A 57,009-nucleotide genomic window follows, 5' to 3' on the forward strand; every position below is an offset into this window, starting at 1 on the left:
CGCACGGTAGGCAAATCCGTCGTGCATATAAGTCTGAGACCTGATGCCGAGCCGATTGTGGTGAAGTGGATGATCCTATGCTGTCGAGAAAAGCCTCTAGCGAGTTTCATGGCGGCCCGTACCCTAAACCGACTCAGGTGGTCAGGTAGAGAATACCGAGGCGTTCGGGTGAACTATGGTTAAGGAACTCGGCAAAATGCCCCCGTAACTTCGGGAGAAGGGGGGCCATTCCTGGTGATGGGTTTTGCACTCTGAGCTGGGGGTGGCCGCAGAGACCAGCGAGAAGCGACTGTTTACTAAAAACACAGGTCCGTGCGAAGCCGTAAGGCGATGTATACGGACTGACGCCTGCCCGGTGCTGGAACGTTAAGGGGACCGGTTAGCTGACTTTCGGGTCGGCGAAGCTGAGAACTTAAGCGCCAGTAAACGGCGGTGGTAACTATAACCATCCTAAGGTAGCGAAATTCCTTGTCGGGTAAGTTCCGACCTGCACGAATGGCGTAACGACTTCTCGACTGTCTCAACCATAGGCCCGGTGAAATTGCACTACGAGTAAAGATGCTCGTTTCGCGCAGCAGGACGGAAAGACCCCGGGACCTTTACTACAGTTTGATATTGGTGTTCGGTTCGGCTTGTGTAGGATAGGTGGGAGACTTTGAAGCGGCCACGCCAGTGGTTGTGGAGTCGTCGTTGAAATACCACTCTGGTCGTGCTGGATGTCTAACCTGGGTCCGTGATCCGGATCAGGGACAGTGTCTGATGGGTAGTTTAACTGGGGCGGTTGCCTCCTAAAGAGTAACGGAGGCGCCCAAAGGTTCCCTCAGCCTGGTTGGCAATCAGGTGTTGAGTGTAAGTGCACAAGGGAGCTTGACTGTGAGACCGACGGGTCGAGCAGGGACGAAAGTCGGGACTAGTGATCCGGCAGTGGCTTGTGGAAGCGCTGTCGCTCAACGGATAAAAGGTACCCCGGGGATAACAGGCTGATCTTCCCCAAGAGTCCATATCGACGGGATGGTTTGGCACCTCGATGTCGGCTCGTCGCATCCTGGGGCTGGAGTCGGTCCCAAGGGTTGGGCTGTTCGCCCATTAAAGCGGTACGCGAGCTGGGTTTAGAACGTCGTGAGACAGTTCGGTCCCTATCCGCTGTGCGCGTAGGAATATTGAGAAGGGCTGTCCCTAGTACGAGAGGACCGGGACGGACGAACCTCTGGTGTGCCAGTTGTTCTGCCAAGGGCATGGCTGGTTGGCTACGTTCGGAAAGGATAACCGCTGAAAGCATCTAAGCGGGAAGCCTGCTTCGAGATGAGTGTTCCCACCAACTTGATTGGTTAAGGCTCCCAGTAGACGACTGGGTTGATAGGCCAGATGTGGAAGCCCGGTAACGGGTGGAGCTGACTGGTACTAATAGGCCGAGGGCTTGTCCTCAGTTGCTCGCGTCCACTGTGTTGTTCCCGGGTTGCGAACAGTCGCACCGGTTGAACAGCTTCACTACTTAATTGAAAAGTGTGCTTGTTCGCTAAGTGCCGATATCCCGCTCTGCGGGATGGCCCGATAGTGTTTCGGTGGTCATTGCGTTAGGGAAACGCCCGGTTACATTCCGAACCCGGAAGCTAAGCCTTTCAGCGCCGATGGTACTGCAGGGGGGACCCTGTGGGAGAGTAGGACGCCGCCGAACAATCTTTCAAGGACCCTTGGTCCCAGCGTTCACGCTGGGACCAAGGGTCCTTTTGTTTTTATGGAAGCGCGCCGGGTGTTCGGTTGCGTCAGAATGTCTTGTAGTACCCGATTGACAGGAGTCACACCGATGTCCACCAACTCTCCCGACGATCGTTCGGAGCGCGAGCCGCGTCGCCGGGACGGTGGTGACCGAGGCGGCTTCAGCGGCCGTCGTGACGACCGCTCCGGCGGACCACGCAGGGACAACGACCGAGGTGGCTACCGGCGTGACGACAGCCGGCCCACCGGCGGAAGCGGGGGTGGCGGCTTCCGCCGTGACGACCGCGACCGTGGGCCGCGTCGTGACGACAGCCGCGGTGGTGGCTCCGGTGGCGGTTTCCGGCGTGATGACAGTCGTGGTGGTGGGTTCCGTCGGGACGACCGTGACCGCGATCGGGATCGTGGGCCGCGTCGGGACGACGAGCGTGGTGGGTTCCGTGGGCCGCGTCGGGATGATGAGCGTGGTGGGCGTCCTTCGGGTGGGTTCGAGCGGCGTGATGACCGGCCGCGTGGTCCCCGTCGGGACGACGACAGCCGGGGCGGTGGGTTCCGCCGTGACGACCGCGACCGTGGGCCGCGTCGTGACGACAGCCGCGGCGGTGGCTCCGGTGGCGGTTTCCGGCGCGATGACAGTCGGGGCGGTGGATACCGCGGGCAGCGGGACGATCGTGGCGGCCGGGGCGGATACCGCGGGCGTGACGACCGTGGCGGGTACGAGCGTCGGGACGACCGGGACCGCGAGCCCGTCAAGCGGCTGCCGATTCCCGAGGACGTCACGGGTGACGAGATCGACAAGGATGTGCGGCAGGAGCTGATGAGCCTGCCGAAGACCCTGGCCGAGGATGTCTCGCGCAACCTCGTCATGGTGGCCCGGCTGATCGACGAGGACCCGGAGCAGGCGTACGCGTACTCGCGGATCGCGCTGCGGCTGGCTTCGCGGGTGGCTGCGGTGCGGGAGGCGGCCGGGTTCGCCGCGTACGCCACGCAGAAGTACTCGGAGGCGCTGGCGGAGTTCCGGGCCGCCAAGCGGATGACCGGGTCCGCGGAGCTGTGGCCCGTCATGGCCGACTGCGAGCGCGGGCTCGGGCGTCCCGAGCGGGCGCTGGCCATGGCCGGCGAGCCCGAGGTGCAGAAGCTCGACAAGGCCGGGCAGGTCGAGATGCGGCTGGTGGCCGCCGGGGCACGCAGGGACATGGGGCAGCTCGATGCGGCCATCGTCACCCTGCAGAGCTCCGAGCTCGCCTCGAACGCCGTGCACCCGTGGACGGCGCGGCTGCGCTACGCGTACGCCGACGCGCTGCTGGCGGCCGGGCGTGAGGACGAGGCGCGTGAGTGGTTCGGGAAGGCCCTGGAGGCCGACAAGGACGGCTCGACCGACGCGTCCGACCGGCTCGCCGAGATGGACGGTGTCGAGTTCGTCGACGCCCTCGACGAGGATGAGGACGGGGACGAGAACGGCGAGAGCGGCGAGGACGAGAACGGCGAAGACGGGGACAAGGGTCGTACGTCCGAGGCGTAATGTGTGAAGAAGAGGGCGGCATCCCATCCGGGATGCCGCCCTCTTCTTGTTTCCGCGGGTCAGCCGAGGTCGAGGCTTCGCAGGACCAGGCCGGTGGCCGGCTTCGGGCCGAAGGAGGTCGACTTGCGGGGCATGGTGACGCCCTGCCGGGCGAGGTCCCGGACGACTTCTTCGCGTACCGGATGCATCAGGACCGCCGTCGCGTCGTGACGCTCGGCCTGTTCGACGGCGGCCGCGGTGTCGTGGATGTACGCGATGTGTTCCGGGGCGTCGGGGATCTTCCAGACGTGGTCGAGCAGGGCCGCGTGCAGGACCGTCGCGTCGAGGGCCTGCCAGGCGGGCGGGCGGTCGGCCGGGATCGTGCGGGACAGCAGGCCGGGGTCGGGGCGGTCGATGAGATGGAAACCGCCATCGCCGGCGAGCAGGAACGCGTTGCCCTCGGCAGCCGCCTCGGCGAGTGCGTCCAGTGCCCGGGGGAGCGGACCGGCCAGGTCGCGGACGCGGAAGAGGCCGTCCAGCGCGGCGAGTGCGTCGGCGACCGGGAGGCGGTGCAGCAGCCGGTGTATGGCGCGGACCCGGAGCGGGTAGCGGGCCGTGTCGACGAGGAGGACCAGGCCGAAGTCCCAGGGGCCCGGAGCGGTGTGTTCCTGCTGGAGGCGCAGGTAGGTGGCCCAGCGGTGGTGGCCGTCGGCGATCAGGGCCTGGTGGTGGGCCAGGTCGGTCTCGATCTCGGCGCGGTCGGCCGGGGCGGTGACCGCCCAGAGCCGGTGGCGGTAGCCGTCCTCGGTGGTGGTGGCGAGCAGCGGCGGGCGGTGTGTGGTCCGCTCGATGACCGCGGTCGCCCCCGGGCCGTCGCCGTCGCTGCGGTAGGTGAGCAGCAGGGGCTCGAAGTTGGCGGCGGTGGTGCGCATCAGGTCGGCCCGGTCCTCGACGACATGGGCCATCACGTCCTCGTGCGGCAGGACGATGCCGTCCGCGGGGGCGGAGAGCGCCAGCGCTCCGACGATGCCACGTTGCAGGATCTCGGCGTTGCGCTGCTCGTAGACGTACAGAGCGGGCTCGCTGTCCGGTGCGAGGACCCCCTCGGCCAGCCAGCGGTTCAGGGTCTGGGCCGCCTGCTCGTGGCGGGCCGCGGCCGTCTCTGCCTGCGGCAGTATCAGCCGGACGATGTTGTACGGATCCGCCGATTCCAGGTGGTGCAGACCGTCGGGCCGGACAACGACGTCGTACGGCGGTGAGGTCACCGCGGCAAGGCTGCCGACCCGCTCGGGGACGTAACGCAGTCCACGGAACGGGATCAGCCGCAGTCCCTGGCCGGCCGCACCTGATGTGTTCATTTCTGCATCGTATGTGTGCGGCCGGGATGCGCGATGATCGGGACGGAAAGCAAGGAGCGAGGAGCGTAAAGAATGAGTCAGGCGAGCAGGACCAGGCCCAGCGGCAGCAGCACCGCGCTGAACGAGGCGTACGACACGGCACTGCTCGATCTCGACGGGGTGGTGTACGCGGGCGGTCACGCGATCGTCCATGCCGTCGACTCGCTGCGGGCGGCGCGGGACGGCGGGATGCACCTGGCGTACGTGACCAACAACGCCCTGCGGACCCCGGCCGCGGTGGCCGGGCACCTGACCGAACTCGGCGTTCCGGCGGAGCCCGCCGATGTGATCACCTCGGCGCAGGCGGTCGCCCGGCTGATGGCCGACCAGTTGCCTGCCGGCGCCCGGGTGCTGGTGGTGGGGGGCGAGGGGCTGCGGGTCGCGCTGCGGGAGCGCGGTCTGGTGCCGGTGGAGTCGGCGGACGACGAGCCGGCCGCGGTGGCGCAGGGGTACGGCGGGCCCGACATGGCCTGGGGGCGGCTCGCCGAGGCCGCGTACGCGATCGCGCGCGGGGTGCCGTGGTTCGCGTCCAACACGGATCTGACGATTCCGAGTGCCCGCGGCATCGCACCGGGGAACGGCGCGGCGGTGGAGGTCGTACGGATCGCCACCGGGGCCGAGCCGCAGATCGCCGGGAAGCCGTTGCCGCCGATGCACCGGGAGACGGTGCTGCGGACCGGGGCCGAGCGTCCGCTGGTGGTCGGCGACCGGCTGGACACGGACATCGAGGGAGCCTTCAACGGCGGTGTGGACTCCCTGCTGGTGCTCACCGGGGTGACGGACGCGGCGCAGCTGGTGGCCGCCGTGCCGAAGCACCGGCCGACATATGTGGACGCGGATCTGCGGGGCCTGCTGACCGGGCAGCCCGAGGTGGCGGAGAGCGGCGAGGGTTTCGTGTGCGGGGGCTGGACCGCGTCGGTGCGCGGGGACGAGCCGGTGCTGGAGGGGGACGGGGACGTACTCGACGGGCTGCGGGCGCTCTGCGGGGCGGCGTGGTCGTACGCCGGCGACGGTTCGTGCGCTCTGGACGCAGGGAAGGCGGTCGCCAGGCTGGGGCTGTAGCGGGAGGACTCCCGGGGACAGCGACGCAAGGGAGGGTAGGCTAACCTAACTTCGTTCTGCTCGGTGTGTCGTCGTCCCGCACCCGATCACCTGCGACTTGGGGAGTACGACCATGCAGCGCCTCACCGCGGACTCGGTGACCCTCGGCTACGACCGGCGCGTCATCGCGGAGAATCTCTCGGTCGGGATTCCCGACAACTCGTTCACGGTGATCGTCGGCCCCAACGCCTGTGGCAAATCGACCCTGTTGCGCGCGCTCTCGCGGATGCTGAAGCCGGACAGCGGGCGGGTGCTCCTGGACGGGCAGGCGATCCACGGGATGCCGGCGAAGAAGGTCGCCAGGACGCTGGGGCTGCTGCCGCAGTCCTCCATCGCGCCGGACGGCATCACCGTCGCCGACCTCGTCGGGCGAGGCCGCTACCCGCACCAGGGGCTGCTGCGCCAGTGGTCGCCGGACGACGAACGCATTGTCGAGGAATCGATGGCGGCGACCGGAGTCGGCGCGCTCGCCGATCGCTATGTCGACGAATTGTCCGGCGGGCAGCGCCAGCGCGTCTGGATCGCCATGGCGCTCGCCCAGCAGACGCCACTGCTGCTGCTCGACGAGCCGACGACGTATCTCGACATCCAGCACCAGATCGATGTTCTCGACCTCTGCGCGGAACTGCACGAGACGCAGGGGCGCACCCTGGTCGCCGTCCTGCACGACCTGAATCACGCGGCGCGCTACGCCACCCATCTGATCGCGATGCGGGAGGGCGAGGTGATCGCCGAGGGCGCACCGGGCGAGGTCGTCACCGCGGAGCTGGTGGAGCGGGCCTTCGGGCTGCGTTGCCAGGTCATCGACGATCCGGAGACCGGGACCCCGCTGGTGGTACCGGCCGCCCGCAGGCCGCGCCACGACAAGACGGCCGCCGCGGCGTCGGCCGGGGGCTGACGCGGCGGTCGGTGCAGACCGGCCCGTCCCGGTCTACAGCAGCGACCTGAGTCTCAGCAGATCGCGGAAGCCGGCCTCCAGGCGGACCCGGCCCGAACCCCATGCCTTGGCGAAGTTCAGGTCGCCGTCCACCATGGCGACCAGATCGTCACCGGTCATCGCGAGCCGGATCTCGGCCTTCTCGCGGGGCGGCCCCTCGATCGTGTCGAGGACCTGGATCCGGCCATCGGCCAGCCGGCCGGTGAAGGTGATGTCGAGGTCCTTGATGTGACAGCTCAGCGAGCGGTCGAGGGCAGCCGCGCTGCGCACGCCGCCGTCGGCCTCCGCGAGGCTGTCGGACAGTTTGTCGAGTGCGCTGCGGCACTCCGCCATGGTCGCCATTGCGACCGACGGTACCGCAGCCCTTCGCGGTAGCGTTTCCCGCATGAGCGACTCGACGCCGGAACCGGGGACGGCAGCCGGAACACTGCCCGGGAGCGAGGCCGGGGACCCGTCCGGCGAGGGCGCGGACCCGGCCGCAGGCGGCCCGCTCGACCCCGCCGCGCCCGCGCCCCTCGGTGTCGTGCGCACCCCCACCGGCAACCCCGGGGTGGACGCGGAACTGGAGCGTCTCGCCGATGCGGACCACCTCCCGGCCGACGGGCACATCGAGGTGTACGAGGATGTACACCGCGGGCTGCGCGCAACGCTGACCGGGCTGGACGCCGCACCCGCACCCGCACCGGTACCCGCACCGATGCCCTCGTACAACAACAGGAGCTGAACCGAACGTGGCAGGAGTGGCACGTCGCCGCCTCGACGCCGAGCTGGTACGCCGTAAGCTCGCCCGCTCGCGCGAGCATGCGAGCCAGCTGATCGCCGCAGGGCGGGTGACCGTCGGTGGGAACACCGCGACCAAACCCGCCACCCAGGTCGAGACCAGTGCCGCCGTCGTCGTGATCAAGGACGACAGCGACCCGGAGTACGTCTCGCGCGGCGGGCACAAGCTCGCGGGCGCCCTCGCCGCCTTCGTACCCCTCGGACTGGAGGTCGAGGGGCGGCGGGCGCTGGACGCCGGGGCGTCGACCGGTGGTTTCACCGATGTGCTCCTGCGGGCCGGCGTCGGCCATGTCGTCGCCGTCGACGTCGGCTACGGGCAGCTCGCCTGGTCGCTCCAGTCCGATGAGCGCGTCACCGTCAAGGACCGCACCAACGTACGGGAGTTGACGCTGGAGGCGATCGACGGGCAGCCGGTGGACCTGGTGGTCGGCGACCTGTCGTTCATCCCGCTGGGTCTCGTGCTGCCCGCCCTGGCGCGCTGCGCCGCCCCGGACGCGGACCTCGTCCTCATGGTCAAGCCGCAGTTCGAGGTCGGCAAGGAGCGGCTGGGCAGCGGCGGTGTGGTGCGCAGCCCCGAACTGCGGGCCGAAGCGGTACGGGAGGTGGCACGCCGGGCCTGGGAGCTGGGACTCGGAGTACGGGGGGTGACGGCCAGCCCGCTGCCGGGGCCCTCGGGAAACGTCGAGTACTTTCTCTGGCTGCGGGCAGGAGCACCTGAGCTGGATCCCGCAGATGTCGACCGTGCAGTGGCGGAGGGGCCTCGTTGACGACGAATGCGGCACGAACTGTCTTTCTTCTGGCACACACCGGCCGTCCGGCCGCGATCCGCAGTGCCGAACTGGTTGTACAGGGGCTGCTGCGCAGCGGCCTCGGCGTCCGGGTGCTGGCCACCGAGGCGACCGATCTGCCGCTGCCGTCGTGCGTCGAGACGGTCACGGACACCACGCCCGGGGCCGTGGACGGCTGTGAGCTGCTGATCGTGCTCGGCGGGGACGGGACGCTGCTGCGCGGCGCCGAGTTCTCCCGCGCCTCCGGGGTGCCGATGCTCGGTGTCAACCTCGGCCGGGTCGGCTTCCTCGCCGAGGCCGAGCGCGACGACCTGGACCGGGTCGTCGACCGGGTCGTCACCCGGGCGTACCAGGTCGAGGAGCGCATGACGCTCGATGTCGTGGTGCGCAGCAACGGCGATGTCGTCCACACCGACTGGGCGCTCAACGAAGCGGCCGTGCAGAAGGTGTCGCCCGAGCGGATGCTGGAGGTCGTCCTGGAGATCGACGGCCGTCCCGTGACCGGCTTCGGCTGCGACGGGATCGTCTGCGCGACCCCGACCGGATCGACCGCCTACGCCTTCTCGGCGGGCGGTCCCGTCGTCTGGCCCGAGGTCGAGGCGCTGCTGATGGTGCCGATCAGCGCCCACGCGCTGTTCGCCAAGCCGCTGGTGACCTCGCCGACGTCCGTGCTCGCCGTCGAGGTCCAGCAGCACACCCCGCACGGGGTGCTGTGGTGCGACGGGCGCCGGACCGTGGAGCTGCCCGCGGGAGCGCGGGTCGAGGTGCGGCGCGGCGCGGTGCCCGTACGGCTGGCGCGGCTGCACCACGCCTCGTTCACGGACCGGCTGGTCGCGAAATTCGCACTGCCGGTCTCCGGGTGGCGCGGCGCACCGCACTGACCGGCGGACATTCCCCCGGAGGTGTTGCGCATGCCGGGCGGACACCCGGGAGAGCGGACCCGGGGGGCGGGGTCCGTCGCACATCGGGGTCCGGACCTCGTAAGGTCGTGTCCGTGTTGGAGGAGATGCGGATACGGTCGCTCGGAGTCATCGACGACGCGGTGGTGGAGCTGTCACCCGGCTTCACCGCGGTGACGGGTGAGACCGGCGCGGGCAAGACCATGGTCGTCACCAGTCTGGGGCTGCTGCTCGGCGGGCGCGCCGACCCCGCCCTCGTGCGGATCGGGGCCAAGGCAGCCGTCGTCGAGGGCCGGATCACGGTGTCCGACGGCGACCCCGTCGCCCTGCGGGCCGAGGAGGCCGGGGCCGAGATCGAGGACGGAGCGCTGCTGATCAGCCGTACCGTCTCCGCGGAGGGGCGCTCCCGGGCGCATCTCGGCGGCCGGTCCGTGCCGGTCGGCGTGCTCGCCGAACTGGCCGACGAACTCGTCGCCGTGCACGGCCAGACCGACCAGCAGGGACTGCTCAAGCCCGCCCGGCAGCGGCAGGCCCTCGACCGGTACGCGGGCGACGCCGTCGCCGTGCCGCACGCCGAGTACGCGGCGGCCTACCGGCGGCTGCGGGCGGTCGTCACGGAGCTCGACGAGCTGAAGACGCGTGCCCGTGAACGCGCCCAGGAAGCCGATCTGCTGCGCTTCGGGCTGGGCGAGATCGCCGCGGTCGAGCCCCTGGCCGGTGAGGACGGCGAGCTGGCCGCCGAGGCCGAGCGGCTCGGCCACGCGGAGGCGCTGGCCTCCGCCGCGGCCCTCGCGCACACCGCGCTCGCGGGCAATCCGGAGGACCCGGAAGGCGTCGACGCGACGACCGTGGTCGCCGCCGCCGGACGCTCCCTGGACGCCGTGCGGGCCCACGATCCGGCACTGGCGGCGCTCGCCGACCGGATTGGCGAGATCTCGATCCTGCTCTCCGACGTGGCGGGTGAACTGGCCGGGTACGCCGATCAGTTGGACGCCGATCCGCTGCGGCTCGCCGTGGTGGAGGAGCGCCGTGCCGCGCTCACCGCGCTCACCCGGAAATACGGCGAGGACATCGGTGCCGTGCTGGCCTGGGCCCTGGAGGGCGCCGCCCGCCTCACCGAGCTGGAGGGCGACGACGACCGGATCGGCGAGCTGACGGCCGAGCGCGACGCGCTGCGGGCCGAACTCTCCGTCCTGGGGCAGGCGTTGACCGACGCGCGCAACCGGGCGGCCGCGCTCTTCGCCGAGGCGGTGACCGCGGAGCTGGCCTCGCTGGCCATGCCGCACGCCCGGGTCTCCTTCGACATCCGGCAGACCGAGGCGGCCGACGAGGCGTCCGGCATCGAGATCGACGGGCGGAGCGTGGTCTACGGCCCGTCCGGCGCCGACGAGGTCGAGCTGCTGCTGGCCCCGCATCCCGGTGCCCAGCCGCGGCCGATCGCCAAGGGCGCGTCGGGCGGTGAGCTGTCCCGGGTGATGCTCGCAGTCGAGGTGGTCTTCGCGGGCGCCGACCCCGTACCCACGTACCTCTTCGACGAGGTCGACGCGGGCGTCGGCGGCAAGGCCGCGGTCGAGGTCGGGCGGCGGCTCGCGAAACTCGCCAGGTCCGCCCAGGTCGTCGTCGTCACGCACCTGCCGCAGGTGGCGGCCTTCGCGGACCGGCAGCTGCTGGTCGAGAAGACCGTCGACGGAGCGGTGACCAGCAGCGGGGTCACGGTCCTGGAGGGCGAGGACCGGGTGCGGGAGCTGTCCCGGATGCTCGCGGGCCAGGAGGACTCCCGGACGGCACGGGCCCACGCGGAGGAGCTGCTGGCCGCGGCCAGGTCCAACGGGTAGGGCCCACGGGCGCGGACCCCCGTAGGCCGCCGCGGCGGTCCGCTGCGTAGTCTGGCGCCCATGGGAGCAGCGTTCGGCAGGGCCATGACAGCCGGTACCGTCGCGGCCGCCGTGGCGGGGGGTGTGTACCGGGCGCTGCGGACCCGGCCCCGCCCGCGCGGGCTGCGTACCAACTACGCGGGCCGCACCGTCGATCTGTACGCGGGTCCGGCCGCCGCCCTCGGTGCCGCGGCCGGGACGGCCGTCCTGCCGCTGCCGGCCCGTACCCGGTGCGCCGCCGCGCTCGCCGTACTGGCGGCCGGCGGCTGCGGTGCGTACGACGATCTCGTCGGTGCGGACGATCCGCGCCGTGGATTCCGGGCCCATCTGGGCGCGCTGCGGGACGGCGAGGTGACCAGCGGCGCGGTGAAGCTCTTCGGGATCGGGGCCGCCGGGCTCGCGGCCGGCGCGCTGCTCAAGGAGCGGCCCGTCGACCGGATGCTCGCCGCGGTCGTGATCGCCGGAACCGCCCATCTCGTCAATCTGACGGACGTGCGGCCCGGCGCCGCCGCCACCGCCGTGCTCGCCCTCGGGGCCCCCGGTCTGCCGGTCGGCCTCGCCGCCGCGCCGATGGGGGCCGTGACCGCCCTCGTCGCCGACGACCTGGGGGAGCGGACCATGCTCGGGGACACCGGGGTCCACGCCCTGGGAGCTGCGCTCGGGGTCGCGATCGTCGCGGGACGCGGCCGGGCCGGACTCCTCGCGCACGCCGCCGGACTGGTCGCGGCGGCGGCGTACGGGGACCGGATCAGCCGGCTCGTCCGGGTGCTGTCGGAACGCTGACCGGGCGGCCCGTGGGGCGGGGCGGGCAACAGCGCGCCGGATTCTCACCCGTGCGAGTGGTGAGCCGCGTCCGGTAGTTGCTGCGCGGGCCGTGACGACGGCCTGATTGTGCCGGAACGTGCGTACGGACTGGCATCCTTGGCGATGCAATCACCGCCGACTCGGGAGCCCCGGGAGCCATTCAACGTGTCACAGCTGCGTACGGTCCAAGTCCTGGGCGGCGGCAGCGCGGGCAGCAGCGCCCACGTCAGCTCGCTGGCCGCGGGACTGGTGGCGAGAGGCGTGCACGTCACCGTCTGCGCCCCGGCCGAACTGGACCACGCCTACAACTACTCCGGTACCGGCGCCCGTTTCACTCCCGTGCCCCGGCGCAGCGACTTCGTCTCCGTCGCCGCCCTGCGCGCCGCCTGCACGACGGCGGACATCGTCCACGCGCACGGCCCGCACGCCGCCGTGCGCGCCGCCCTCGCGCTCGGCGGCCGACGCGTTCCGCTGGTCGTCACCTGGCACGCCCGCGCGCACGCCGAAGGGCCCCGAAGAAGGCTGATCCGGCTGATGGAGCGAAGGGCCGCCCGCGCGGCGGCGGTTGTGCTCGGCACGACATCGGACCTGGTCGACGGGGCGCGGCTCCGAGGGGCGCGCGACGCGCGGCTCGCGCCGGTCTCCGCTCCCGTACCCCACCTGCCCGCCGCCGCCCACACGGGCAAGGCGCGGGCCGAACTCGGGGCGGTGGAAAGGCCGTTGGTCATCGCCTGCGGGAGCCTCGTACCGCATCACGGATACGGCACCCTGCTCGACGCCGCGCGGCTGTGGCACGAGCTGGACCCCGCGCCCCTCCTGGTCGTCGTGGGCGAGGGGCGGGATCGGGCCGCTCTGCAGCGCCGGATCAGGAACGAGGATCTGCCCGTCCGGCTCGTCGGCGACCGTGCCGACCGCGCCGAACTGCTCGCCGCGGCGGATCTGGCCGTGCTGCCCAGCAGTTGGGAGGAGCGTTCGGTGGTGGCCCAGGAAGCGCTGCGGCTCGGCGTCCCGCTGGTCGCCACCGCGGTCGGCGGGGTGCCCGAACTCGTGGGGGACGCCGCGGAACTCGTACCGTACGGGAACGCGGAGGCGCTGGCGCGGGTGGTGGCCAGGCTGCTCGGGGACCCCCGGCGGCGCGCGGAGATGACGGCCGCCGGGCTGGCACAGGCGGCGATTTGGCCGACCGAGGACGACACGATCGCCCAAGTGCTCAGTGTGTACGACGAATTGACCCAGCCGCTGGCGGCACGGCCGCGCTGAGCCGCTCGACCGGCCCGGCTACGAGGTGTGGCGGCGGGCCCGGAGGGCCAGGCTCAGCGCCAGCACCGCCTGGGGGTCGTCCAGGTCGGTGCCGAGCAGTTCGCCGATCCTGGCCAGCCGGTTGTACAGCGTCTGACGGTTCAGATGCAGCTCCCGCGCCGTCTCCGCCTTGCGGCCCGCGTGGGCCAGATACGTCTCCAGCGTCGGCAGCAGCGCCGGGCGCGAGGTGCGGTCGTGATCGCGCAGCGGGCCGATCGCCCGGTCCACGAAGGCCGCCAGATCCGGATGGTCCCGCAACCGCCACAGCAGCAGGTCGATGTCGAGGCGCCGGGCGTCGTACCAGGGCCGGTCGCTGAGGCCGTGTGCGGCCGTAGCCGTCTCCGCCGCGTGCCGCAGCCCCGCGCCGGCCGCCGCCCAGCCGCCCGCCACGCCCACCACCACGACCGGCGGATGCGAACCGGCCCGCTCCAGCCCGGCCCGCTCCACACCGGCCCGCAGCGCTGCCGCGACCCGGTCCGCGACCGCCGTGCGCTCCGACTCGGACCGCAGCCCGAGGAGCACCGGAACCCGGCCCTCCACGGGCCGTACGCCCAGCAGTACCGGCACACCCACGGACGAGAGCTCCTCCAGCACCGCCCGTGCCAGCAAGGCCCAGTTCCCGGACACCGAGAGCTCGGGTGCCAGCCGCATCACGACCGGCAGCAGCGGCATGCCGGCCGGTTTGAACCCCAGTACGCGGGCCTGGGCGGGCGCGTCCTCCGGCGTGATCCGGCCCTCGGCGAGATCGGTCAGGAAGTCGCCCCGGCCGCGCGCCGCGAGCTCCTCCTCCTGGCGGGCCTGCATCAGCACGACGGCGAGGATGCCCGCCGCCCGCTCCGCCGCCATCCGGTGCACGGTCACCAGCGGCCCGGAGACGGCCAGCAGCACCAGCCTGGCCCGTACCGAACCGGTACCGGGGCCACCACCCGGCACATCCACCAGCACCGAACCGGTCGGCGGTGTCTCACGGGCCGCCCGGCCGCCGCGCATCCCGTCCCACACCTGGAGCGGATCGGCACAGACCGGGCCGGACCCGGGCCCCGCCGCGTACAACAGCTGGCCGTCCGCCGTCTCCAGGAAGACCGGGTTGGCCGTGAAGTCCGCCAGGATGCCGAGCACCTGGGGCACCCCGCCGCCGCCGAGCAGCGCCTCCGTGCACCGCCGGTGCACGTCCTCGGCCTGCCGCAGCAGCGCGTAGTGACCGTTGACGATCTCGGTGTGGATCTCCTCGGTCACCGTCACGAACGGCACCTCGCGGTGCAGCTGCACCAGGGGCAGCCCCGCGGCGCGGGCGGCGTCCACTATCGACGCCGGCAGCCGGCTGAAGCGCGGCCCGAGCTCCACCACCAGGGCGGCGATCTGGCGGTCGGCGAGCCTGCGGACGAAGGCGCGTTGCTCGGCGGGGCGGGTGCCGAGCCCGAGGCCGGTGGTGAGCAGCAGTTCACCGCCCTTGAGCAGCGAAGCGATGTTGGGGACCTCGCCCGCGTGCACCCAGCGCACCGTACGGTTCAGCCGGTCCGCGCCGGCCACCACCTCCGGGAGCCCGCCGCGCAGCCCCGGCAGCTCCAGTGCTCGCTGCACGGTGATTCCGCCTTGCGTCTCCACTGACTCCGGCCTCGCCTTTCACTCGGGTCCAACGGGCACTCGCCCTGATTCAGGAAGGTACCGGCCCCGGGCGCCCGAGGCGTCGTCGGGGGAGCCACCGGGGGAGTCCGGGGCCGCGGAGCCGTTGTTGACACGGGGCGAGCGCCGCTGCGATCTTGTGGACGCCGCGCGGTCCGGGCCGAGTGGCCCTTCCATCCGGATCAGGACCTGGAGCAGCCGTGGGCGACGACGTGTCGACGTACTCAAGCAGTCCGGAGCTGCCCGGCCCGCTGGTCGGGGCCGACTGGCTGGCGCGGCGGCTCGGCCGACCGGGACCCGTCGTGCTCGACGCCTCGGTCGGCGCGCACCGGGGCGGCGAGCGGCGGATCCCCGGAGCGCGGGCCTTCGACATCGACGGGGCGCTGTCCGACCACTCGGCACCGCTGCCCCACACGATGCCCGGGGCCGGCCGGTTCACCGAGGAACTGCGCTCCCTCGGCGTGAACGGCACCGACACCGTCGTCGTGTACGACGGCGCGGGCATCTACTCCAGCGCGCGGGCCTGGTGGATGCTGCGGGCGATGGGCTTCGACCGGGTCGCGGTGCTCGACGGCGGCCTGCCCGCCTGGGCCGGGGCCGGGCTGCCGCTGGAGAGTGCCGGGCCCTTGCCCGCCGCGACGCCCGGCGACTTCACCGCACGGCCGCGCGCGGGGATGTTCGTCGGCAGCGAGGAGGTGGCGGCGGCCCTGGCCGACCCGGCCGCGGTGGTCCTCGACGCCCGGTCCCGGGACCGGTTCACCGGCGCCGTCGCCGAGCCCCGGCCGGGGCTGCGCGGCGGACACATGCCGGGGGCGGTCAACCTGCCCTTCGGCGAGCTCCTGAGCGAGGGGCGGATGCGCCCGGCCGATGAGCTGCGCGCCGCGTTCGCCGCCCTCGCCGGGGAGCGCGAGCGCCTGGTCGTCAGCTGTGGATCGGGCGTCACCGCGTGCGTCCTGGCGCTGGGGGCGGAACTGGCGGGGTACCGGGGGCAGGCCGTGTACGACGGGTCCTGGAGCGAGTGGGGACTGCCGTCGGAGCTGCCCGTGGTGACCGGCGCGCAGGGGCTGACCGGCGGATCGGGGCCGGACGGGCCCCGGGCACGGAGTCACGGGGCGGGCGGATCTCCGACCGCCCCGTGACCCGGGGTCAGCCGACGTACGCCCCGCTCGCCGTCAGGCGCAGCGCCGTGTCGATCAGCGGCACGTGGCTGAAGGCCTGCGGGAAGTTGCCCACCTGGCGCTGGAGCCGGGGGTCCCACTCCTCCGCGAGCAGGCCCAGGTCGTTGCGCAGGGCCAGCAGCCGCTCGAAGAGCTGACGCGCCTCGTCGACCCGGCCGATCATCGCCAGGTCGTCCGCCAGCCAGAACGAGCAGGCCAGGAACGCGCCCTCGTCGCCCTCCAGGCCATCGACGCCCGCGTCCTCGCCCGAGGTGGGGTAGCGCAGTACGAAGCCGTCCTCGGTGGACAGCTCGCGCTGGATCGCCTCGATCGTGCCGATCACGCGCTTGTCGTCCGGCGGCAGGAAGCCCATCTGGGGGATCAGCAGGAGCGAGGCGTCCAGTTCCTTCGACCCGTAGGACTGGGTGAAGGTGTTGCGCTCGGGGTCGTAGCCCCGCTCGCAGACATCGCGGTGGATTTCGTCGCGCAGCTCGTGGAGGCGCTCCAGCGGCCCTTCCGCGTCGCCGGACTCGATGAGCTTGATGGTGCGGTCGACGGCGACCCAGGCCATCACCTTCGAGTGGACGAAGTGGCGGCGCGGCCCGCGTACCTCCCAGATGCCCTCGTCCGGCTCGTCCCAGTGCTTCTCCAGGTACTCGATCAGCTTGAGCTGGAGGCCCGTCGCGTAGTCGTTGCGGGTCAGGCCGGTCATGTGGGCGAGGTGGAGTGCCTCGGTGACCTCGCCGTACACATCCAGCTGGAGCTGGCCCGCCGCTCCGTTGCCGACCCGGACCGGGCCGGAGTTCTCGTAACCGGGCAGCCAGTCCAGCTCGGCCTCGCCCAGCTCGCGTTCGCCCGCGATGCCGTACATGATCTGCAGGTTCTCCGGGTCGCCGGCGACCGCCCGCAGCAGCCACTCCCGCCAGGCGCGGGCCTCCTCGCGGTAGCCGGTGCGCAGCAGGGAGGAGAGCGTGATCGCGGCGTCGCGCAGCCAGGTGTAGCGGTAGTCCCAGTTCCGGGAGCCGCCGATGTCCTCCGGCAGGGAGGTGGTCGGCGCGGCGACGATGCCGCCGGTCGGCGCGTATGTCAGGGCCTTGAGGGTGATCAGGGAACGGACCACGGCCTCGCGGTAGGGCCCGTGGTACGTGCACTGCTCGACCCATTCGCGCCAGAAGTCCGCGGTCGCGTCCAGCGAACCCTCCGGATCCGGCAGCCCCGGCGGCCCGTGGTGCGAGGGCTGCCAGCTGATGGTGAACGCGATCCGGTCACCCGGGGCCACCGTGAAGTCGGAGTACGTCGTGAGGTGCTCGCCGTACGTGTCGGCGGGGGTGTCCAGCCAGACGGAGTCCGGGCCCGCGACGGCGACCGTACGGCCGTCGACCTTGTGCACCCACGGGGTGACCCGGCCGTAGCTGAACCGCATACGCAGCTCCGAGCGCATCGGCACCCGGCCGCTGATGCCCTCCACGATCCGGATCACCTGCGGCGCGCCGTCACGCGGCGGCATGAAATCGGTCACCCTGACCGTTCCGCGCGGTGTGTCCCACTCCGATTCCAGGATGAGGGAGTCCCCGAGGTAGCGGCGGCGGTCCGCGGACGGCGGCTGTGTCCCGTCCGCCCGCGCCGGTCCCAGGCGCCAGAAGCCGTGCTCCTCGGTACCCAGCAGTCCCGCGAAGACGGCGTGCGAATCGAAGCGGGGAAGGCACAGCCAGTCCACTGTGCCGTCCCGGCAGACCAGGGCGGCGGTCTGCATGTCTCCGATGAGTGCGTAATCCTCGATGCGCCCGGCCACGTGCATCTCCAGTCGAACGGCCATGTCGCCCCGTAGGGCATTACTGCGGGTCAAGAGGTCGTCGCAAGGGGTTGTTGTGGGGGATCCTGCGAACGCGTCACCTCGCCCGGGGCGAGTGTCCGAGCAGGATACGACGCACCCCGGTGATCCGCGCGACCGTCTCGACAACCGGTCTGATCCGAACGGGTGTGTGTACGGGCACTCGTGGTGATCATGCGAGGTGGGCGTCGGGATGCGGCCGGAAGCGGGGTCCTCCCGGCGCTGATACCCTGGTAGCCCGTGGACCGGTGGTCGTCCGCAACCGCAGACGAGGCCCCCGAACCGCAGCGACGGCGCCTCCGGAGTCTCCGGACGAAAACGCCGGTACGCACCTCACGATCGCGACCACGGGAGCCCCCTTTGGCTATGCAGCCCACATCCACGACGACCAAGCACATCTTCGTCACCGGGGGTGTCGCCTCATCCCTCGGCAAGGGTCTGACTGCCTCCAGCCTCGGTGCCCTGCTCAAGGCGCGCGGCCTCCGGGTCACCATGCAGAAGCTCGACCCGTACCTCAACGTCGACCCGGGCACCATGAACCCGTTCCAGCACGGTGAGGTGTTCGTCACCAACGACGGCGCCGAGACCGACCTGGACATCGGCCACTACGAGCGCTTCCTCGACGTCGACCTCGACGGCTCCGCCAACGTCACCACCGGCCAGGTCTACTCGCAGGTGATCGCCAAGGAGCGGCGCGGCGAGTACCTCGGTGACACCGTGCAGGTCATCCCGCACATCACCAATGAGATCAAGCACCGCATCCGCCGCATGGCCACCGACGACGTCGACGTCGTCATCACCGAGGTCGGCGGCACGGTCGGCGACATCGAGTCGCTGCCGTTCCTGGAGACCGTCCGCCAGGTCCGCCACGAGGTCGGCCGGGACAACGTCTTCGTCGTGCACATCTCGCTGCTGCCCTACATCGGCCCGTCCGGCGAGCTCAAGACCAAGCCGACCCAGCACTCCGTCGCCGCGCTGCGCAACATCGGTATCCAGCCCGACGCCATCGTGCTGCGCGCCGACCGCGACGTACCGACCGCCATCAAGCGCAAGATCTCGCTGATGTGCGACGTCGACGAGGCCGCCGTGGTGGCCTGCGTGGACGCCAAGTCGATCTACGACATCCCGAAGGTGCTGCACACCGAGGGCCTGGACGCCTACGTCGTGCGCAAGCTCGACCTGCCGTTCCGCGACGTCGACTGGACGACGTGGGACGACCTGCTGGACCGCGTCCACAACCCCGACCACGAGATCACCGTGGCGCTCGTCGGCAAGTACATCGACCTGCCCGACGCCTACCTCTCGGTCACCGAGGCCATCCGGGCCGGCGGCTTCGCCAACAAGGCGCGGGTCAAGGTCAAGTGGGTCGCCTCGGACGACTGCAAGACCCCGTCGGGCGCCGCGAAGCAGCTCGGCGACGTCGACGCGATCTGCGTCCCCGGCGGCTTCGGCGACCGCGGTGTCAACGGCAAGATCGGCGCCATCCAGTACGCCCGCGAGCACAAGGTGCCGCTGCTCGGCCTCTGCCTCGGCCTCCAGTGCATCGTGATCGAGGCCGCGCGCAACCTCGCCGAGATCCCCGACGCCAACTCCACCGAGTTCGACGCCGCCACCGCACACCCCGTCATCTCGACGATGGAGGAGCAGCTGGCGTACGTCGAGGGCGCGGGCGACCTCGGCGGCACCATGCGGCTCGGCCTGTACCCGGCGAAGCTCGCCGAGGGCTCGCTGGTCCGCGAGGCGTACGACGGCCAGCCGTACGTGGAGGAGCGCCACCGCCACCGCTACGAGGTCAACAACGCCTACCGGGCCGAGCTGGAGAAGAAGGCCGGTCTGGTCTTCTCCGGCACCTCCCCGGACAACAAGCTCGTCGAGTACGTCGAGTACCCGCGCGAGATCCACCCCTACCTGGTCGCCACTCAGGCGCACCCGGAGCTCCGCTCCCGCCCGACCCGCCCGCACCCGCTCTTCGCGGGCCTGGTGAAGGCGGCCGTCGAGCGCAGGACGGGCGCGAAGGCCGGTGGCGCGAAGGCCGCCTCGCCGGGCAAGTAGTCCGGCACCGCACAGGCGTTAACGTTGACCGGGGTACGGATCCGCTGAGGATGCGTACCCCGGTTTCTGTTTTTCGTGGGAGGACGTAGATGGGTTTCCAGGACACGCCCGAGGAGTGGCAGGTCACCGCGACCGAGACGCCCTTCACCGGCAACAAGACCAGCGTCCGCACCGACGAAGTGGTGATGCCGGACGGCACGGTCGTCCGCCGCGACTACCAGGTCCACCCGGGTTCGGTCGCCGTGCTCGCGCTCGACGACGACGGCCGGGTCGTCGTGCTGAGGCAGTACCGCCACCCGGTGCGCCACAAGCTCTGGGAGATCCCGGCCGGGCTGCTCGACGTCCCCGGCGAGAACCCCCTGCACGCGGCCCAGCGCGAACTCTATGAGGAGGCGTACGTCAAGGCCGAGGACTGGCGGGTGCTGACCGACGTCTACACCACGCCGGGCGGCTGCGACGAAGCCGTGCGGATCTTCCTGGCCCGGAACCTCTCCGAGGCCGAAGGGGAGCGCTTCGAGGTCTCCGAGGAGGAGGCCGACATGGAGCTGGCCCGGGTGCCGCTCCAGGAGCTGGTACGGGGCGTGCTCGCGGGGGAACTGCACAACAACTGCCTGGTGGTGGGCGTTCTTTCGCTTGCGGCGGTCCTCGCCGGTGACGGGATCGAGTCGCTGCGTCCGGCCGAGGCGCCGTGGCCGGCCCGCCCGTTCGAGGCCTGACCCGCCGCAGGGAAGGACCGGTGGTCCGAGGGCCAGGGGTGGCCCGCGGGCCACTGAACGGTTCACCGGGGTCCTTCGATCGGAAAAGATGCTGATCCGATCGGGGGACCTCCGCGCCGTGCTCCAGGGAAATCGTCCGCACGCCTGAACTACGCTCGGAATGCCCTGACCGGAGTCCCGGCGGGCGACGCGTGCAGCGAAGTGGAGCGTGGCCCGTGACGGATCAGGCGGTGGACACCAGCGGCCCGGCCAAGGCAGCGGGAACCGAGGAGCCGTCCGGCGCCGCCCCACCCCAATTCTTCGGCCGCGACCGCGAGTTGAAGGAACTACGGGCCGACATCGAAGGAGCCGGCCTGGACACTCTGGCCGGTCGCAAGGCCGCCCGCGCCCGGGTCCTGCTGATCGCCGGACGCCCCGGTTCCGGACGCACCGCGCTCGCCGGTGAACTCACCCGCAGGCTGCTCGCCGCAGGCGACCACCCCGACGGGTTGCTCCGCGCCCGGCTCACCGATCCCGGCGGCGCGGCGGTGCCCACCGAGCGCACCGCCCGCGGACTGCTCGACCAGCTGGGTGTCACCGGGCCGCCCGGCGCGGACGGCGACGAACTCTCCGAGATGGTCCGCGAGGAGCTCGCCGGACGCCGCGCGCTGCTGCTCCTGGACGACGCGGCGGACGCGGAGCAGGTCGACCCGCTGCTGCCGGACAACCCGGACTGCCTGGTGGTCGCCACTTCCGGGGGCCCGCTGACCGGCATCCCCGGCGTCCGCCCCTGCACCATCGGCGGCCTGGACGCGGGCTCCGCCGTGCGGCTGCTCGCCCGCATCATCGGAGAGGTCCGGATCACCGTCGACCCGCGGACCGCCGAGACCCTCGCCGAGGAGTGCGGTGGGCTGCCGGCCGCCCTGGTCATGGTCGGGGGCTGGCTCGCCGCCCGCCCCATGGCGTCGGTCGCCGACGCCACCAAGCAGCTGCGCGAACTGCCGGACGACACGGAGCAGTCCACCGGTTCCCGCCCGCTGGCCCGTGCCTTCCGGCTGGTCCACGACTCGCTTCCGCCGACGGCCGCCCGGATACTGCGACTGCTCGCCCTCGCCCCCGCCGGACTCGTCGACGCGCACACCGCGTCCGCGCTGGCCGGCTGCTCCGTCTCCGCCGCCCAGACGACCCTCGACGACTTCGTGGCCCTGGGGCTGCTGCACACCAACGGCGCGGACCAGCCGCAGTACGAGGTGCCCGGCTGCCTCGCACCACTGCTGCGGGCACTGCTGGAGGCCAGGGACCGGCCGGCGGAGATCCAGCTGGCCGGGGCCCGGATGCTGGAGCGGACCGTACGGCTGCTCCAGTCCTGCCGGGCGGTCACCGAACCCGAGGGATCCCCGGCCCGCCGCAAGCTCGCCGGGCTGCCGCGCTCGCTGCGCTTCCCCGGTCCCGAGGCGGCCGCCGAATGGCTGCGGATCCGCCGTCCCGCCCTGCTGGCCTCGGCCAGGTTCGCAGTCGGGGACGGTGAACTCGACACCCTGGCAAGGAGGTTGGTGGCCGCACTGGTGCGGGCGCTGGCCGTGCACCGGGGCACCGAGGCGGCCGCGCCCGAACTGTACGGACTGCACGGTCTGGTGCTCGCCGTCGCCGAGCGGCGCGACCTGCCGCGCGAACGGGCCGCCGCCCTGCTCAATCTCGCCGACCTCGATGCCAGGACCGGCCGTACGCAGGAGGCACTGACCCGCTACCGGGCCGCGCTGGACGCCGGACGGGCCGCGAAGGACCCGTACGCCACCGGCCGCGCGATGGAATCCGTAGGCGGCGCCTATGCCGAGCTGGGGGACTTCCAGCGGGCCTCCGACTGGTACGGCCGGGCGCTGGCCCAGCGGCTCACCCAGGGGGAGCGGGCCGACGAGGCACGGCTGTACGGGCGGCTCGGCGCCGTTCACACCTATGCCGGGCGGTACGGCGAGGCGCTGCGGAACTGGCGTGCCGCCGCGGCCGGGTACCGCAGGCTCGGCGACGTCCCGGCCCAGGCGCGGGCGCTCAGCGAGGCGGCGCGGGTGCAGGAGTACGCGGGCCGGCCGCACGAGTCCCTGCACACCTGCCAGGAGGCCGTCGAGTGGGCCAGGCGGGCCGGGGACGTGCGGCTTCAGGCGGCGCTGGAGCTCCGGCTGGCCGACACCCTGGACAGGCTCGGTGACCCGGCAGCGGCCGGGCTGCACCGGGGTCTGGCCGACAGATTGCTGAGGCAGGAGGGTGCAGCCTGCGAAATCCGTAGTGCAGCGACAGAAAAATAATGCTTTGTAAGGCTAGACAGCGTGAAGCCCTTCATTAGAATGGCTTCGCCGCGTGTGTTCGCGGTGTCTCCATTTACGTAGTGTCTATCCGGGTATGTATGGATATGTCCGGGTAACCCTCTGAGCCAAGGACCGTGATCGACGTGAAGGTCGGCATCCCCCGCGAAGTCAAGAACAACGAGTTCCGCGTGGCGATCACGCCCGCCGGTGTGAACGAGCTCGTCCGCCACGGCCACCAGGTCGTCGTCGAGGAGAACGCCGGTGCCGGCTCCTCCATCACGGACGAGGAGTACGTCGCCGCCGGGGCGCAGATCCTCTCCACCGCCGACGAGGTCTGGGCCACCGCCGACCTCCTGCTGAAGGTCAAGGAGCCGGTCGCCGAGGAGTACCACCGCCTCCGCAAGGACCAGACGCTCTTCACCTACCTGCACCTCGCCGCCTCCCGCGAGTGCACCGACGCGCTGCTCGAGTCGGGCACCACCTCCATCGCCTACGAGACGGTCGAGACCGCGAACCGCGCGCTCCCGCTGCTCGCCCCGATGTCCGAGGTGGCGGGCCGGCTGGCCCCGCAGGTCGGCGCGTACCACCTGATGCGCTCGGTCGGCGGCCGAGGCGTGCTGCCGGGTGGCGTCCCGGGTACCGCGCCTGCCGAGGCCGTCGTCATCGGTGGCGGCGTCTCCGGCTGGAACGCCACGCAGATCGCCGTCGGTCTGGGCTTCCACGTCACGCTGCTCGACAGGGACATCAACAAGCTGCGCGAGGCCGACAAGGTCTTCGGCACCAAGGTGAAGACGGTCGTCTCCAACGCCTTCGAGCTGGAGAAGGCCGTCGTCGAGGCCGACCTCGTCATCGGTGCGGTGCTCATCCCCGGTGCGAAGGCGCCGAAGCTGGTCACCAACGAGCTCGTCGCCAAGATGAAGCCCGGAAGTGTACTTGTCGACATTGCAATCGACCAGGGCGGTTGCTTCGAGGACTCGCACCCGACGACGCACGCCGAGCCGACCTTCAAGGTCCACAACTCGGTCTTCTACTGCGTCGCCAACATGCCGGGCGCGGTGCCGAACACCTCCACGTACGCCCTCACCAACGCCACGCTCCCGTACATCCTGGAGCTCGCCAACCGCGGCTGGGTCGAGGCGCTGCGCCGTGACGCCGCGCTCGCCAAGGGTCTCAACACCCATGACGGGCAGGTCGTTTACCGTCAGGTGGCCGAGGCCCACGGCCTGGAGCACGTCGAGCTGAGCTCGCTCCTCGGCTGACGGGTCAACCGCTTCCGTCAACTTCACGCGTCCGGCCGGACCTTGCCGAGCAAGGTCCGGCCGGACGCATGTCGGGCCCTTGCCGGCGTCCTGTACAACTCGTCTCGAACGTAACTCTTCATCCGATTCGTACACCCGTTAAAACCGCACCCCGGTGGCTGCGCACCCTTGACAGCGGGGTGTTCGATTGCCGACACATCGGGCCGGGTCCGGCGGATTGTGTTGCTGCGGAGCGGTGACACGCCATAGAGTCGCCAATCGTCGGCATGGTGCCACGCTGACCTATCGATAAGTTTCCTGGTCACGTCCAAGGAGGTAAGACGACTTGTGAATGAGTCGACATTTACTCCCGGGGGTGTTCATCCAGGGATGCCTGCACGGGGCCAGAGCCCGAACGGGCTGGAGGCTGTCGGCTCCGTCGCTGTCCGCACCTTCGCCACCCAACAGCACATGACGACAGCCCCCCAGATGATGGACGGCCTACACGTGAACGCCATGGCCGGCAACGAGAGTGGCCGGGAGACCGCCCGCTTCGCCGACTTCGACGAGGTGCCCCAGGGGCACTTCTACGACCCCGACGCCGAGTACGAGCCCGACCCGGAGTACGCGGCCACCCTCGCGCCCGACGCTGCCCGCCAGCGCCGCGAGCGGATCGGCCCGACCGGTCGCCCCCTGCCCTACTTCCCGATCCCGGGCCCGCTGACCGACCACGGTCCCGCGAAGATCATTGCGATGTGCAACCAGAAGGGCGGCGTCGGCAAGACCACGTCGACCATCAACCTGGGCGCCGCGCTCGCGGAGTACGGGCGGCGCGTCCTGCTCGTCGACTTCGACCCGCAGGGAGCCCTGTCGGTCGGGCTCGGCGTCAACCCGATGGAGCTCGACCTCACGGTCTACAACCTGCTCATGGAGCGGGGCATGTCGGCCGACGAGGTGCTGCTGAAGACCGCGGTCCCGAACATGGACCTGCTGCCCAGCAACATCGACCTGTCCGCCGCCGAGGTGCAGCTGGTGAGCGAGGTGGCCCGGGAGTCCACGCTGCAGCGTGCCCTGAAGCCGCTGATGGCCGATTACGACTACATCGTGATCGACTGCCAGCCCTCGCTCGGTCTGCTCACCGTGAACGCCCTCACGGCGGCCCACAAGGTCATAGTGCCGCTCGAATGCGAGTTCTTCGCGCTGCGTGGTGTGGCGTTGCTCACCGAGACCATCGAGAAGGTCCAGGAGCGCCTCAACCCCGATCTGGAGCTGGACGGCATCCTCGCCACCATGTACGACTCCCGTACGGTGCACAGCCGTGAGGTCCTCGCGCGCGTCGTCGAGGCATTCGACGATCACGTCTACCACACGGTCATCGGGCGCACCGTGCGCTTCCCGGAGACCACCGTCGCCGGTGAACCCATCACCACGTACGCCTCCAACTCGGTCGGTGCCGCCGCCTATCGCCAGCTCGCCAGGGAGGTGCTCGCCCGGTGTCACGCCGAGTGAGTCTGCCCGGGGCCGACGAACTGTTCCGTACCACCGGAGGAATGGGGCTCCAGGCCTCGTCCCCCGCGGACCGGCGACGCAAGGCGAACGGCGAGGCCCGGGTGCCCGGTCCGGCCGGCGAGAGCGACTCCGGGGCGGACGGAGCCGGGGCGGACCCGGCACAGGCCCCCGAAGGCGCTTCGCGCGAGGAGCACTCCGCGGCCGACGCCGACGCGGCGGAATCGCGCACCCGCGGCGGTGACCGGGGCGCGGTGGCCGCGCAGCCGGGCCGAAGGCCCCAGCAGTCCGCGCCGGCGGCCGCGTCACCGGCCCCGCAGGAGGCGGTCCCCGCCTCCGCGTCCGCCGTCCAGCCGCAGCGCAGGCGCGGAGCCGGGCGCGGGGCGAACCGGCGGCCCAGCGGGCGCGAGCGCCACGACGAGAAGATCACCGTCTACGTCTCGGCCGAGGAACTGATGGACCTCGAACACGCCCGCCTGGTGCTGCGCGGGGAGCACGGGCTCGCGGTCGACCGCGGGCGGATCGTCCGTGAGGCGGTCGCGGTGGTGCTCGCCGATCTGGAGTCGCGGGGCGACGCGAGCATCCTCGTAAGGCGGCTGCGCGGCCGCTGACGGGCGAGGCGCCGGTAGCCTGCCCGGTGGGGGCGCCGCCGAAGGAGCGGTCCGGCCCCGTACGGGCCACGGCCCGCCGCCCGTATCCCGCTGCCCCTGGACCTTCATGCCGACGACCGACGAGCCCGCCCGCACCCCCCGCCGCCCCCTGGGGCGCGGTCCGGGCGGCCGGTCCGGGCAGCCGGCGGACGGCGGGGGTGCCGGTGCGGAGGCGTTCGCCCCGCCGCCGCCCACCGAACCGTCCGTCGAGACGTCTGTCGGGACGCCCGTTGCGGTGCCCGAAGTGCCCGTGGAAGCGCCCGCCGCGGCGCCCGAGCCCGGCGGGCTTCCCGAGCCTTCTGAGCCCTCCGAGCCCTCCGAGTCCTCCGAGTCCTCCGAGTCCTCCGAGCCCGACGACGGGCGGTTCACCGTCCGGCTGGCGAACTTCGAGGGGCCGTTCGACCTGCTCCTCCAGCTCATCGCCAAGCACAAGCTGGATGTGACCGAGGTCGCCCTGTCGAAGGTCACCGACGAGTTCATGGCGCACATCCGTGCCATGGGGCCGGACTGGGACCTGGACCAGACCACCGAGTTCCTCGTCGTCGCCGCGACCCTGCTCGACCTGAAGGCGGCCCGGCTGCTGCCCGCCGCCGAGGTGGAGGACGAGGCGGATCTGGCGCTGCTCGAAGCGCGGGACCTGCTCTTCGCCCGGCTGCTCCAGTACCGCGCGTACAAACGCATCGCGGAGATCCTCAGCGACCGGCTGGCGTCCGAGGGGCGGCGGTTCCCGCGGACCGTGGGGCTGGAGCCCCACCACGCCGAGCTGTTGCCCGAGGTCGTGATCAGCATCGGGGCGGAGGGGTTCGCCGCGCTGGCCGTGAAGGCGATGCAGCCGAAGGCCGAGCCGCAGGTGTACGTCGACCACATCCACGCCCCGCTGGTCAGTGTGCGGGAGCAGGCCGAGATCGTGGTGGCCCGGCTGCGGGAGGCGGGGGAGGCCAGTTTCCGTACGCTCACCGAGGACGCCCCGGACACCCTCACCGTCGTCGCACGGTTCCTCGCGCTGCTGGAGCTGTACCGGGAGAAGGCCGTCGCGCTCGACCAGGACGAGGCGCTCGGGGAGCTCCTGGTGCGCTGGGCCGGGGGAGAGGGGGCCGGGCCCGTCGTCACGGACGAGTTCGACCCCGAGACACAGGACGTCCAGGAGGATGGGAAGGCATGAGTCAGCAGGAGAGCACCGCCTCCACCGTCGCGGATCTCGACCTCGGGCCCGCGCTGGAGGCCGTCCTCATGGTCGTGGACGAGCCCGCCACCGAGGAGCACCTCGCCAAGGTGCTGGAGCGGCCCCGCAGGGCCGTCGCGGACGCGCTGCGCGAGCTGGCCGACGAGTACACCGTGCAGCGCCGCGGATTCGAACTGCGGCTGGTGGCGGGCGGCTGGCGCTTCTACACCCGCCCCGAGTACGCGGCGGCCGTGGAGGCCTTCGTCCTGGACGGCCAGCAGGCCCGGCTGACCCAGGCGGCGCTGGAGACACTCGCGGTGGTCGCGTACCGCCAGCCGGTCAGCCGCTCCCGGGTCTCCGCGGTCCGCGGTGTGAACTGCGACGGGGTCATGCGGACCCTGCTCCAGCGGGGTCTGGTGGGGGAAGCGGGCGCGGAACCCGAAACAGGTGCGATCCTGTACAGGACGACGAACTACTTTCTGGAGCGGATGGGCCTGCGTGGCCTGGATGAGCTCCCGGAGCTCGCGCCCTTCCTCCCCGAGGCGGACGCGATCGAGGCTGAGACGCTAGAGGGTGTGCCGTCGTTCGATCCGGACGCACCGGACACCCCGGATACTCACGCAGACGACAAGACGGAATTTTGATGCGAAGCAGTGGCAGGAACAGCGGAAGCGGCAGCGGCGGCGGCAGGAGCGGCGGCAGCCGGAACCCTCGCGGTGCCGGCGCCGGGCGCGACGGCAAGCAGGAGCAGCGTCCCCGCCGGCCCCGGCCCGAGGAGCGCCGTTACGACGTGGGCGCCACCGGGGAGAAGAGCGGCGACGGCCCCCGCAAGGGACGCGGCGCGGCGGCCCGGGGCGGCGCCAAGGGCGGCCCGAAGCCCGCGCAGGGCGCCAGGAGCGGTGGTTCGCGTCGCCAGGGCGCCCCGTCCCGTCCGCGTGAGCTCGACGCCAAGATCGAGCAGCGCAACCGCGACCGGTACGCGAACAAGCCCGACATCAGGACACCCCGGACCCACCCGGGCGCCGAGCAGGAGGGCGAACGGCTGCAGAAGGTCCTCGCCCGGGCCGGCATGGGCTCGCGCCGGGCGTGCGAGGAGCTGATCGAGCAGGCCCGCGTCGAGGTCAACGGCGAGATCGTCGTCGAGCAGGGCATGCGCGTCGATGTGAACAGGGACGAGATCAAGGTCGACGGCCTGACCGTCGCCGCCCAGTCCTACCTCTTCTTCGCGCTGAACAAGCCCGCCGGTGTCGTCTCCTCGATGGAGGACCCGGACGGCCGCCAGTGCCTCGGCGACTACGTCACCAACCGTGAGACGCGGCTCTTCCACGTCGGCCGGCTGGACACCGAGACCGAGGGCATCATCATGCTCACCAACCACGGCGAGCTGGCCCACCGCCTGACCCACCCCAAGTACGGGGTGAAGAAGACCTACCTGGCCGCCATCCAGGGACCGCTCCCGCGCGACCTGGGCAAGCGGCTCAAGGACGGCATCCAGCTGGAGGACGGGTACGCCCGGGCCGACCACTTCCGGGTCGTCGAGAACACCGGCAAGAACTACCTGGTCGAGGTGACCCTCCACGAGGGCCGCAAGCACATCGTCCGCCGGATGCTGGCCGAGGCCGGCTTCCCGGTCGAGCGGCTCGTGCGGACGTCCTTCGGGCCGATCCCGCTGGGCGACCAGAAGTCCGGCTGGCTGCGCCGCCTCACCAACACCGAGGTCGGCATGCTGATGCGCGAGGTCGGTCTGTAACCCTCCTCCGTCCGCTCCACGGCCCGCGGCCGGTTCCTGTTCTCGGTTTTCGAACAGGAACCGGCCGCGGGCCTTTTGCTGCACCCGTTCCGCCTTTATAGTCAGAATGACTATTAAGGAGGCGAGCGTGAGTCTCGCGGATTTCCTCGATCCCCTGCAACAACCCCTGGTGACGGTGCTCGACACCCCGGTCAGCTGGACCGAGGTGCTCGGCTTCGGCAGCGGGGCACTGTGCGTATGGCTCGTGGCCCGCCAGCACCTCGCCAACTGGCCGATCGGCATCGCCAACAACCTCTTCTTCATCCTGCTGTTCACCCAGGCCGGCCTGTACGCCGACGCCGGCCTCCAGGTCGTCTTCATCGCCCTCGCCGTGTACGGCTGGTGGACCTGGACCCACGGGGGCGGACCGGGCTCGCCCGAGCTGCCGGTGCGGCGCACCACACGCGCCGAATGGGCCTGGCTGCTCGTGGCGGGGGCGGTGGGGACCCTCGCCCTCACCGTCCTGCTCGACCGCGCCACCGACTCGACCGTCCCCTTCTGGGACGCCCTGACGACCGCGCTCTCCCTGACGGCGACGTACGGACAGTGCCGCAAGCTCGTCGAGTCCTGGTGGCTCTGGATCGCCGCCGACGTGGTCTACATCCCGCTGTACGCGTACAAGGAGCTCTACCTGACCTCGCTGCTGTACGCCGGTTTCCTGACGCTCTGCCTGATCGGCCTGCGCAACTGGAAGCACGATCTCGCCGGGCAGCCGCGGCGATTGGCGGAGGCGGCGGTATGAAGCGCTACGGACACGGGCTGGTCCTCGGCAAGTTCTACCCGCCGCACGCCGGCCACCACCACCTCGTCCGCACCGCGCAGGACCGCTGCGAGCGGCTGACCGTCCTGGTCTGCGCCGCCTCCGTCGAGTCCGTGCCGCTCGCCGACCGGGTGGCCTGGATGCGGGAGGTGCACCCGGACGTGCGGGTTGTCGGCGCCGTCGACGACATCCGGATGGACCTCCACGACCCGGCGATCTGGGACGCGCACATGGCCGTCTTCACCGGGGCCGTGCCCGAGCCGGTGGACGCCGTCTTCACCTCGGAGTCGTACGGGGACGAACTCGCCCGCCGGTTCGGTGCCGAGCCGGTCTGTGTCGACCCCGACCGCACGGTCTTCCCGGTCTCCGGCACCGCCGTCCGCAAGGACCCGGTCGGTTGCTGGGACTTCCTGGAGCCGCCCGTACGGGCCGCCCTCGCCCGCCGGATCGTCGTCCTCGGCGCGGAATCCACCGGCACCACGACGATGGCCCGTGCCCTCACCGACCACTACCGCCGACGCGGCGGCGTCTGGGCGCGGACCGGATACGTCGCCGAGTACGGGCGGGAGTTCAGCGAACAGAAGCTGGCCGCCCTGCGCGAGCGGTGGCCCGGGGCCCAGTGGGAGGACGTCGCCTTCACCACCGACGACTTCCCGCTGATCGCCGAGACCCAGAACGCCATGGAGGACGCGGCCGCGCGCACCGGGTCGCCGGTGCTCATCTGCGACACCGACTCCTTCGCCACCACCGTCTGGCACGAGCGGTACATCGGCGGACGCAACCCGCTCGTCGAGGAGAGGGCCGACCGGGTCGCCCACCACCTGTGGCTGCTCACCGACCACGAGGGCGTCGCCTTCGAGGACGACGGACTGCGCGACGGCGAAGAGCTGCGCCCCTGGATGACCGACCGCTTCCGGGCCGAACTCACCCGTACCGGAAGACGGTTCGTCGAACTCACCGGAACCCACGAGGAGCGCCTGGCCACCGCGGTCGCCGCAGTCGACGCCCTGCTCGCCGACAGCTGGAAGTTCGCCGCGCCCCTGCCGGAGCACCGATGAGCACAGGCGCCCCCGCGGGCTACGACCCGCATGCCTTCGAACCCTTCGCGGTCACCGTCGACCTCGCCGTCTTCACGGTCCGCGGCGGCCGGCTGCACGTCCTGCTCGTCGAACGGGGCGAGGACCCGTACAAGGGGCACTGGGCGCTGCCCGGCGGCTTCGTCCTGCCCCGGGAGTCCGCCGAGTCCGCCGCCCGCCGGGAGCTCGCCGAGGAGACCGGGCTGACGGAGGACACCGCCGGCGCCCTCCACCTGGAACAGCTGCGCACCTACAGCGATCCGGACCGCGACCCCAGGATGCGGGTGGTCTCCGTCGCATACGCCGCGCTCGTGCCCGACCTGCCCGAGCCGCGCGGCGGCGGCGACGCGGCCGGCGCCCGGTGGTGGGACGCCGGGGCGCTCGGTCCGCTCGCCTTCGACCACGACCGCATCCTCGCCGACGCGTACGACCGGATCGGCGCGAAGCTCGAATACAGCTGTCTGGCCACCGCCTTCTGCCCGCCCGAATTCACCCTGGGGGAACTCCAGCAGGTGTACGAGACGGTCTGGGGCGTCGAACTGGACCGTCCCAACTTCCGGCGCAAGGTCCTCACCACGCCCGGCTTCGTCCAGGCCCTGGAGGGATCGCCGCGCCGCACCGGCGGACGGGGAAAGCCGGCCGCGCTCTACCGGGCGGGTGCCGCCACCGCCCTGCACCCTCCACTGCTGAGACCGGAAGGAAGAAGCACGTGATCGTGACCAGGACCATCACCAAACAGGCCGCCACCGGCGCGCTGACCGGGCTCGCGCTCGGCGACGCCCTGGGCTTCCCGACCGAGTTCAACAACGTGCCGTCGATCCTCGCCAAGAGCGGGCCGTGGCGTGCGATGCGGCTGCCGAAGCCCGCGATCGTCACCGACGACACCCAGATGACACTGGCCCTGGGACGGGGCATCCGCACCGCCATGGACCGCGGGCTGCTCACCCCGCTGCGGCTGACCCGCCCGGTGCGCGAGGAGTTCGTCGACTGGTACCACTCGCCCGACAACAACCGCGCCCCCGGCCGCACCTGCATGACGGCCTGCCGCCTGCTCGACAGCGACCGGCTCTGGCAGGAGGCCAGCCAGACCGGTTCCAAGGGCTGCGGCGCCAACATGCGGGTCGCGCCGGTCGGGCTCGTACCCGGGCTGAGCGAGGAACAGCGCTCCGGCGCCGCCCAGTTGCAGGCGGCCCTCACCCACGGCCATCCGACCGCGCTCGCCGCGTCCGACCTGACGGCCCGCGCGGTGCACCTGCTGGCGCAGGGGGCGGAACCCATGGGTCTGATCGGGCAGCTGCGTTCGTACGCGTACGAGAACAGCGGCCGCTACCTCACGCGCTGGCTCGGTGACCTCTGGCGGTACGCGGGCGACTCCTCGCCCGAGCTGTACATCCAGCGCGGCTGGGACGAATGCCTCACCGCCCTGGCCCGCGTCCAGGAGGCGCTGCGCGACCCGTCCCCGGAGACCGACCCCTGCGAGCTGACCGGCGACGGCTGGATCGCCGAGGAGGCCCTGGCCACGGCCCTGCACTGCTTCCTCCTCTTCCCCGAGGACCCCGTCACCGCACTGCGCCGCGCCGCCTGCACCCGGGGCGACTCGGACTCCCTCGGCTGCCTGACCGGCGCGTTCGCCGGGGCACACCTGGGCGCCGGGGCCTGGCCCAAGGAGTGGGCGGAGCGGATCGAGTACCGCAGCGATCTGCTGTCCCTGGGGGCGCTCTGGGATTCTTGAGGCGCAGGCCGAGGCGGAGTACGGGGGAGCGGGGTCCGGTGCGTTCCGGCCCCGCGAGCCCGGCATGATCCGGACGAAGGACCCTAAGGGCAGCACGCGGACGCCCGGCGGGTGCGGATCAGGAAGTCCTCCACCCGGGCCCGGTCCGGCTCCGGGGGGAGCGGGGAGTCCTTCACCGCCTCGTCGTTCTCCTCGGCGAGGCGGTGCATCCGGCGTTCGACCTCCGCCCACGACACCTCGCCCCGCTTCACCGCCAGCAGCTCCTCGCGGGCCGCGCCCACCTCGATCGTGAGTTCGCCCGTGCGCAGCAGGTCCCGGCCGGAGGCCAGCAGCCGCAGCAGATGCATGGCGTGCTTCCAGCGCGGCGCCCCGTGCAGCCGTACGTCCGCCTCCAGCTTCCTGCGCTGGCCCGACGCGTAGCGGGCGAAGGTCCGGTGGGCCAGCCGGGAGAGGAACGCCCCGCGCAGGGACAGGAGTTCACGGCCCACGGCATCGATGTGCTCCACCAGTGGTGAGTGCAGGCACTCCAGCACATTGGGGTTGGCGCGCAGCGCGAGCTCGCAGAAGCGCTCCAGCTCCCAGGAGAACTGCTCCTGCGCCGGGCCCTCGACATGCGTCGGCGGCTTCTCGAACCGCCAGAACAGCGGGGTCGGCACGAGGAACACGCCGCGCCGGTCGGTGTCGCTCCCTTCCGTGGCGAGCCCGAAGGCGCGTGAGCCCACCACGCAGGAGTAGACCGTGTGGTCGCGTACGAGAGCCTCGGGGCCGGGGGTGATCATGGCGGCGAGCGTACGTGAGCGGAAACGGGTTGCACCGGGGATTGCGAGGCGCCCTCAGGCATCCCGCCACGTGGCAGAAGGCCGGGTTCTGATCGACATTGTCGATAAATCATCCCCTTCGGAAAGGCAGGACCATGGCAGAAAACGATCTCGGTGGCCTGCTGGGCGGCTTGCCGGGCGGCGGCCGGAGCGGCGGCTCGGCCGGAGCGGACGGCGCGGGGAACACCCTCGGCGCGCTGCTCGGCGCGCTCGGCGGCGGCCAGGGCGGTACGGGCGTCGGCGGTGGCAACGCGCTCGAAGGGCTGATCGGGATGCTCACCAGGTCCGGCCTCGTCGACCAGATGCAGTCCTGGGTCGGCACCGGTGAGAACCAGGCGGCCAGCGGCGCCCGGATCAGCGAGGCGCTGCCGGACGAAGCCCTGGAGAAGGTCGCCCGGGAAGCGTGGGTCACCCCGCAGCAGGCGGCCGACGAGATCGCCCGGTCGCTGCCGACGGCGGTCGACAAGCTGACCCCGTCGGGGGAGGTGCCGGAGGGCCGCTCGATCGAGGACCTGGTCCGGGAGCAGCAACTCTGACAGCGGAAGCGGTCCGGGGGCCCGTCCGGCGCATCGGGCCGGGCCGTGGCCGCGCGTCGCGCCGTCTCACCTGCAGAGCACCGCCGACCGCCCGCCCCGCCCCCCTCTAGGCTGGCCGGGCAGAGAGATCACGCAGGCGGACAGCAGGCGCGACACGTACGAAGAACCGAGGAGCACGACGTGGCGGTACGAGCGGTCCGCGGAGCCGTCCAGCTGGAACAGGACGAGGCCGGGCACATGGACGAGCGGGTCGGTGCCCTGCTCAACGCCGTCCTGGAGCGCAACAGTCTTGTCGCGGACGATCTGATCAGCATCTGGTTCACGGCCACACCCGACCTGCACAGCGACTTCCCGGCCGCCGCCGCACGCGGGCTCGGTATCGTCGACGTACCGCTGATCTGCGCCCAGGAGCTGGACATCGTGGGGGCCATGCCCCGTGTGGTGCGCATCCTGGCGCACGTCGAGACGTACCTTCCCAAGTCCGAGATCGCCCATGTGTACCTCGGCGCCACCGCCGCACTCCGCAAGGACATCGCCCAGTGAGAACCGCCGTCGTCATCGGAACAGGCCTCGTCGGCACCTCCGCAGCCCTCGCCCTCGCCGGGCGCGGCATCCAGGTCCACCTCGTCGACCACGACCCCCAGTCGGCCCGTACCGCCGCCGCGCTGGGCGCCGGTACGGACGAGGCGCCCGAGGACCGGGTGGATCTGGCGATCATCGCCGTGCCGCCCGCTCATGTGGCCTCGGTGCTGGCCACGGCCATACGGGACGGCATCGCCCGCGGCTACCTGGATGTCGCCAGCGTGAAGGGCGGCCCGCGTCGTGAGCTGGAGGCCCTCGGCCTCGACCTCACGCCGTACATCGGTACCCACCCCATGGCCGGCAAGGAGCGATCGGGCCCGCTCGCCGCCACCGCGGACCTGTTCGAGGGCCGGCCCTGGGTCCTCACCCCGACCCATGACACCGACACCGAGGTCCTCAACCTCGCCCTGGAACTGGTCGCGCTCTGCCGTGCCGTCCCGGTCGTCATGGACGCCGACGCGCACGACCGGGCCGTCGCCCTGGTCTCCCACACCCCGCAGCTGATCTCCTCGATGGTCGCCGCCCGCCTGGAGGAGGCCGACGAGACCGCCGTACGCCTCTGCGGCCAGGGCATCAGGGACGTCACCCGGATCGCCGCCTCCGACCCCCGGATGTGGGTGGAGATCCTCGCCGCCAACCCCGGACCGGTCGCCGACGTGCTGGCCGGTCTCGCCGCCGACCTGGACGAGACGGTACGGGCGCTGCGGGGCCTGCAGTCCGAGGACGACGACAGGCGCCGCGAGGGCACCGAGGGCATCGAGGACGTCCTGCGCCGCGGCAACGCGGGCCGGGTCAGGGTGCCGGGCAAGCACGGGACCGCCCCCACCGCGTACGAGATGGTGTCCGTGCTCATCAGCGACCGGCCGGGCGAGCTGGCCGGGATCTTCGCCGACGCCGGACGGGCCGGGGTCAACGTCGAGGACGTGCGCATCGAGCACGCCACCGGGCAGCAGGCCGGCCTGGTCCAGCTGATGGTCGAGCCGAGCGCGGCCCCCGCACTGAGTGCCGCGCTGCGCGAGCGGGGCTGGTCGATACGCCAGTAGGCCCGGGGCGGCGGGACCGGAAGGCCGTTGTCCACAGGGGTGCAGAGACCCGCTCCGGCACTCGGTAACCTTGTGCGGGGCGGGTTCGCACGCGCCCCCGTCCCGCCCACCCCGTGTACCAGGAAGGTGTCCACCACCGTGGAAACCCGTACGGCCCCGGCCGCAGTGATCGTCGCCATCGACGGGCCCTCCGGCACCGGCAAGTCGAGCACGTCCAAGGCCGTCGCCGCGCAGCTCGGCCTGAGCTACCTGGACACCGGCGCCCAGTACCGGGCGATCACCTGGTGGATGCTGAACAACGGCATCGACGTGCAGGACGCGGTGGAGGTGGCGACCGCGGCCGCCAAGCCGGTCATCGTCTCCGGCACGGACCCCGCCGCCCCGACGATCACCGTCGACGGCGAGGACGCCGCGGGCCCGATCCGTACCCAGGAGGTCACCTCCAGGGTCAGCGCCGTCAGTGCGGTCCCCGAGGTGCGCACCCGGATCACCGAGCTCCAGCGCACCATCGCCGCCGCGGCCGAGCGGGGCATAGTGGTCGAGGGCCGGGACATCGGCACCACCGTGCTGCCCGACGCCGACCTGAAGATCTTCCTCACCGCTTCCCCGGAGGCCCGCGCCGCCCGTCGCAGCGGAGAGCTCAAGGGCTCCGACCTCGCCGCCACCAAGGAGGCGCTGATCAAGCGGGACGCGGCCGACTCCGGCCGCAAGACCTCCCCGCTCGCCAAGGCGGACGACGCGGTCGAGGTGGACACCACCGAGCTGACCCTTCAGCAGGTCATCGAGTGCGTCGTCACCCTCGTCGAGGAGAAGCGGGCCACGAAGTGACCCAGGCCATGGGCTCGCCCTCGCCGCGCGGTGCGGCGGTCGGGCGCGGGATCGGCATCGGGCTGATGTACGGGCTGTGGAAGCCCCGCGTCCTCGGTGCGTGGCGAGTCCCCGCCTCCGGACCCGTCATACTCGCGGTGAACCACTCTCACAACATCGACGGTCCGATGCTGATGGGCACCGCGCCCCGGCCCGTCCACTTCCTGATCAAGAAGGAGGCGTTCGTCGGCCCGCTCGACCCGTTCCTGCGCGGAATCGGTCAGCTGAAGGTGGACCGTACGACCGCCGACCGCACCGCCATCACCCAGGCCCTCGGCGTGCTGGAGAACGGCGGGGCGCTCGGGATCTTTCCCGAGGGCACCAGGGGCGAGGGCGACTTCGCCTCCCTGCGTGCCGGGCTCGCGTACTTCGCGGTGCGCAGCGGCGCACCGATCGTGCCCGTGGCCGTCCTGGGAAGCACCGAGCGCCGCGGACGGTTGATATCGGCACTGCCGCCGCTGCGCAGCCGGGTCGACGTCGTCTTCGGCGATGCCTTCGAGGCGGGCGACCGAAGCGGCAGGCGTACGCGCAAGGCGCTGGACGAGGCGACGGTACGGATCCAGGGGCGGCTGACCGCCCATCTGGACGAGGCCAGGCGTTTCACCGGGCGCTAGGTAAGACTTGAGTAGTGGGCCGCGGGTTCGTGGCCCATCGATGATGCAAAGAGGAACGGACTTCATGAACGACCAGATTCACTCCGACGGCTCGGACCACGAGCACGGAGCGCTTGGCGACGCCGAGTACGCGGAGTTCATGGAGCTCGCCGCGGAGGAGGGCTTCGACCTCGAAGAGGTCGAGGGCGCCATCGACGAGGCCGGACACGGCCCGCTGCCCGTGCTCGCCGTCGTCGGCCGCCCCAATGTCGGCAAGTCGACGCTGGTGAACCGGATCATCGGCCGCCGCGAGGCGGTCGTCGAGGACAAGCCCGGCGTCACCCGTGACCGCGTCACCTACGAGGCCGAGTGGGCGGGCCGCCGCTTCAAGGTCGTCGACACCGGCGGCTGGGAGCAGGACGTGCTGGGCATCGACGCCTCCGTCGCCGCCCAGGCCGAGTACGCGATCGAGGCGTCCGACGCGGTCGTCTTCGTGGTCGACTCGACCGTCGGCGCGACCGACACCGACGAAGCCGTCGTCAAGCTGCTGCGCCGGGCCGGCAAGCCGGTCGTGCTGTGCGCCAACAAGGTCGACGGACAGAGCGGCGAGGCGGACGCCACGGCGCTGTGGTCGCTGGGTCTCGGCGAGCCGCACCCGGTCTCCTCGCTGCACGGCCGCGGCACCGGCGACCTGCTCGACGCCGTTCTCGAAGCGCTTCCCGAGGCCCCCGCCCAGCGCTTCGGCACCGCGATCGGCGGCCCGCGCCGGATCGCGCTCATCGGCCGCCCGAACGTCGGCAAGTCCTCGCTGCTGAACAAGGTGGCCAACGAGGACCGCGTCGTCGTCAACGAGCTCGCCGGCACCACCCGCGACCCTGTCGACGAGCTGATCGAGCTCGGCGGCATCACCTGGAAGTTCATCGACACGGCCGGCATCCGCCGCCGCGTCCACCTGCAGGAGGGCGCGGACTACTACGCCTCGCTGCGTACCGCCGCCGCTGTGGAGAAGGCCGAGGTCGCCGTCGTCCTGATCGACGCGGGCGAGTCCATCAGCGTCCAGGACCAGCGCATCATCACCATGGCCGTGGAGGCCGGACGCGCCCTGGTGATCGCGTACAACAAGTGGGACAAGCTCGACGAGGAGCGCCGCTACTACCTGGAGCGGGAGATCGAGACGGAGCTCGCGCAGATCGCGTGGGCACCGCGGGTCAATGTCTCGGCCGTCACCGGCCGGCACATGGAAAAGCTCGTCCCGGCGATCGAGACCGCGCTCGCCAGCTGGGAGACCCGCATCCCCACCGGCCGGCTGAACGCCTTCCTCGGCGAGATCGTCGCCTCCCACCCGCACCCCGTACGCGGCGGCAAGCAGCCCCGGATCCTCTTCGGTACCCAGGCCGGCACCAAGCCGCCGCGCTTCGTGCTGTTCGCCTCGGGCTTCCTGGAGCACGGCTACCGACGGTTCGTCGAGCGCCGGCTGCGTGAGGAGTTCGGCTTCGAGGGCACCCCGATCCACATCTCGGTGCGGGTCCGTGAGAAGCGCGGCCGCAACAAGTAGGGGGCAAGGGCGTAACGACAGAGCCCCGGAGCGTCTCTCGTCCGAGACGGTCCGGGGCTCTGTCGTACGCTCAGTCCCCGCGCGAGCCCGGGGGCAGGGCCGCCGGCTGGGTGCGCCCGGAGTGCCGGCCCACCCGCTGCCAGGAACCGAGGCTGCTGGTGTGTGAGCCGGAGCCGCTGCCGGTGCTGCCACTGTGCCTGGCGGACCCGCCGGTGACGGCGAGACCGGTGGAGAAGCCGGCGGAGTGGCCGGAATGGCCGCTCAACGGGAGACGGCTGCCGGAGAGCCCGGTGCCGAAGGCCACGAAGCCGAGATTTTCCTCGCCGCTCCGATCACCCGGCAGCGCCCGGAACGAGCGGCGGTACTCGGAGTACAGCGCGTCGTAGATCGGGGTCTGGGACGGACCGCCCGAGGGATCCTGCGAGGGCCGCATGCCAGGGATCGGGCTCGGGCGCTGGTGGGAGGAGTCGTATGAGTGCACGTATGTGCCAACGACCCCGGTGACCGTCGGATGCGGGCGCGGCGGAGAAATAGCTGTTCGCCGCCGGTGCGAGGGTCGGGCCGTCATGATCAGGTACCGGCCAGCGGCATCGCGGCGGCGACCAGGAGCCCTCCGGCCGCGGCCCTGTCCAGGGCGTCGCGCAGCAGGTCCTCGCGGGGCTGCTGGCCGATCGCCCCGGCGGGCGCGGCGAAGACGAGGACGGTCCGGGACTTGTTGGCCGCGGTCCGCCAGCCCTCGGTGACCTGGAGCGGTGCGTGCGCCTGCCACCAGGCGACCGGTGCGCCGCCGCCGATGCCCGGCTGGAGCACGGCGTGCAGCTGGCCCACGGCGAGCAGGATCGACCAGCCGTGCAGCATGGCGGGCACCTGGTCCATCCGGTGGACCGGGTGGAAGCCCTGCTCCAGCAGCAGCTGGAGGAATTCGTCGCCCCGGCTGCCGTCCGTGCCCGGACGGGCGATGGCACCGGTCGGTTCGACGACGAGGGCCGGGTGGAGCTCGTCGCCGATCAGGACGAGGCCGCTGGTGATCCCGAGGACGGCCTGCTCGGTGGTCAGGCCCTGCGGCTGCGCCGCGTCGCCGGAGCCGTTGTTGCCGGTGATGCTGCGTACGGCGCCCTGCAGCTGCTCCTCGGCGACCTGGACGACCTGCGAGGGGATGCACGTCGCGTGCGCGAAGGCGAGGACGGCGGTCTCGTCGCCGACGAAGAGCACCGTGCTGGTGCGTTCCTGCTCGGAGTCGCCGGGGGTGCGGCAGGAAGTGCAGTCGTAACTGCCCGGGGCGTTGTCGCCGACGAGCAGCCGGTCGGCTTCGGCGTCGCCGATCTCGGCGCGTACGTCCTCGCTGACGTCGAGCATGCGCGGCACGGGTGGCTCCTCGAACTCGGTGCGTGCGCCGGGTGGTTCCCGGCTCATGGAAATGACAACGGGCGAGCCGCGGCCGGGGTCACGCGAGAAAAGGAACGTAATCGAACCAACCGGCGCAGAGGGTGAATCTCAAGACCCTGGAGACCGATCAGTGGCTGTTTGTCCTGATCTGGTGGGGCGCGATGTGGTCGACTCGATCACGCACCGGTGCGCCGATACATCGACAAAGCGGGAAAGCGGGCGAGTTCGCAGCTGACCGAAACTCGCCCCCATGTGCAGTGAACCGTGGATGAGCCTGTGTCGTCATGCCAAGTGCAGCCTGCCGCTGATCAGCCGAACCGGGAGATATGGCGTTTCATGCACATTTCTTTCCTGCTCCACAACGCCTATGGAGTCGGGGGCACGATCCGCACGACGTTCAATCTCGCCGGGGAGCTGGCCGGGCACCATGACATCGAGATCGTTTCGGTCTTCCGGCACCGCGACGTCCCCGCGCTGGGCGCCCCCGAAGGGGTGCGCCTGAGCCACCTCGTCGATCTGCGGAAGAAGAGCCCGACGTACGACGGCGACTCGGCCGAATACGCCCGTCCCGCGACGGTGTTCCCGCGCGGCGACAGCAGGTACCGGCAGTACAGCAGGCTGAGCGACGCACGGGTGGCGGACCATCTGCGTTCCCTGGAGGCGGACGTGGTGGTCGGAACCCGGCCGGGGCTCAATGTGCACATCAGCAGGCAGGCCCGCCGCGGCCCGGTCCGGATCGGGCAGGAACACCTCACCCTCGACAGTCACGGCTACCGGCTGCGCCGCGAGATCGCCCACCGTTACACCCTGCTCGACGCGATCACCACCGTCACCGACGCCGACGCCCACGCCTACCGGACCGGGTTCAGGCTGCCCGGCGTACGGATCGAGGCCATTCCCAACAGCGTGCCCGCGCCGACGGTCCCGCCCGCCGACGGCGACCGCAAGTGGGTGATCGCCGCAGGCCGGCTGCACAAGGTCAAGCGGTACGACCTGCTCGTACGGGCGTTCGCCGACGTGGTCGCGGTCCGCCCGGACTGGCGGCTGCGGATCTACGGCGGCGGTGACGCGACCGGGAACGAACGGCAGGCACTGCTCACGCTCATCGGTGAACTCGGGCTGCACGACCACGTGTTCCTGATGGGACCGGTCAATCCGCTGGAGGCCGAGTGGCCCAAGGGGTCGATCGCCGCGGTCACTTCGGACCGCGAGTCCTTCGGCATGACCATCGTCGAGGCGATGCGCTGCGGGCTGCCGGTCGTCGCCACCGACTGCCCGCACGGGCCCCGCGAGATCATCGACGACGGCACCGACGGACGGCTGGTGCCCGTCGGTGACACGGCCGCGGTGGCCGACGCCCTGCTCGGACTCATCGAGGACGACGACGCACGGCACCGCGCGGGCCTTGCCGCGCTCTCCGCCTCGCAGCGCTTCGACCCCTCCCGGATCGCCGAACGCCATGAACGGCTCTTCACCGAACTCGCCTCGCGCGGCCCGGGCAACCGCTCGCACGGCGCGATGAGTACTACGCTCCACCGCGCCCGGGGCACCGTGCTGGACGGGGCGTACGCCCTGCGCTACAAGGCAGCCGCCGCGATCCGCAAGGGGAAGACCGTATGACCGCCTCCGCAGTGCGAAGGACGCCGCGGGCCGACTGCACCGTGGGACCCGACGGCGGGATCACCTTCGACCTCGACCCCCACCGCAGTGAGGACGGGGAGAGGCCCGAACTGCTGCTCCGGCTGCGCGGTGCCAAGGGCCGGGGCCGCGACGCCGAGACCGTACGGCTGTCGCTGAGCCCGCTGCGCGACGGACGGCTGCGCGCGGTGCTGCCGGGGACCACGCAGTCCGCCGAGGGCCGCTGGGACGTGTATCTGCGGGAGCCGGGCGAGGACGACGGCAAGGCCGTGGCCGTCGAGCCCGGGATCAGGGACCTGCGCCTGCTCGTCGACCGCGTACCCGCGGGCGGGCGGATCGCGGTCCGCATCCCGTACCCGACCCTCGACGGCAGGCTCGCCGTCCGCTGCTGGCTGCGCGCACCGCACGCCGAGGCCGGACCGGTGACCTTCGACGGGACCGGGATGACCGTCGAGGGCACGCTGTACGGGACGGGCCTCGGCACCGGCGCCCGCGTCGAGGCGCGAGGACCCGGTGCCGGGGGCCGGGTCCTGCGGGTGCCGGTCGCCGGGCAGGAGGGCGCCTTCGCCTTCACGCTCCCGCTCGACCGGCTGGCCGACGGCGCCGTCACCGCACAGCAGCTGTGGACGCTCTGGCTGGTCCCCGGGGCGGCGGAGGGCGAGCCGGCCCGCGATGTACGGATCTCCCGCATCCTCGACGACGTCTGGGACCGCAAGAAGATCTTCGTCTACCCGGGCCGCAGCGCGGGGAAGGGCGTCCGCGCCACACCCTGCTACTCCACCGACAACGACCTCTGCGTCCGGCTCGAACCGGAACCGTCTCCCTGAGATCCGCGCCGGGCTCGCGGACGGACGCTGTCCGCAAGCCCTGGCAGACTCGCCCCATGTTGGAGACCTCGGCACGACTGCTGCGTCTGCTCTCGCTGCTCCAGGCGCACCGCGACTGGTCCGGCGCCGATCTCGCCGACCGGCTCGGCGTCACCCCGCGGACCGTCCGGCGCGACGTCGACAAGCTGCGCGAACTGGGCTACCCGGTCAACGCCAGTCCCGGTACCGGCGGCGGATACCAGCTCGGCTCCGGTGCCCAGCTGCCGCCGCTGCTCCTGGACGACGAAGAGGCCGTCGCCGTCGCGGTCGGCCTGCGCACCGCGGCGGGCCACGGCGTCGAGGGCATCGGCGAGACCTCCGTACGCGCCCTGGCCAAGCTGGAACAGGTGCTGCCGGACCGGCTCCGGCGGCGGGTGAACGCGCTGAACACCTTCACCGTGCCGTTGCTCCGCGGGCCCGCCGGGCCGGTCGCCGACGCGGGCGTCCTGACCGAACTCGCCGGGGCCTGCCGGGACGCCGAACGGCTGCGCTTCGAGTACCGGGACCACTCCGGCTCCGTCTCGCGGCGGACCGTCGAACCGCACCGGCTGGTGTGCACCGAGCGCCGCTGGTACCTCGTCGCCTGGGACCTGGACCGTGCGGACTGGCGTACGTTCCGGGCTGACCGGATCACCCCCACGCCGCCGCACGGCCCGAGGTTCGCCCCGCGTGACGCGCCCGCCGAGGATCTGGCCGCCTATGTCTCGAAGGGGATCTCCACATCCGTGTACCCGACGCGGGCGGTGGTCCGGCTGAAGGCCGGGATCGAGCGCGCGGCCGAGCGGATCTCGCCCTCGGCCGGGGTGCTGGAGGCGGTCGACGCCGATACCTGTCTGCTGCGCGCCGGGGCGGCCACTCTGGACGTGCTGGTCATCCACGTGATGATGCTGGGATTCGACTTCGAGGTGGTCGAACCGCCGGAGCTCCAGGACGCGATCAGGGCGGCCAGGGACCGGCTCACCAGGGCCCTGGAGTGAGGCCCCGCCTGCGACGACACCATACGGACGGCCGGGGCCGCCCGCTATACCGATGGCAGTCGGCGGCCGTACCCGTACCGCATCGCGAATATTGTGACCAGAGGATAAGGCTGCCATAAGGAAGCGCGAATTCCCGGCGACCTGCTCATTTACACAGGTTATTCGGAATGGGAATTCCAGGCTCTCGGCGCAGGATATTCCGTTCTGATTCCGGGCCTTTCGCCTGATCGTTTTCCAGCCTGTGTGATTACTGTGTGTCCGGTCCCCCGGCAGCGTGATCGGGTGGCGTGATTCATACGGCAGGCGTGTCGTGATCCTGTGACAGAAGTGTGACCGGCGGGGAACGTGAGGATGCCCGGCGGTGGCGGTCGCCCCGGCTTCCGTCGCCGCCCGCGGCCGCCTACGGTGAAGGGCATGGCACCCCTACCGACCCCTCCCGTCCAGCCCGACGACGCGCCCGGTGAGTACGTCGGCCTCGCTGCCGACGCCGCCGAACGGCGGGCCCGCAGCCATGGCTGGAGCACCGTCAGATCCCTGCCGCCGGGCGCGATCATCACCATGGAGTTCCGGAACGGGCGGATCAACTTCGAGGTCGACGCCGCCGTCGTCACCCGCTGCTGGGTGGGCTGAGCGCCGCGCCCCGGGCGCGCTCCCCCGGACATGAGTGAAGGCCCCGACCGCGGTCGGGGCCTTCACTCATGTCCGGGGGAGCGGCTGTGCGTACCGGCCCCGTGCTCGCCGGGGGCTCAGCCGCCGGCCACCGGGCGGGCCGGGCTCGTGCCGCCGCGCGGGGTGCGGTCGGCGGTCTGCGGCGGGCGCCGACTGCCGGACGGGGTGACCGGGGTCCGCTCCGAGCGCACCAGATGCGCCGGATGCGAGGCGTGCGTGCGCGAGCGGGTGGCGGTGCCGCCCGAGGCCGCCGCGACGGCTGGCTCCAGCGCCGGGGCGTCGCCGCCCTCCGGCTGCGGCAGCAGCACGGTCCTGGGGCCGCCGGCCGCGACCGGCACGGAGGGAACGGGGCGGCCGAATCCCCGCAGGTTGTCGCGCTGGGCGAAGATCCATGCCTCGGCCCGGGTGATCAGCGGCTCGACCCAGGGCAGGCCCAGCATGATCAGCAGCCCCGCCGCCCAGCCCAGCAGGACATCGCTGAGCCAGTGCGTACCGAGATAGACGGTGGTGAGGCCGACGCCGAGCGAGACGATGGCCGACATGGCCGACAGATAGCGCCTCGCTCGCGGGGTGGTGGCCAGATAGGCGAGGATTCCCCAGGTCACGACCGCGTTGGCGGTGTGGCCGGAAGGGAATATATCGCCGCCGGCGAAGAGCTCCGCGGAGCCGATCTGGGTCGCGTAGTGCGGGCCGAGGCGTCCCAGGCCGATCTTGACCGCGCCGACCGTCACATTGAGCAGCAGCAGTGCCGCGCCCAGCGTCAGCAGCGGTCGCAGCGTGTGCTGCCGCCAGGAGCGCCAGCCGAGCCAGCAGGCGACCATGGTGGCGGTGGGTCCGCGCTGCCCGAGCACGATGTAGTAGTCGAGGAACGCATGGATTTCCGGCCACTGCTGATACGGCCGGAAGAGCATGACCTTCCAGTCCAGGGTCACCAGCCAGGACGAGGTCAGCACGGCAATGACGATGGCGAGATAGAACGCCAACGTCCCGCCGAAGAGTGCGATGCGGTGACGACTCATCCGCGGTGGCTCTATCTTCGGCGGCTCCGGCTCCCGGTCCAGCCGGGCAAAGATGTCGGTACGCACCCAATCGACGTTACAGCGAGTTAGTGCGGGACCAGGGCGATCCGGTCTCTTTGTGATGACGATGTGATGTGGACTATGTCTCAACGCGGCCTTAATTCCCGACCTTCCCAAGTGTCTCGAAGGGCCTTCGCGATATTTATTTCGCACGCATTTCGGAAGGGTGTTTGGGAGTGGGCAGGAAAGCACAGGAAGTGCCGGTATGAATTTGTCGGGGCCCGGCGGGAGTGGAACGGACGGTGTCGGCCCGGTCACCGGCCGCTTTCGGTGCGGGCCCGGCGTGCGCCGTGCGGGGACGGCCGAGTACCGTCCTGTGCCGGGTGCGGAGGGGGTCTTCGCAGGTCCGGGCGGTGGGGCGGCGTGGCGTACGCCACACTCCGTGGTCCGGCCGGGTATGAGGTGGGCCATGTGTGAGGGCTCCGAACTCGCGTACGCTGACGGATCACTCGCCCGTCGATGCCGGGCCATGAGGAGCGGCGAACCGCCGCGTCCCCGGTTGGCCCGCCGAGCGCGAGGGACCTTTTGGGAGGTACATGCATGTCCGGGACGGCCACAGCCCGAATCCGGCTGCGCTCAGCAGCCGACGGTGCCAATCGATGGGTCGTCCTCGTCGTCCTCTGCCTCAGCCTCCTGCTCGTGGCACTCGACTCGACCGTGCTCCACGTCGCCGTACCCGCCGTCACCGAGGACCTGCGGCCCAGCGCGGTCGGTCTGCTCTGGATCGTCGACGCCTATCCGCTGGTCTGCGCGTCGCTGCTGATTCTCTTCGGCACCCTCGGGGACCGGGTCGGCCGCCGCCGCGTTCTGCTGCTCGGATACGCGCTCTTCGGTGTCGCCTCCGCCATCGCCGCGATGGCCGACAGTCCCGGCGTACTCGTCGTGGCGCGTGCCCTGCTCGGGGTCGGCGGCGCGATGATCATGCCGGCGACGCTGTCGATCCTCCGGCAGGTCTTTCCCGACCGGCGTGAACGAGCCATGGCGATCGGCGTCTGGACCGCGGTCGCCGCCGTGGGCGCCGCCACCGGTCCGGTCATCGGCGGTTTCCTCGTCGAGCACTTCTGGTGGGGCTCGGTCTTCCTGATCAACGTCCCGCTGATGGCGCTGATCCTGCCGGTCGGACGGCTGCTCCTGCCCGAGTCGCGCGGCAGCCACGACGGCCCGTGGGACGTGCTGGGCGCGCTGATGGCCGCGGCCGGAGTGCTCGGGGTGGTCCTCGGGGTGAAGCGGGCGGGCACCGGCGAGGTGCTGAGCGCGGCCACGCTCGTTCCGCTGCTGATCGGGGCGCTGCTGCTCACCGTCTTCGTGCGCCGTCAGAAGCGGCGTACGCATCCGCTGATCGACATCGGGCTGTTCGCCAGACCCGCCTTCTCCACCGCGGTGGGCTGCATCGTTCTCGCCATGCTGGCCCTGGTCGGTCTTGAGCTCATAGCCGTGCAGTACCTCCAGCTGGTCCTCGGCCTGAGCCCGCTCGAGACCGGTCTGCGGCTGCTGCCGCTCACCTTCGCCGCCATGGCCGCGGGCGCCACCGGCTCGTACACCCTGCGCCGCGTCGGACCGCGCCGGATGGTCGGCTGGGGCTTCGTGCTCACGGCCGTCTCGGTGCTGATCCTCACCGCGATGGGGCAGCACGACCGGCCCGCGCTGCTGACGACCGCCTTCGTGGCCCTCGGCTTCGGGCTCCAGACCACGCTCTTCGGGGCATACGAATCCATGCTCAGCGAGGCCCCCGCCGACCGGGCGGGCGGAGCGGCGGCGATCGGCGAGACCTCGTACCAGCTGGGCGCGGGCATGGGGATCGCCCTGCTCGGCAGTGTCATGAACGCCGCTTACGCCCCCGGGCTCTCGACGCTTTCCGAAGCGGGTGTCCCGGCCGCGGCCCGTGCGGCCGCCGCCCATTCGCTGGGCGAGGCCTACCAGGTGGCGGACCGGCTGGGCGGTCCGCTGGGAGCGGTGCTGCGCTCCACCGCCCGTCACTCCTTCATCACGGGACTGCATGTCACGCTGCTGGTCAGCGCCGCTCTGCTGCTGGTCGGCGCGCTCGCCGCACTGCGGCTGCCGCGGGCGATGGACTGCCCGTCGCCGGTGCCCGACGAGCTCGGCCGGGCCGGCGCAAACGAGGCGCGCGAACAGCACACCGCGCACGAGGCACCCGCTCCGGGCCGTGCGCAGCGGCCCCTCCCGCATCCGGCCCGCCGACCCGCCGAGGCGACCGGCTCTGGACGGGCGGCGCACTGAGCCGTAACGTCGGTGCGAGGCCATAACTAACACTGCTAGTTTTAGCATCGCGCGAGCCGCCGGAGGCATTCTCATGTCCACCACCGAGTCCTCGAAGCTCCCACCGTTCGACCCCGCCGATCCGATCGGCATCGACGATCTGCTCTGCGCCGAGGACCTCGCCATCCGCCAGGCCGTACGCGACTGGGCCGCCGACCGCGTCCTGCCGCACATCGCCGAGTGGTACGAGAAGGGCGAGCTGCCCGGCATCCGTGAGCTGGCCCGTGAGCTCGGTTCGCTCGGCGCGCTCGGCATGTCCCTCCAGGGATACGGCTGCGCGGGTGCCACCGCCGTCCAGTACGGACTGGCCTGTCTGGAGCTCGAAGCGGCGGACTCGGGGATCCGCTCCCTGGTCTCCGTACAGGGGTCGCTCGCCATGTACGCCATCCACCGCTTCGGCTCCGAGGAGCAGCGGCAGCGCTGGCTGCCGGGCATGGCGGCCGGCGAGATCATCGGCTGCTTCGGCCTCACCGAACCGGACCACGGCTCCGACCCGGCCGGGATGCGCACCTTCGCCAGGCGCGACGGCGGGGACTGGGTGCTCACCGGGCGCAAGATGTGGATCACCAACGGCTCGGTCGCCGGGGTCGCCGTCGTCTGGGCGCAGACCGACGACGGAATCCGCGGCTTCGCCGTGCCGACCGGCACCCCGGGCTTCTCGGCGCCCGAGATCAAGCACAAGTGGTCGCTGCGCGCCTCGGTCACCAGTGAGCTGGTGCTCGACGAGGTGCGGCTGCCCGCCGACGCCGTGCTCCCGGGGGTCACCGGTCTGCGCGGTCCGCTCAGCTGTCTCAGTCATGCCCGCTACGGGATCGTCTGGGGAGCCATGGGCGCGGCCCGCGCCAGCTTCGAGGCTGCCGTGGAGTACGCGAGGACGAGGGAGCAGTTCGACCGGCCGATCGGCGGCTTCCAGCTCACCCAGGCCAAGCTCGCGGACATGGCCGTGGAACTGCACAAGGGCATCCTGCTCGCCCACCATCTGGGCCGGCGGATGGACGCGGGCAGGCTCCGCCCGGAGCAGGTCAGTTTCGGGAAGCTCAACAATGTGCGGGAGGCGATCGACATCTGCCGTACCTCGCGCACCGTCCTCGGCGCCAACGGGATCTCGCTGGAGTACCCGGTGATGCGCCACGCGACGAATCTGGAGTCGGTGCTCACCTACGAAGGGACTGTGGAGATGCACCAGCTGGTGCTGGGCAAGGCGCTCACCGGTCTCGACGCGTTCCGCTAGGCCCCGGAACGTCCGGCGAGCGCCCTGCTCAGCTCTGGTTGAAGAAGCCGTCGGTCGGCCGGCCGGCGGCTTCGGTGACCACCTGGGTGTCGGCCGGGGTCAGCAGGAAGACCCGGGTGGCCACGCGCTCGATCGAGCCGCGCAGTCCGAAGATCAGCCCGGCGGCGAAATCCACGACACGCTTCGCGTCCGTGGGGTCCATGGTCGTGAGGTTGACGATCACCGGAACGCCCTCCCGGAAGAGCTCTCCGATGGCCCGTGCGTCCCGGAAGCTGTCCGGGGTGACGGTGGCGATCCGGCGGCCCGTCTCCTCGGCCGCCTCGGACGCGATCTGCACCCGGGGGTCGGTCACCCAGGCCTGACCGGTCCCGGTCTGCGGGCCCTCGGCGTACTCGTCGTCGTAGTACCGATCGTCGTTGTCCTCCACGAGGCCCAGCCAGGCACTCGCCTTGCGCACCGATCCCATGGACGCCTCCTCTCACCGCGGTTCCGTCATGTTCCGCATCTCATTCGTCTTCCTATGGTCGTCCATGATGCGGATCGTGCGCCAAGTGGATAGTCGGCGCGCAGGGGATTCGTGACGGTACTGGCACAGAAGATGTGGCGATTCGTCAGGGTTTCTCCCGCATAAGGGGTCTGAAAGAAAGAAAATATGATGCCCGGGCCGTATGGGTGATGTGGGGGACGTACGGGTGAACGGGGTGCTCGGTACGATGCACCTCGCGCAGCCGCACGAGCTCGGCGCCAAGGTGAACGACTCTCGGGGGATCGTCGTGTTCGGAATAGTCAGGCCCTGTGCCCATCGGTTGTCCGAGGGGCTCAGGACCGAGTGGATGGCGCATCTCTGCGGGCTCTGCCTCGCACTTCGCTCCGATCACGGGCAATTCGCCCGAATCGTTACGAACTATGACGGTCTGATTGTTTCTGTTCTGACGGAGGCTCAGTCCGAGCGCACCACCGGATGGCGTCGCACGGCGGGGCCCTGCCCGCTGCGCGCCATGCGGACCGCCCCGGTCGCCCGTGGCGAGGGAGCCAGGCTGGCCGCCGCCGTCTCCCTGGTGCTGGCCTCGGCGAAGGTCCGGGACCACGTCGCGGACGGGGACGGCCTGTTGAGGCGCCGACCGGTCGCCGCCGCCGCGCGCCGGGTCGCCGCGGGCTGGGACCGGGCCGGTGCGCGCACCGGCGCACAGCTCGGCTTCGACACGGCGCTGCTCGTGGACGCCGTCGACCGGCAGACCGGCATCGAGCTGATCGCCGGGCCCGGCACCCCGCTGCTCACGGTCACCGAACCCACCGAGACCGCCACCGCGGCCGCCTTCGCCCACACCGCGGTGCTCGCCGGCAAGCCGCAGAACGCGGAACCGCTCGCCGAGGCCGGCCGCCTCTTCGGGCGCCTGGCCCATCTGCTGGACGCCGTGGAGGACCAGGAAGCTGACGCCGCGTCGGGCGCCTGGAACCCGCTCACCGCGACCGGCACCTCGCGTGCGGAGGCCCGGCGGCTGTGCGACGACGCGCTGCGCGGCGTGCGGCTGGCGCTGCGTGACGCGGAATTCACCGACGACAAGCTGGCCCATGTGCTGCTGGCGCACGAACTGCGCCAGTCGGTGGACCGGGCCTTCGGTACCACGTCGTGCTCGCACCAGGCGGGCGGCGTGCTCCTGGACGGAGCCGGTGCCCCGTCAGGCACCCGGCAGACCGGGGCTTTCGGCCCGCCGCCGGGCAATCCGTACGCGCCGAGCCCCGGCGGCCCGGCGGGCCCGCCGCAGCCCCCGCCCGAGCCGCCGCGCGACCGGCGCGGTCTGATCGCGGGCTGCCTGGTGTGGGCGGGACTGGCCTGCACCTGCCAGATGTGCTGCGGCACGTTCAACGATCCGTGGAGCCATCGGCGCCGCGACGGACTTTGCAACCAGTGCGACTGCGGGGACTGCTGCGAGGCGTGCGACTGCTGCAGCAACTGCGGGGACTGCTGTGGCTCGTGCGACTGCTGCGACTGCGACTGCAGCTGCTGATCCGGACGCCCTGCTCGGTGGCCGGACACCCCGCGGCCATCCCGGCCGCGCCCACCGGTAACCCGGGCCGGTTCCACCCTGCGGTCGCATCCCGGGCTCGCCGGGCCGGTATGGAAAGGTTGACCGCATGAGCACGGACGCACCGCAGCCGCACGGTTCCGAGCAGGCGGCACAGGACTGGAAGCACTGGCACGAGGAGCGCACCGCCACGGTCGCCGGCCCCTACGGACCGCTCTCCCTCACCGGCACCCACTGGCTCTCCGACTACCCGGAGGGCCGCATCCCCGACGTACCCGGCCAGTGGCGGGAGGACGGCGACGAGCTGGTGCTCAGCGCCTCCGCGGCGGACGGGCTGACGGTCGACGGCGAGCCCTTCACCGGCCAGGTCCGGCTCACCGCCGACCGCGGCCCGATCGGCGGGTCCCGCGTCGCCCACGGGCAGCGGCGGCTGGTCGTAATGAGCCGCGAAGGGCTCTGGGCGGTACGGGACTTCGACCCGGACTCCCCGGCGCGGCGCGCCTTCCGGGCCATCGAGGCCACCCCGTACGACCCCCGCTGGGTGCTCGAGGGCACCTTCCGCCCGTACGACGGCGCCCGTACGGTCCGGGTCGAGAACGCCGACGGGGTCGAGCGCGGTCTCGGACTCGCCGGTGAGATCGCCTTCGAGCTCGACGGTACGGAGCACACGCTCCGGGCCGCGATCGAGCCCGACGGCTCGCTCTGGGCGGTCTTCGCCGACGCCACCAGCGGGAACAGCAGCTACCGCTTCCGGTTCCTGCGGCCCGCGGTGCCCGCCGAGGACGGCAGCGTGACCGTCGACCTCAACCGTGCGCTGCTGCCGCCGTGCGCCTTCGCGGACCACTTCATCTGCCCCTTCCCGCCGCCCGGCAACACGCTTTCCGCCGCCGTGGAGGCGGGGGAGCGCAACCGCATCGACAACTGACGCAGCGTCGCTTCCTTGTGGGTCGGTGGCTCCGGCAGCCCCTGTGCTGCCGGGACCTTTCCTGTTCGGCATGACCAAGTTCAGGCCAGAAGGCCCTCTTGCGCCACAAGTTGACGCCTTGAATACTCCCGAGCAGCGCTTGTCAGGAACACGGCATGCCTGATGCGGGCGCACGGCCGTGCGAACGACTGCGCCTCACGGGTCCGACCACCCCACAGGCGGACCCCCGACTTCCCTCGGGAGGAACGAGAAGTGAGGATCAAGCGCACCACCCCCCTCAGTGGCACCGCGAGACGCACCAGGACCGTCGCCATCGCTGCCGGCCTCGTCGCCGTTGCCGCACTGGCCGTCCCCAGCGCCCAGGCCGACACCCACACCACCTTCAGCGCCGCGCAGCTCTCCGCCGCGGGCGACGCCGTGCTCGGCGCCGACGTGGCAGGCACCGCGTGGAACGTCGACCCGGCGTCCAACAAGCTCGTGGTCACCGTCGACCGCACGGTCTCGCAGGCCGGGATCGAGAAGATCAAGCAGTCCGCCGGAGTCAACGCCGGAGCCCTGAAGATCGAACGCACCCCCGGGAAGATCAGCAAACTGCTCTCCGGCGGCGACGCGATCTACGCTCCCGGCTGGCGCTGCTCCCTCGGCTTCAACGTCCGCAGCGGCAGCACCTACTACTTCCTGACCGCCGGTCACTGCACCGACGGCAACCCGCCCTGGTACACCAACTCCTCGAACTCCACCAGCATCGGCCCGACGGTCGGCTCCAGCTTCCCGACCAACGACTACGGCCTGGTCCGCTACGACAACGCCTCGGTCTCCCACGAGGGCACCGTCGGCAGCGTCGACATCACCGGCGCGGCCGACGCCACGGTCGGCATGTCCGTCACCCGCCGCGGCTCCACCACCGGCACCCACGGCGGCTCCGTCACGGGCCTCAACGCCACCGTCAACTACGGCAACGGCGACATCGTCTACGGCATGATCAAGACCAACGTCTGCGCGGAGCCCGGCGACTCCGGCGGTCCGCTCTACTCCGGCTCCAAGGCGATCGGTCTCACCTCCGGTGGCAGCGGCAACTGCTCCTCCGGCGGCACCACGTACTTCCAGCCGGTCACCGAGGCGCTCAGCGCGTACGGGGTCAGCGTCTACTGACACCCCGGCACACCCCCGGCCCGGCCCTCGAAGAAGCGACCGGCCGCGACGGAGCTCCCGCCCGAATGCTGGGCGGGGGCTCCCGCTCACCCCGCGGCTTTTGAGAGGATGTGGGGCAGGTCGGTCACGCAGGAGCGACGGGGGCGGGTGCTGTGCCAGCCGGGGGATGCCCTCCGGGCCCCCGGCAGACACCTCAGGGGGTTCCAGGTCCGTGAAGCGCATCGGAGTGACCGGTCATCGCACCATCCCGCAGGAGGCCCACGCCCACGTGCTCGCGGGGTTGCGGGCGGCGCTCTGCGGCCTCGAAGGCTCCTTGGAGGCCCTCTCCAGTCTGGCGGTGGGGGCGGACCAGCTCTTCGCCGACCTCGCCCTGGACTGCGGTGCGGACCTGACCGTGGTCATCCCGAGCGGCGATTACGAATCCTGCTTCGCCGACGCGGCCGAACTCGCCCGCTACCGCGCCCTCAAGGACCGGGCGGTCCGGGAGGTCCGGCTGGACTTCCCGCACTCCACCGACGAGGCGTACTACGCGGCGGGCGCGTACATCGCCGACCACTGCGACCGGCTGCTCGCGGTGTGGGACGGCCGGCCGGCCCGCGGCCTCGGCGGCACCGGCGACATCGTGACGTACGCCCGCAGCCTGGGCCGTCCGGTCACGGTGATCTGGCGCGAGGGCGTGGAGCGCACCTGACCGCCCGCCGCACCCGGCCTCGTACACGGCTCCGGCCGGCGTGCCGCCCGGCGGTGCCTCACATCTGGTGCCGGGCGAGCCAGTCGGTGTGCTGCGGCGAGACGATCCGCTCGGTCTCGAACACCGCCCCCGGCCACTGACGCTCGGTCAGAGTGGTCTCCATCGCCACCTGCATCGCCTCCAGGTCCTGCTCCACCAGCGAGTGGGCCGAGATCAGCGGGTGGTGCCGACGCATCTCGCTCCACGCCAGACAGGCGGCCGCCGCGGCCGAGAGCACCCCCGTCAGGGCGAAGGACTGCATCACGGAGAACGTCCTCAACAGCGCGAACACCAGGGCGAGCGCGGTCAGTGCGGCAATGGTGGTCGACCAGACCAGAGTGGCCCGCCGGGAGACCTCCTGGCGTCTGCGGTACCAACTCCTCTGCTCTATGAGGCGGTCCCGCACATAGGTCTCCTTGCGTACGGTGAACGCCTTCTCCCGTAACGCGCGCATCGACTCGGTGATCAGCCCGCCCGAATCCGCCGTCAGGTCGCGGGGGTCGGCCCACCCCACTTTGCGCAGTTCCTGAAGCCCCTCTTCGAGGCGGTTCGCGAACACCGCCTCCGGGTGCTGGGTAGTGGTGTCGAAGGGGGAGCCGTGCACCGAGTAGCGCCAGCACATCGACTTGATGAACTCCGCCGCCGAGCGGTTGAGTTGCCAATGCGACTTTGCTTTGCGGCGGGCGGAGAGGTACGTCGTGACCAGGACGCCCAGGTAGGCCAACACAGCTGCCGCATCGGCGAGTTGAAACGAGTCAGCCACCTCGACGTGCCAGGGGAGGGCAGCCGGCACAGCCCCCGTGACCAGGAGAATCAGTTGAATGCGGGTGGTGTTGACGGCCTCGCGCTGCCTGGCGACGGCTATCTCGTCGGTGTGGTGGAAGAGCGCCGGGAGGTCGGCGTTCCTGAAGACCATGCTCTGGAGCGGCCCTGGAAGCGCCGTCATGTTCACTCCCGTCTGCGGTTGTACAGGCGTGCTCGTCCGGTGAGCCGAATGGGGGGCACGAGCGTAGAGGTGCACCCTTGGGCACGCAATGGACGTGGGCCGGCAACGGTGCTTTTCGGTCCCCGGTGAGACCCCCTCGTGCGATCCGGGGCACTGTGGCAATGTGGTCCAACAGACTTTGTGGTGAGGCGTGTTGCTGTCCCGCACCCGCCTCGCGACCGACTGGCGGGGGGCCGGGGATGAGTGGGGCGTACGACGGGAACCCGGATGCGCAGGCCGACACCCAGCGTCGGATCCGCCGTAGTCCTCTGCTGTTCACCACGCCGCTCGTGCTCCTCGGCCTGCTGACCGTACTGCTCGTCTGGGAGGCGGTCCGGGGCAACGTGCCGACCGCGGCGCAGTCGGAGTGGCCGTGGCGTCTGCGGCCGGTAGACGGGCAGGTGCTGGGAAGCCTGCTGGCGGTCTCGCTGGGGGCCGTGCTGGCACGCGCGCAGTACGCCCGCACGGTCAGGCCGTACTTGGGCTGGCGGGCCGCCTGGACGCAGGGGCTGCTGACCACGCAGGAGCCTGCGTGGCGCGTCGGAATACTCAACGGCGGCCAGCACATGGCCGTGATCGAGTCGTGGGACGTCAGGGTGGTCATGCAGGGCGCGGAGGACTTTGCCGACGTGCGGTGGAGCAGCGTCCCCGACATCGTGGCCGAGCTCGCGGAGGCCGGATTCGTCAACGGGGAGGACTTCCGGCTCATCGGGTTCGGCGCCGGATTCCCCCTGATGGGAGCCGTAGGGGGCCATGACACGGTGCTGGTGGGTGCGTTCTCCGAAACCTTCGCCCGACGGGTCCGGTCCCTCTATGTCCGTGTCAGGGTCACGGATGTCGTGGGCGACACCCACGAGCGGACCATGGACTGCCTGAAGGGCGTATGGACCGACAGGGTGGCCCCCGCGGCCGGCTGAAGCCTGTCGGGGCATGCGCCGCCCGCGCTGCCGCGCCGCGGGCCGGGCGGGCCCGGCCGGTCACCGATGACCTCTCCCGCCTCGTGTTTCCCCTGTGTTTCCCTCGGGTTTCCCCGGCTCGCGTGGCGTGGTGAGAGCCGTTCGAGCCGGATGAGTAAGTCCCGTACTGCATCGGGACGAAGAAAGGATCACCGCGGTGCGTCAGCCGAGTTCGAGGGGTAAAGTCGTGCCGCCGGGCACTGTGGTCTTACAGAAACTGGCTGCTTTTCTCCATGATCCGGAAAACTCCCCTCAAGGACTGCCGTGAAGATCTCTGAATCCCCTCGCCCCTTCGCTGTTGCGAAGAAGGAATCGGTGCCGCTCTCCAAGATCGACACCCGCACCGCCGAAGCCACCAGGAAGCTCGGCCGGGTATTTGCCGCGTCGACCGATCGCCACAGCATGGCGTCGACCTTCAGTTCCGCGCTCTGATTCGCGTTGCATGCTGGCTAGACTGAGGGAATGACAGGACCCCTGGTCCCATTCCGCGAAATCGTGCTCAAAGTGCACAGCAGGTGCGATCTTGCCTGCGATCATTGCTACGTCTACGAACATGCAGATCAGAGCTGGCGTACCCGCCCCAAAGCAATCTCTGACGACGTCATCTTCCGGACAGCTCAGCGCCTGGCCGAGCATGCCAAAACGCATGCGTTGCCCTCCGTGTCAGTGATCCTGCACGGAGGGGAGCCCCTGCTGGCGGGCCCTGCCCGGCTGCGACGCGTCTGTGAAGAGCTCACCTCCGCCTTCGAGGGCGTCGCGGAACTCGACCTCCGCATTCACACCAACGGACTCCAGCTCAGTCCGCGTTACCTCGACCTCTTCGACGAGTTCGGTGTCAGGGTCGGCATCTCCCTCGACGGCGACCGGGCCGCCAACGACCGGCACCGCCGCTACGCCGACGGACGCAGCAGCCATCCCCTGGTTCTCAAGGCCGTCGAGCTGCTCCGGCAGGAGCGCTACCGCCATCTCTACCTCGGGCTCCTGTGCACCGTCGACATCGAGAACGACCCGCGCGCGGTTCTCGACGCGCTCGCCGAGCTCGACCCGCCGCTCATCGACTTCCTGCTCCCGCATGCCACCTGGGACGATCCGCCGCCTCGCCCGGGCGGTTCCCCCACCGCGTACGCCGACTGGCTCCTCACGGTCTTCGACCACTGGCAGGAGCGGGGACGCCCGGTGCCGGTGCGGCTGTTCTCCTCGGTGCTGTCCACACTGGGCGGCGGCCCCAGCCTCACCGAGTCCCTGGGGCTCGCGCCCACCGACCTCGTCGTCGTCGAGACCGACGGCCAGCTGGAGCAGGTCGACTCCCTCAAGAGCGCCTACGAAGGCGCCGCAGCCACCGGTTTCGATGTCTTCACCCATGCCTTCGACGAGGTCGCGGCCCATCCCGGGGTGCGGGCCCGCCAGCTCGGGCTGGCGGGCGTCAGCGAGACCTGCCGGCAGTGTCCCGTCG

Annotated in this window: 53 protein-coding genes and 2 rRNA genes (2 of these 55 only partly in view); 45 read left to right on the forward strand and 10 right to left on the reverse strand. The window is 71.3% G+C overall.

The features are described from left to right. The 4 genes from IE107_RS10605 to IE107_RS34640 all read left to right on the forward strand — a co-directional run. Positions 1 to 1,425: ribosomal RNA gene (locus IE107_RS10605) — 23S ribosomal RNA — on the forward strand; it begins 1,709 nt to the left of the window's first position. Positions 1,426 to 1,558: 133 nt separating this feature from the next. Continuing rightward, positions 1,559 to 1,675: ribosomal RNA gene (gene rrf, locus IE107_RS10610) — 5S ribosomal RNA — on the forward strand. Between the two features lie 187 nt (positions 1,676 to 1,862). Next, positions 1,863 to 2,531, forward strand: a complete 669-nt coding sequence (locus tag IE107_RS34635; RefSeq protein WP_268246585.1) for a hypothetical protein — start codon at positions 1,863 to 1,865, stop codon at positions 2,529 to 2,531. Continuing rightward, positions 2,531 to 3,235: a tetratricopeptide repeat protein gene (locus IE107_RS34640; RefSeq protein WP_373302422.1), complete on the forward strand. Its 705-nt coding sequence runs from the start codon at positions 2,531 to 2,533 to the stop codon at positions 3,233 to 3,235. The genes IE107_RS34635 and IE107_RS34640 overlap by 1 nt, the downstream gene beginning before the upstream one ends. Positions 3,236 to 3,294: 59 nt before the next feature. Here the strand turns inward: IE107_RS34640 and IE107_RS10620 are convergent, their stop codons facing one another. After that, positions 3,295 to 4,572 carry a DUF1015 domain-containing protein gene (locus IE107_RS10620; protein WP_189543472.1) on the reverse strand — a complete coding sequence of 426 codons (1,278 nt, stop codon included), beginning with the start codon at positions 4,570 to 4,572 and terminating at the stop codon, positions 3,295 to 3,297. 72 nt (positions 4,573 to 4,644) lie between these two features. Between IE107_RS10620 and IE107_RS10625 the strand changes: the two genes are divergently transcribed. Then, positions 4,645 to 5,673 (forward strand): HAD hydrolase-like protein, encoded by a 1,029-nt coding sequence (locus tag IE107_RS10625; protein ID WP_189543473.1) that lies wholly within the window; start codon positions 4,645 to 4,647, stop codon positions 5,671 to 5,673. Between the two features lie 112 nt (positions 5,674 to 5,785). Further along, positions 5,786 to 6,610, forward strand: coding sequence for an ABC transporter ATP-binding protein (locus IE107_RS10630; RefSeq protein ID WP_189543474.1), 825 nt, complete (start codon positions 5,786 to 5,788; stop codon positions 6,608 to 6,610). A gap of 33 nt (positions 6,611 to 6,643) precedes the next feature. Here IE107_RS10630 and IE107_RS10635 read toward each other — a convergent pair whose 3' ends face one another. Continuing rightward, a complete protein-coding gene (locus IE107_RS10635) occupies positions 6,644 to 6,991 on the reverse strand; it encodes an SCP2 sterol-binding domain-containing protein (protein WP_189543475.1) in 348 nt (115 codons plus the stop codon). A gap of 43 nt (positions 6,992 to 7,034) precedes the next feature. On the opposite strand from IE107_RS10635, the gene IE107_RS10640 reads away from it, so the two are divergent. The 6 genes from IE107_RS10640 to IE107_RS10665 all read left to right on the forward strand — a co-directional run bounded on the left by IE107_RS10640 (position 7,035) and on the right by IE107_RS10665 (position 13,054). Further along, positions 7,035 to 7,373 (forward strand): hypothetical protein, encoded by a 339-nt coding sequence (locus tag IE107_RS10640; protein ID WP_189543476.1) that lies wholly within the window; start codon positions 7,035 to 7,037, stop codon positions 7,371 to 7,373. A 7-nt stretch (positions 7,374 to 7,380) separates the two neighbouring features. Next, positions 7,381 to 8,196 carry a TlyA family RNA methyltransferase gene (locus IE107_RS10645; RefSeq protein ID WP_189543477.1) on the forward strand — a complete coding sequence of 272 codons (816 nt, stop codon included), beginning with the start codon at positions 7,381 to 7,383 and terminating at the stop codon, positions 8,194 to 8,196. Continuing rightward, positions 8,193 to 9,098, forward strand: a complete 906-nt coding sequence (locus IE107_RS10650) for an NAD kinase (protein WP_189543478.1) — start codon at positions 8,193 to 8,195, stop codon at positions 9,096 to 9,098. The genes IE107_RS10645 and IE107_RS10650 overlap by 4 nt, the downstream gene beginning before the upstream one ends. Before the next feature lie 125 nt (positions 9,099 to 9,223). Next, on the forward strand, positions 9,224 to 10,951 hold the full coding sequence (gene recN / locus IE107_RS10655) for a DNA repair protein RecN (protein WP_189543766.1): 1,728 nt from the start codon (positions 9,224 to 9,226) through the stop codon (positions 10,949 to 10,951). A gap of 60 nt (positions 10,952 to 11,011) precedes the next feature. Continuing rightward, positions 11,012 to 11,773 carry an MraY family glycosyltransferase gene (locus IE107_RS10660; protein WP_189543479.1) on the forward strand — a complete coding sequence of 254 codons (762 nt, stop codon included), beginning with the start codon at positions 11,012 to 11,014 and terminating at the stop codon, positions 11,771 to 11,773. A gap of 186 nt (positions 11,774 to 11,959) precedes the next feature. Next, entirely contained in the window at positions 11,960 to 13,054 is a 1,095-nt protein-coding gene (locus tag IE107_RS10665) for a glycosyltransferase family 4 protein (protein ID WP_189543480.1), read from the forward strand. Positions 13,055 to 13,072: 18 nt separating this feature from the next. Here the strand turns inward: IE107_RS10665 and IE107_RS10670 are convergent, their stop codons facing one another. After that, complete coding sequence (locus IE107_RS10670) at positions 13,073 to 14,698, reverse strand: PucR family transcriptional regulator (protein WP_189543481.1); 1,626 nt, start codon at positions 14,696 to 14,698, stop codon at positions 13,073 to 13,075. Between the two features lie 218 nt (positions 14,699 to 14,916). On the opposite strand from IE107_RS10670, the gene IE107_RS10675 reads away from it, so the two are divergent. After that, positions 14,917 to 15,855, forward strand: coding sequence for a sulfurtransferase (locus IE107_RS10675; protein WP_189543482.1), 939 nt, complete (start codon positions 14,917 to 14,919; stop codon positions 15,853 to 15,855). A 7-nt stretch (positions 15,856 to 15,862) separates the two neighbouring features. Here IE107_RS10675 and IE107_RS10680 read toward each other — a convergent pair whose 3' ends face one another. Next, complete coding sequence (locus IE107_RS10680; RefSeq protein WP_189543483.1) at positions 15,863 to 17,689, reverse strand: glycoside hydrolase family 15 protein; 1,827 nt, start codon at positions 17,687 to 17,689, stop codon at positions 15,863 to 15,865. A gap of 381 nt (positions 17,690 to 18,070) precedes the next feature. Between IE107_RS10680 and pyrG the strand changes: the two genes are divergently transcribed. From pyrG to IE107_RS10745, 13 genes are all read left to right on the forward strand, one after another. Next, the gene (gene pyrG / locus IE107_RS10685) at positions 18,071 to 19,756 is read left to right on the forward strand and encodes a CTP synthase (protein WP_189543484.1); all 1,686 of its coding nucleotides are present in this window, start codon (positions 18,071 to 18,073) and stop codon (positions 19,754 to 19,756) included. 89 nt (positions 19,757 to 19,845) lie between these two features. Then, entirely contained in the window at positions 19,846 to 20,472 is a 627-nt protein-coding gene (locus tag IE107_RS10690) for an NUDIX domain-containing protein (RefSeq protein WP_189543485.1), read from the forward strand. Positions 20,473 to 20,687: 215 nt separating this feature from the next. Then, complete coding sequence (locus IE107_RS10695; RefSeq protein WP_189543486.1) at positions 20,688 to 22,751, forward strand: tetratricopeptide repeat protein; 2,064 nt, start codon at positions 20,688 to 20,690, stop codon at positions 22,749 to 22,751. A gap of 143 nt (positions 22,752 to 22,894) precedes the next feature. Continuing rightward, a complete protein-coding gene (gene ald, locus IE107_RS10700; protein ID WP_189543767.1) occupies positions 22,895 to 24,010 on the forward strand; it encodes an alanine dehydrogenase in 1,116 nt (371 codons plus the stop codon). A 369-nt stretch (positions 24,011 to 24,379) separates the two neighbouring features. Then, positions 24,380 to 25,498 carry a ParA family protein gene (locus tag IE107_RS10705; protein WP_189543487.1) on the forward strand — a complete coding sequence of 373 codons (1,119 nt, stop codon included), beginning with the start codon at positions 24,380 to 24,382 and terminating at the stop codon, positions 25,496 to 25,498. Next, positions 25,495 to 26,106, forward strand: coding sequence for a hypothetical protein (locus IE107_RS10710; protein ID WP_189543768.1), 612 nt, complete (start codon positions 25,495 to 25,497; stop codon positions 26,104 to 26,106). The genes IE107_RS10705 and IE107_RS10710 overlap by 4 nt, the downstream gene beginning before the upstream one ends. 106 nt (positions 26,107 to 26,212) lie before the next feature. Beyond that, positions 26,213 to 27,307, forward strand: a complete 1,095-nt coding sequence (locus IE107_RS10715; RefSeq protein ID WP_189543488.1) for a segregation and condensation protein A — start codon at positions 26,213 to 26,215, stop codon at positions 27,305 to 27,307. After that, complete coding sequence (scpB, locus tag IE107_RS10720) at positions 27,304 to 27,951, forward strand: SMC-Scp complex subunit ScpB (RefSeq protein WP_189543489.1); 648 nt, start codon at positions 27,304 to 27,306, stop codon at positions 27,949 to 27,951. The genes IE107_RS10715 and scpB overlap by 4 nt, the downstream gene beginning before the upstream one ends. Continuing rightward, complete coding sequence (locus IE107_RS10725; protein ID WP_189543490.1) at positions 27,951 to 29,057, forward strand: pseudouridine synthase; 1,107 nt, start codon at positions 27,951 to 27,953, stop codon at positions 29,055 to 29,057. Before scpB ends, IE107_RS10725 begins: the two co-directional genes overlap by 1 nt. A 127-nt stretch (positions 29,058 to 29,184) precedes the next feature. Further along, positions 29,185 to 29,838, forward strand: coding sequence for a nicotinamide riboside transporter PnuC (gene pnuC / locus IE107_RS10730; protein WP_189543491.1), 654 nt, complete (start codon positions 29,185 to 29,187; stop codon positions 29,836 to 29,838). Beyond that, positions 29,835 to 30,914: an AAA family ATPase gene (locus IE107_RS10735; protein WP_189543492.1), complete on the forward strand. Its 1,080-nt coding sequence runs from the start codon at positions 29,835 to 29,837 to the stop codon at positions 30,912 to 30,914. The genes pnuC and IE107_RS10735 overlap by 4 nt, the downstream gene beginning before the upstream one ends. Continuing rightward, positions 30,911 to 31,645, forward strand: coding sequence for an NUDIX hydrolase (locus IE107_RS10740; protein WP_189543493.1), 735 nt, complete (start codon positions 30,911 to 30,913; stop codon positions 31,643 to 31,645). Before IE107_RS10735 ends, IE107_RS10740 begins: the two co-directional genes overlap by 4 nt. Next, complete coding sequence (locus tag IE107_RS10745) at positions 31,642 to 32,664, forward strand: ADP-ribosylglycohydrolase family protein (protein ID WP_189543494.1); 1,023 nt, start codon at positions 31,642 to 31,644, stop codon at positions 32,662 to 32,664. Before IE107_RS10740 ends, IE107_RS10745 begins: the two co-directional genes overlap by 4 nt. A gap of 83 nt (positions 32,665 to 32,747) precedes the next feature. Here IE107_RS10745 and IE107_RS10750 read toward each other — a convergent pair whose 3' ends face one another. Continuing rightward, complete coding sequence (locus IE107_RS10750; RefSeq protein WP_189543495.1) at positions 32,748 to 33,443, reverse strand: nucleotidyltransferase domain-containing protein; 696 nt, start codon at positions 33,441 to 33,443, stop codon at positions 32,748 to 32,750. A gap of 134 nt (positions 33,444 to 33,577) precedes the next feature. Between IE107_RS10750 and IE107_RS10755 the strand changes: the two genes are divergently transcribed. The 6 genes from IE107_RS10755 (at position 33,578) to der (ending at position 38,658) form a co-directional block, all read left to right on the forward strand. Continuing rightward, on the forward strand, positions 33,578 to 34,018 hold the full coding sequence (locus tag IE107_RS10755; RefSeq protein ID WP_189543496.1) for a YidB family protein: 441 nt from the start codon (positions 33,578 to 33,580) through the stop codon (positions 34,016 to 34,018). A 180-nt stretch (positions 34,019 to 34,198) separates the two neighbouring features. Beyond that, positions 34,199 to 34,561, forward strand: coding sequence for a chorismate mutase (gene aroH / locus IE107_RS10760; RefSeq protein ID WP_189543497.1), 363 nt, complete (start codon positions 34,199 to 34,201; stop codon positions 34,559 to 34,561). Then, a complete protein-coding gene (locus IE107_RS10765) occupies positions 34,558 to 35,643 on the forward strand; it encodes a prephenate dehydrogenase (protein ID WP_189543498.1) in 1,086 nt (361 codons plus the stop codon). The genes aroH and IE107_RS10765 overlap by 4 nt, the downstream gene beginning before the upstream one ends. A 126-nt stretch (positions 35,644 to 35,769) precedes the next feature. Beyond that, a complete protein-coding gene (cmk, locus tag IE107_RS10770) occupies positions 35,770 to 36,471 on the forward strand; it encodes a (d)CMP kinase (protein WP_189543499.1) in 702 nt (233 codons plus the stop codon). An 8-nt stretch (positions 36,472 to 36,479) separates the two neighbouring features. After that, a complete protein-coding gene (locus IE107_RS10775; RefSeq protein WP_189543769.1) occupies positions 36,480 to 37,124 on the forward strand; it encodes a lysophospholipid acyltransferase family protein in 645 nt (214 codons plus the stop codon). Between the two features lie 64 nt (positions 37,125 to 37,188). After that, complete coding sequence (gene der / locus IE107_RS10780) at positions 37,189 to 38,658, forward strand: ribosome biogenesis GTPase Der (RefSeq protein WP_189543500.1); 1,470 nt, start codon at positions 37,189 to 37,191, stop codon at positions 38,656 to 38,658. Positions 38,659 to 38,728: 70 nt separating this feature from the next. Here der and IE107_RS10785 read toward each other — a convergent pair whose 3' ends face one another. Next, positions 38,729 to 39,091: a hypothetical protein gene (locus tag IE107_RS10785; RefSeq protein WP_189543501.1), complete on the reverse strand. Its 363-nt coding sequence runs from the start codon at positions 39,089 to 39,091 to the stop codon at positions 38,729 to 38,731. A gap of 137 nt (positions 39,092 to 39,228) precedes the next feature. After that, positions 39,229 to 40,023 (reverse strand): DUF8842 C-terminal domain-containing protein, encoded by a 795-nt coding sequence (locus tag IE107_RS10790; RefSeq protein WP_189543502.1) that lies wholly within the window; start codon positions 40,021 to 40,023, stop codon positions 39,229 to 39,231. 357 nt (positions 40,024 to 40,380) lie between these two features. On the opposite strand from IE107_RS10790, the gene IE107_RS10795 reads away from it, so the two are divergent. The 4 genes from IE107_RS10795 (at position 40,381) to IE107_RS10810 (ending at position 44,155) form a co-directional block, all read left to right on the forward strand. Further along, entirely contained in the window at positions 40,381 to 41,664 is a 1,284-nt protein-coding gene (locus IE107_RS10795; RefSeq protein ID WP_189543503.1) for a glycosyltransferase family 4 protein, read from the forward strand. Beyond that, positions 41,661 to 42,509, forward strand: a complete 849-nt coding sequence (locus tag IE107_RS10800; RefSeq protein WP_189543504.1) for a transferase — start codon at positions 41,661 to 41,663, stop codon at positions 42,507 to 42,509. The genes IE107_RS10795 and IE107_RS10800 overlap by 4 nt, the downstream gene beginning before the upstream one ends. A gap of 56 nt (positions 42,510 to 42,565) precedes the next feature. Further along, complete coding sequence (locus tag IE107_RS10805; RefSeq protein WP_189543505.1) at positions 42,566 to 43,525, forward strand: helix-turn-helix transcriptional regulator; 960 nt, start codon at positions 42,566 to 42,568, stop codon at positions 43,523 to 43,525. Positions 43,526 to 43,939: 414 nt separating this feature from the next. Beyond that, positions 43,940 to 44,155 (forward strand): I78 family peptidase inhibitor, encoded by a 216-nt coding sequence (locus IE107_RS10810; protein WP_189543506.1) that lies wholly within the window; start codon positions 43,940 to 43,942, stop codon positions 44,153 to 44,155. 116 nt (positions 44,156 to 44,271) lie between these two features. Here IE107_RS10810 and IE107_RS10815 read toward each other — a convergent pair whose 3' ends face one another. Beyond that, positions 44,272 to 45,279, reverse strand: coding sequence for a phosphatase PAP2 family protein (locus IE107_RS10815; protein WP_189543507.1), 1,008 nt, complete (start codon positions 45,277 to 45,279; stop codon positions 44,272 to 44,274). 534 nt (positions 45,280 to 45,813) lie between these two features. Here IE107_RS10815 and IE107_RS10820 point away from each other — a divergent pair. Together IE107_RS10820 and IE107_RS10825 are read left to right on the forward strand one after the other, a co-directional pair. Beyond that, positions 45,814 to 47,511, forward strand: a complete 1,698-nt coding sequence (locus IE107_RS10820; RefSeq protein WP_189543508.1) for an MFS transporter — start codon at positions 45,814 to 45,816, stop codon at positions 47,509 to 47,511. 73 nt (positions 47,512 to 47,584) lie between these two features. Continuing rightward, entirely contained in the window at positions 47,585 to 48,781 is a 1,197-nt protein-coding gene (locus IE107_RS10825; RefSeq protein ID WP_189543509.1) for an acyl-CoA dehydrogenase family protein, read from the forward strand. 28 nt (positions 48,782 to 48,809) lie between these two features. On the opposite strand, the gene IE107_RS10830 is transcribed toward IE107_RS10825, so the two are convergent. Continuing rightward, positions 48,810 to 49,247 carry a cell division protein SepF gene (locus tag IE107_RS10830; protein WP_189543510.1) on the reverse strand — a complete coding sequence of 146 codons (438 nt, stop codon included), beginning with the start codon at positions 49,245 to 49,247 and terminating at the stop codon, positions 48,810 to 48,812. A 307-nt stretch (positions 49,248 to 49,554) separates the two neighbouring features. Here IE107_RS10830 and IE107_RS10835 point away from each other — a divergent pair, with 307 nt between their 5' ends. From IE107_RS10835 to IE107_RS10850, 4 genes are all read left to right on the forward strand, one after another. Beyond that, the gene (locus tag IE107_RS10835) at positions 49,555 to 50,790 is read left to right on the forward strand and encodes a DUF5685 family protein (protein ID WP_189543770.1); all 1,236 of its coding nucleotides are present in this window, start codon (positions 49,555 to 49,557) and stop codon (positions 50,788 to 50,790) included. A 127-nt stretch (positions 50,791 to 50,917) separates the two neighbouring features. Further along, a complete protein-coding gene (locus IE107_RS10840; RefSeq protein WP_189543511.1) occupies positions 50,918 to 51,733 on the forward strand; it encodes a DUF1684 domain-containing protein in 816 nt (271 codons plus the stop codon). Positions 51,734 to 51,985: 252 nt separating this feature from the next. Next, the gene (locus IE107_RS10845) at positions 51,986 to 52,885 is read left to right on the forward strand and encodes a S1 family peptidase (RefSeq protein ID WP_189543512.1); all 900 of its coding nucleotides are present in this window, start codon (positions 51,986 to 51,988) and stop codon (positions 52,883 to 52,885) included. A gap of 211 nt (positions 52,886 to 53,096) precedes the next feature. Beyond that, positions 53,097 to 53,576, forward strand: a complete 480-nt coding sequence (locus tag IE107_RS10850) for a hypothetical protein (RefSeq protein WP_189543513.1) — start codon at positions 53,097 to 53,099, stop codon at positions 53,574 to 53,576. Between the two features lie 58 nt (positions 53,577 to 53,634). On the opposite strand, the gene IE107_RS10855 is transcribed toward IE107_RS10850, so the two are convergent. Next, positions 53,635 to 54,561, reverse strand: coding sequence for a DUF4231 domain-containing protein (locus tag IE107_RS10855; RefSeq protein ID WP_229866839.1), 927 nt, complete (start codon positions 54,559 to 54,561; stop codon positions 53,635 to 53,637). 239 nt (positions 54,562 to 54,800) lie between these two features. Here IE107_RS10855 and IE107_RS10860 point away from each other — a divergent pair, with 239 nt between their 5' ends. From IE107_RS10860 to fxsBH, 3 genes are all read left to right on the forward strand, one after another. Continuing rightward, entirely contained in the window at positions 54,801 to 55,517 is a 717-nt protein-coding gene (locus IE107_RS10860; protein ID WP_189543514.1) for a hypothetical protein, read from the forward strand. Between the two features lie 303 nt (positions 55,518 to 55,820). Beyond that, positions 55,821 to 55,988, forward strand: a complete 168-nt coding sequence (locus IE107_RS10865; protein WP_229866840.1) for an FxSxx-COOH-like cyclophane-containing RiPP peptide — start codon at positions 55,821 to 55,823, stop codon at positions 55,986 to 55,988. A 30-nt stretch (positions 55,989 to 56,018) separates the two neighbouring features. After that, positions 56,019 to 57,009: the start of a radical SAM/SPASM protein FxsBH, inactivated beta-hydroxylase extension form gene (gene fxsBH / locus IE107_RS10870; RefSeq protein WP_189543515.1), read on the forward strand. Its footprint extends 1,244 nt past the window's final position; the window shows 991 of its 2,235 coding nt (coding positions 1–991); it begins with the start codon at positions 56,019 to 56,021; the stop codon falls past the right edge of the window.

The sequence above is a fragment of the Streptomyces gelaticus genome, assembly GCF_014649535.1.
In the GTDB taxonomy this organism is placed as follows: Bacteria; Actinomycetota; Actinomycetes; order Streptomycetales; family Streptomycetaceae; genus Streptomyces; species Streptomyces gelaticus.

Coding starts and splice junctions, on each gene's coding strand:
- IE107_RS10860 (WP_189543514.1), top strand. CDS start 54,801: ATGAGTGGGGCGTACGACGGGAACCCGGATGCGCAGGCCGACACCCAG.
- IE107_RS10740 (WP_189543493.1), top strand. CDS start 30,911: ATGAGCACAGGCGCCCCCGCGGGCTACGACCCGCATGCCTTCGAACCC.
- IE107_RS10775 (WP_189543769.1), top strand. CDS start 36,480: ATGGGCTCGCCCTCGCCGCGCGGTGCGGCGGTCGGGCGCGGGATCGGC.
- IE107_RS10840 (WP_189543511.1), top strand. CDS start 50,918: ATGAGCACGGACGCACCGCAGCCGCACGGTTCCGAGCAGGCGGCACAG.
- IE107_RS10635 (WP_189543475.1), bottom strand. CDS start 6,991: ATGGCGACCATGGCGGAGTGCCGCAGCGCACTCGACAAACTGTCCGAC.
- IE107_RS10715 (WP_189543488.1), top strand. CDS start 26,213: ATGCCGACGACCGACGAGCCCGCCCGCACCCCCCGCCGCCCCCTGGGG.
- IE107_RS10705 (WP_189543487.1), top strand. CDS start 24,380: ATGCCTGCACGGGGCCAGAGCCCGAACGGGCTGGAGGCTGTCGGCTCC.
- IE107_RS10725 (WP_189543490.1), top strand. CDS start 27,951: ATGCGAAGCAGTGGCAGGAACAGCGGAAGCGGCAGCGGCGGCGGCAGG.
- IE107_RS10825 (WP_189543509.1), top strand. CDS start 47,585: ATGTCCACCACCGAGTCCTCGAAGCTCCCACCGTTCGACCCCGCCGAT.
- IE107_RS10800 (WP_189543504.1), top strand. CDS start 41,661: ATGACCGCCTCCGCAGTGCGAAGGACGCCGCGGGCCGACTGCACCGTG.
- IE107_RS10755 (WP_189543496.1), top strand. CDS start 33,578: ATGGCAGAAAACGATCTCGGTGGCCTGCTGGGCGGCTTGCCGGGCGGC.
- IE107_RS10640 (WP_189543476.1), top strand. CDS start 7,035: ATGAGCGACTCGACGCCGGAACCGGGGACGGCAGCCGGAACACTGCCC.
- IE107_RS34640 (WP_373302422.1), top strand. CDS start 2,531: ATGAGCCTGCCGAAGACCCTGGCCGAGGATGTCTCGCGCAACCTCGTC.
- recN (WP_189543766.1), top strand. CDS start 9,224: ATGCGGATACGGTCGCTCGGAGTCATCGACGACGCGGTGGTGGAGCTG.
- IE107_RS10750 (WP_189543495.1), bottom strand. CDS start 33,443: ATGATCACCCCCGGCCCCGAGGCTCTCGTACGCGACCACACGGTCTAC.
- IE107_RS10690 (WP_189543485.1), top strand. CDS start 19,846: ATGGGTTTCCAGGACACGCCCGAGGAGTGGCAGGTCACCGCGACCGAG.
- pyrG (WP_189543484.1), top strand. CDS start 18,071: ATGCAGCCCACATCCACGACGACCAAGCACATCTTCGTCACCGGGGGT.
- IE107_RS10785 (WP_189543501.1), bottom strand. CDS start 39,091: ATGCGGCCCTCGCAGGATCCCTCGGGCGGTCCGTCCCAGACCCCGATC.
- IE107_RS10820 (WP_189543508.1), top strand. CDS start 45,814: ATGTCCGGGACGGCCACAGCCCGAATCCGGCTGCGCTCAGCAGCCGAC.
- IE107_RS10620 (WP_189543472.1), bottom strand. CDS start 4,572: ATGAACACATCAGGTGCGGCCGGCCAGGGACTGCGGCTGATCCCGTTC.
- IE107_RS10625 (WP_189543473.1), top strand. CDS start 4,645: ATGAGTCAGGCGAGCAGGACCAGGCCCAGCGGCAGCAGCACCGCGCTG.
- IE107_RS10805 (WP_189543505.1), top strand. CDS start 42,566: ATGTTGGAGACCTCGGCACGACTGCTGCGTCTGCTCTCGCTGCTCCAG.
- der (WP_189543500.1), top strand. CDS start 37,189: ATGAACGACCAGATTCACTCCGACGGCTCGGACCACGAGCACGGAGCG.
- IE107_RS10660 (WP_189543479.1), top strand. CDS start 11,012: ATGGGAGCAGCGTTCGGCAGGGCCATGACAGCCGGTACCGTCGCGGCC.
- IE107_RS10735 (WP_189543492.1), top strand. CDS start 29,835: ATGAAGCGCTACGGACACGGGCTGGTCCTCGGCAAGTTCTACCCGCCG.
- IE107_RS10630 (WP_189543474.1), top strand. CDS start 5,786: ATGCAGCGCCTCACCGCGGACTCGGTGACCCTCGGCTACGACCGGCGC.
- IE107_RS10795 (WP_189543503.1), top strand. CDS start 40,381: ATGCACATTTCTTTCCTGCTCCACAACGCCTATGGAGTCGGGGGCACG.
- IE107_RS10830 (WP_189543510.1), bottom strand. CDS start 49,247: ATGGGATCGGTGCGCAAGGCGAGTGCCTGGCTGGGCCTCGTGGAGGAC.
- IE107_RS10855 (WP_229866839.1), bottom strand. CDS start 54,561: ATGACGGCGCTTCCAGGGCCGCTCCAGAGCATGGTCTTCAGGAACGCC.
- scpB (WP_189543489.1), top strand. CDS start 27,304: ATGAGTCAGCAGGAGAGCACCGCCTCCACCGTCGCGGATCTCGACCTC.
- IE107_RS10810 (WP_189543506.1), top strand. CDS start 43,940: ATGGCACCCCTACCGACCCCTCCCGTCCAGCCCGACGACGCGCCCGGT.
- IE107_RS10680 (WP_189543483.1), bottom strand. CDS start 17,689: ATGGCCGTTCGACTGGAGATGCACGTGGCCGGGCGCATCGAGGATTAC.